49 protein-coding genes, 1 tRNA gene, 1 other RNA gene and 2 pseudogenes (1 of these 53 only partly in view) are annotated in these 57,102 nt (G+C 70.8%); 31 read left to right on the forward strand and 22 right to left on the reverse strand.

The features are described from left to right. A pseudogene (locus tag K228_RS29555) lies at positions 1 to 244 on the reverse strand (IS701 family transposase); the annotation flags it as partial. A gap of 175 nt (positions 245 to 419) precedes the next feature. On the opposite strand from K228_RS29555, the gene K228_RS0114740 reads away from it, so the two are divergent. Further along, positions 420 to 1,286 carry an endonuclease/exonuclease/phosphatase family protein gene (locus K228_RS0114740; RefSeq protein ID WP_245603479.1) on the forward strand — a complete coding sequence of 289 codons (867 nt, stop codon included), beginning with the start codon at positions 420 to 422 and terminating at the stop codon, positions 1,284 to 1,286. Positions 1,287 to 1,913: 627 nt separating this feature from the next. Here K228_RS0114740 and K228_RS0114750 read toward each other — a convergent pair. Then, positions 1,914 to 1,998, reverse strand: a tRNA-Ser gene (locus tag K228_RS0114750). Positions 1,999 to 2,079: 81 nt separating this feature from the next. Between K228_RS0114750 and ffs the strand changes: the two genes are divergently transcribed. From ffs to K228_RS0114790, 9 genes are all read left to right on the forward strand, one after another. Then, positions 2,080 to 2,170, forward strand: an RNA gene (gene ffs / locus K228_RS27225) — signal recognition particle sRNA small type. Between the two features lie 165 nt (positions 2,171 to 2,335). After that, complete coding sequence (locus tag K228_RS0114755; protein ID WP_025619130.1) at positions 2,336 to 4,825, forward strand: DNA polymerase III subunit gamma and tau; 2,490 nt, start codon at positions 2,336 to 2,338, stop codon at positions 4,823 to 4,825. A 142-nt stretch (positions 4,826 to 4,967) separates the two neighbouring features. Next, positions 4,968 to 5,276: a YbaB/EbfC family nucleoid-associated protein gene (locus tag K228_RS0114760; RefSeq protein ID WP_025619131.1), complete on the forward strand. Its 309-nt coding sequence runs from the start codon at positions 4,968 to 4,970 to the stop codon at positions 5,274 to 5,276. A 7-nt stretch (positions 5,277 to 5,283) separates the two neighbouring features. Continuing rightward, entirely contained in the window at positions 5,284 to 5,877 is a 594-nt protein-coding gene (recR, locus tag K228_RS0114765; RefSeq protein WP_018723861.1) for a recombination mediator RecR, read from the forward strand. A 325-nt stretch (positions 5,878 to 6,202) separates the two neighbouring features. After that, entirely contained in the window at positions 6,203 to 7,864 is a 1,662-nt protein-coding gene (locus K228_RS0114770; RefSeq protein ID WP_025619132.1) for an ABC transporter substrate-binding protein, read from the forward strand. A gap of 75 nt (positions 7,865 to 7,939) precedes the next feature. Further along, entirely contained in the window at positions 7,940 to 8,944 is a 1,005-nt protein-coding gene (locus K228_RS0114775; RefSeq protein WP_025619133.1) for an ABC transporter permease, read from the forward strand. Then, on the forward strand, positions 8,941 to 9,903 hold the full coding sequence (locus tag K228_RS0114780; RefSeq protein ID WP_025619134.1) for an ABC transporter permease: 963 nt from the start codon (positions 8,941 to 8,943) through the stop codon (positions 9,901 to 9,903). Before K228_RS0114775 ends, K228_RS0114780 begins: the two co-directional genes overlap by 4 nt. A gap of 67 nt (positions 9,904 to 9,970) precedes the next feature. Beyond that, complete coding sequence (locus tag K228_RS0114785) at positions 9,971 to 11,029, forward strand: ABC transporter ATP-binding protein (protein WP_025619135.1); 1,059 nt, start codon at positions 9,971 to 9,973, stop codon at positions 11,027 to 11,029. Continuing rightward, positions 11,022 to 12,137, forward strand: a complete 1,116-nt coding sequence (locus K228_RS0114790; RefSeq protein WP_025619136.1) for an ABC transporter ATP-binding protein — start codon at positions 11,022 to 11,024, stop codon at positions 12,135 to 12,137. Before K228_RS0114785 ends, K228_RS0114790 begins: the two co-directional genes overlap by 8 nt. 53 nt (positions 12,138 to 12,190) lie before the next feature. On the opposite strand, the gene K228_RS0114795 is transcribed toward K228_RS0114790, so the two are convergent. Both K228_RS0114795 and K228_RS0114800 read right to left on the reverse strand, forming a co-directional pair. Further along, entirely contained in the window at positions 12,191 to 12,685 is a 495-nt protein-coding gene (locus K228_RS0114795) for a hypothetical protein (RefSeq protein ID WP_025619137.1), read from the reverse strand. Continuing rightward, on the reverse strand, positions 12,682 to 13,290 hold the full coding sequence (locus K228_RS0114800; protein WP_025619138.1) for a GmrSD restriction endonuclease domain-containing protein: 609 nt from the start codon (positions 13,288 to 13,290) through the stop codon (positions 12,682 to 12,684). Before K228_RS0114800 ends, K228_RS0114795 begins: the two co-directional genes overlap by 4 nt. 144 nt (positions 13,291 to 13,434) lie before the next feature. Between K228_RS0114800 and K228_RS0114805 the strand changes: the two genes are divergently transcribed. Then, entirely contained in the window at positions 13,435 to 14,937 is a 1,503-nt protein-coding gene (locus K228_RS0114805) for an MFS transporter (RefSeq protein WP_025619139.1), read from the forward strand. Positions 14,938 to 15,030: 93 nt separating this feature from the next. On the opposite strand, the gene leuA is transcribed toward K228_RS0114805, so the two are convergent. Together leuA and K228_RS0114815 are read right to left on the reverse strand one after the other, a co-directional pair. Then, positions 15,031 to 16,806 (reverse strand): 2-isopropylmalate synthase, encoded by a 1,776-nt coding sequence (gene leuA / locus K228_RS0114810; RefSeq protein WP_025619140.1) that lies wholly within the window; start codon positions 16,804 to 16,806, stop codon positions 15,031 to 15,033. Positions 16,807 to 16,948: 142 nt separating this feature from the next. After that, positions 16,949 to 17,551, reverse strand: coding sequence for a nitroreductase family protein (locus K228_RS0114815; RefSeq protein ID WP_025619141.1), 603 nt, complete (start codon positions 17,549 to 17,551; stop codon positions 16,949 to 16,951). 236 nt (positions 17,552 to 17,787) lie between these two features. Here K228_RS0114815 and K228_RS0114820 point away from each other — a divergent pair, with 236 nt between their 5' ends. Beyond that, positions 17,788 to 19,053 (forward strand): aspartate kinase, encoded by a 1,266-nt coding sequence (locus tag K228_RS0114820; protein ID WP_025619142.1) that lies wholly within the window; start codon positions 17,788 to 17,790, stop codon positions 19,051 to 19,053. Between the two features lie 3 nt (positions 19,054 to 19,056). Then, positions 19,057 to 20,118, forward strand: coding sequence for an aspartate-semialdehyde dehydrogenase (locus K228_RS0114825; protein WP_025619143.1), 1,062 nt, complete (start codon positions 19,057 to 19,059; stop codon positions 20,116 to 20,118). Positions 20,119 to 20,122: 4 nt separating this feature from the next. On the opposite strand, the gene K228_RS0114830 is transcribed toward K228_RS0114825, so the two are convergent. Next, positions 20,123 to 21,544, reverse strand: coding sequence for a GGDEF domain-containing protein (locus K228_RS0114830; RefSeq protein WP_025619144.1), 1,422 nt, complete (start codon positions 21,542 to 21,544; stop codon positions 20,123 to 20,125). Between the two features lie 285 nt (positions 21,545 to 21,829). On the opposite strand from K228_RS0114830, the gene K228_RS0114835 reads away from it, so the two are divergent. Then, positions 21,830 to 23,533 (forward strand): bifunctional metallophosphatase/5'-nucleotidase, encoded by a 1,704-nt coding sequence (locus K228_RS0114835; RefSeq protein WP_025619145.1) that lies wholly within the window; start codon positions 21,830 to 21,832, stop codon positions 23,531 to 23,533. Positions 23,534 to 23,607: 74 nt separating this feature from the next. On the opposite strand, the gene recD2 is transcribed toward K228_RS0114835, so the two are convergent. Together recD2 and K228_RS0114845 are read right to left on the reverse strand one after the other, a co-directional pair. Then, the gene (gene recD2 / locus K228_RS0114840; protein ID WP_025619146.1) at positions 23,608 to 25,866 is read right to left on the reverse strand and encodes an SF1B family DNA helicase RecD2; all 2,259 of its coding nucleotides are present in this window, start codon (positions 25,864 to 25,866) and stop codon (positions 23,608 to 23,610) included. A 35-nt stretch (positions 25,867 to 25,901) separates the two neighbouring features. Continuing rightward, positions 25,902 to 26,216, reverse strand: coding sequence for a DUF1905 domain-containing protein (locus K228_RS0114845; protein ID WP_025619147.1), 315 nt, complete (start codon positions 26,214 to 26,216; stop codon positions 25,902 to 25,904). A 144-nt stretch (positions 26,217 to 26,360) separates the two neighbouring features. Between K228_RS0114845 and K228_RS0114850 the strand changes: the two genes are divergently transcribed. Both K228_RS0114850 and K228_RS0114855 read left to right on the forward strand, forming a co-directional pair. Further along, entirely contained in the window at positions 26,361 to 27,305 is a 945-nt protein-coding gene (locus K228_RS0114850; protein WP_025619148.1) for an RNA polymerase sigma-70 factor, read from the forward strand. Between the two features lie 81 nt (positions 27,306 to 27,386). After that, positions 27,387 to 28,571, forward strand: coding sequence for an NAD(P)/FAD-dependent oxidoreductase (locus K228_RS0114855; protein WP_025619149.1), 1,185 nt, complete (start codon positions 27,387 to 27,389; stop codon positions 28,569 to 28,571). Positions 28,572 to 28,677: 106 nt separating this feature from the next. Here K228_RS0114855 and K228_RS0114860 read toward each other — a convergent pair whose 3' ends face one another. The 3 genes from K228_RS0114860 to K228_RS0114870 are packed head-to-tail and all read right to left on the reverse strand — an operon-like array spanning position 28,678 to position 30,010. Next, positions 28,678 to 28,974: an antibiotic biosynthesis monooxygenase family protein gene (locus K228_RS0114860; RefSeq protein ID WP_025619150.1), complete on the reverse strand. Its 297-nt coding sequence runs from the start codon at positions 28,972 to 28,974 to the stop codon at positions 28,678 to 28,680. 2 nt (positions 28,975 to 28,976) lie between these two features. Then, entirely contained in the window at positions 28,977 to 29,339 is a 363-nt protein-coding gene (locus K228_RS0114865; protein WP_029723599.1) for a cupin domain-containing protein, read from the reverse strand. A gap of 14 nt (positions 29,340 to 29,353) precedes the next feature. Then, positions 29,354 to 30,010, reverse strand: coding sequence for a helix-turn-helix transcriptional regulator (locus tag K228_RS0114870; RefSeq protein WP_025619151.1), 657 nt, complete (start codon positions 30,008 to 30,010; stop codon positions 29,354 to 29,356). A 56-nt stretch (positions 30,011 to 30,066) separates the two neighbouring features. Here K228_RS0114870 and K228_RS0114875 point away from each other — a divergent pair, with 56 nt between their 5' ends. Continuing rightward, on the forward strand, positions 30,067 to 31,353 hold the full coding sequence (locus K228_RS0114875; protein ID WP_025619152.1) for an APC family permease: 1,287 nt from the start codon (positions 30,067 to 30,069) through the stop codon (positions 31,351 to 31,353). Between the two features lie 83 nt (positions 31,354 to 31,436). Here K228_RS0114875 and K228_RS0114880 read toward each other — a convergent pair whose 3' ends face one another. Continuing rightward, the gene (locus K228_RS0114880; protein ID WP_025619153.1) at positions 31,437 to 32,606 is read right to left on the reverse strand and encodes a UDP-N-acetylglucosamine--N-acetylmuramyl-(pentapeptide) pyrophosphoryl-undecaprenol N-acetylglucosamine transferase; all 1,170 of its coding nucleotides are present in this window, start codon (positions 32,604 to 32,606) and stop codon (positions 31,437 to 31,439) included. Between the two features lie 247 nt (positions 32,607 to 32,853). On the opposite strand from K228_RS0114880, the gene K228_RS0114885 reads away from it, so the two are divergent. After that, positions 32,854 to 33,324, forward strand: coding sequence for an MSMEG_6728 family protein (locus tag K228_RS0114885; RefSeq protein WP_025619154.1), 471 nt, complete (start codon positions 32,854 to 32,856; stop codon positions 33,322 to 33,324). A 109-nt stretch (positions 33,325 to 33,433) separates the two neighbouring features. Further along, on the forward strand, positions 33,434 to 34,264 hold the full coding sequence (locus tag K228_RS0114890; protein WP_050580994.1) for an enoyl-CoA hydratase/isomerase family protein: 831 nt from the start codon (positions 33,434 to 33,436) through the stop codon (positions 34,262 to 34,264). Between the two features lie 24 nt (positions 34,265 to 34,288). On the opposite strand, the gene K228_RS0114895 is transcribed toward K228_RS0114890, so the two are convergent. Continuing rightward, a complete protein-coding gene (locus tag K228_RS0114895) occupies positions 34,289 to 35,815 on the reverse strand; it encodes an FAD-dependent oxidoreductase (protein WP_025619156.1) in 1,527 nt (508 codons plus the stop codon). A gap of 104 nt (positions 35,816 to 35,919) precedes the next feature. On the opposite strand from K228_RS0114895, the gene K228_RS0114900 reads away from it, so the two are divergent. Continuing rightward, positions 35,920 to 37,851, forward strand: coding sequence for an NAD-binding protein (locus K228_RS0114900; protein ID WP_025619157.1), 1,932 nt, complete (start codon positions 35,920 to 35,922; stop codon positions 37,849 to 37,851). A 21-nt stretch (positions 37,852 to 37,872) separates the two neighbouring features. Here the strand turns inward: K228_RS0114900 and K228_RS0114905 are convergent, their stop codons facing one another. Together K228_RS0114905 and K228_RS0114910 are read right to left on the reverse strand one after the other, a co-directional pair. After that, positions 37,873 to 38,442: a carbonic anhydrase gene (locus tag K228_RS0114905; RefSeq protein ID WP_025619158.1), complete on the reverse strand. Its 570-nt coding sequence runs from the start codon at positions 38,440 to 38,442 to the stop codon at positions 37,873 to 37,875. A 359-nt stretch (positions 38,443 to 38,801) separates the two neighbouring features. Continuing rightward, positions 38,802 to 39,637: pseudogene (locus tag K228_RS0114910) on the reverse strand (phosphatase PAP2 family protein). 42 nt (positions 39,638 to 39,679) lie between these two features. Between K228_RS0114910 and K228_RS0114915 the strand changes: the two are divergent. Then, positions 39,680 to 40,891 (forward strand): DUF4032 domain-containing protein, encoded by a 1,212-nt coding sequence (locus tag K228_RS0114915; protein WP_025619159.1) that lies wholly within the window; start codon positions 39,680 to 39,682, stop codon positions 40,889 to 40,891. Positions 40,892 to 40,938: 47 nt separating this feature from the next. Here the strand turns inward: K228_RS0114915 and nagA are convergent, their stop codons facing one another. Genes nagA through K228_RS0114930 form a run of 3 tightly spaced genes read right to left on the reverse strand, consistent with a single transcriptional unit; the run spans position 40,939 to position 43,948 of the window. Beyond that, positions 40,939 to 42,048, reverse strand: coding sequence for an N-acetylglucosamine-6-phosphate deacetylase (gene nagA / locus K228_RS0114920; protein WP_025619160.1), 1,110 nt, complete (start codon positions 42,046 to 42,048; stop codon positions 40,939 to 40,941). Beyond that, positions 42,045 to 43,022, reverse strand: a complete 978-nt coding sequence (locus tag K228_RS0114925) for an ROK family protein (RefSeq protein ID WP_025619161.1) — start codon at positions 43,020 to 43,022, stop codon at positions 42,045 to 42,047. Before K228_RS0114925 ends, nagA begins: the two co-directional genes overlap by 4 nt. Beyond that, entirely contained in the window at positions 43,019 to 43,948 is a 930-nt protein-coding gene (locus K228_RS0114930; RefSeq protein WP_025619162.1) for an SIS domain-containing protein, read from the reverse strand. The genes K228_RS0114925 and K228_RS0114930 overlap by 4 nt, the downstream gene beginning before the upstream one ends. A 186-nt stretch (positions 43,949 to 44,134) precedes the next feature. Between K228_RS0114930 and K228_RS0114935 the strand changes: the two genes are divergently transcribed. The 4 genes from K228_RS0114935 (at position 44,135) to K228_RS0114950 (ending at position 47,706) form a co-directional block, all read left to right on the forward strand. After that, positions 44,135 to 44,920 carry a DeoR/GlpR family DNA-binding transcription regulator gene (locus K228_RS0114935; RefSeq protein WP_025619163.1) on the forward strand — a complete coding sequence of 262 codons (786 nt, stop codon included), beginning with the start codon at positions 44,135 to 44,137 and terminating at the stop codon, positions 44,918 to 44,920. A 141-nt stretch (positions 44,921 to 45,061) separates the two neighbouring features. Beyond that, the gene (locus tag K228_RS0114940; protein WP_281171585.1) at positions 45,062 to 46,039 is read left to right on the forward strand and encodes an ATP-binding cassette domain-containing protein; all 978 of its coding nucleotides are present in this window, start codon (positions 45,062 to 45,064) and stop codon (positions 46,037 to 46,039) included. Next, entirely contained in the window at positions 46,036 to 47,049 is a 1,014-nt protein-coding gene (locus tag K228_RS0114945; protein WP_025619165.1) for an ABC transporter permease subunit, read from the forward strand. The genes K228_RS0114940 and K228_RS0114945 overlap by 4 nt, the downstream gene beginning before the upstream one ends. 195 nt (positions 47,050 to 47,244) lie before the next feature. Further along, complete coding sequence (locus K228_RS0114950) at positions 47,245 to 47,706, forward strand: DUF3263 domain-containing protein (RefSeq protein ID WP_025619166.1); 462 nt, start codon at positions 47,245 to 47,247, stop codon at positions 47,704 to 47,706. A gap of 31 nt (positions 47,707 to 47,737) precedes the next feature. Here the strand turns inward: K228_RS0114950 and K228_RS0114955 are convergent, their stop codons facing one another. Next, entirely contained in the window at positions 47,738 to 47,953 is a 216-nt protein-coding gene (locus tag K228_RS0114955) for a hypothetical protein (RefSeq protein WP_011904173.1), read from the reverse strand. Positions 47,954 to 48,169: 216 nt separating this feature from the next. On the opposite strand from K228_RS0114955, the gene K228_RS0114960 reads away from it, so the two are divergent. Further along, the gene (locus K228_RS0114960; RefSeq protein ID WP_025619167.1) at positions 48,170 to 48,679 is read left to right on the forward strand and encodes a GNAT family N-acetyltransferase; all 510 of its coding nucleotides are present in this window, start codon (positions 48,170 to 48,172) and stop codon (positions 48,677 to 48,679) included. Here the strand turns inward: K228_RS0114960 and K228_RS0114965 are convergent. Further along, on the reverse strand, positions 48,673 to 50,949 hold the full coding sequence (locus K228_RS0114965) for an AAA family ATPase (protein WP_025619168.1): 2,277 nt from the start codon (positions 50,947 to 50,949) through the stop codon (positions 48,673 to 48,675). The genes K228_RS0114960 and K228_RS0114965 overlap by 7 nt on opposite strands. Before the next feature lie 229 nt (positions 50,950 to 51,178). On the opposite strand from K228_RS0114965, the gene K228_RS0114970 reads away from it, so the two are divergent. From K228_RS0114970 to K228_RS0114980, 3 genes are all read left to right on the forward strand, one after another. Continuing rightward, positions 51,179 to 51,814, forward strand: coding sequence for a class I SAM-dependent methyltransferase (locus K228_RS0114970; protein WP_025619169.1), 636 nt, complete (start codon positions 51,179 to 51,181; stop codon positions 51,812 to 51,814). A 170-nt stretch (positions 51,815 to 51,984) separates the two neighbouring features. Further along, a complete protein-coding gene (locus K228_RS0114975) occupies positions 51,985 to 54,834 on the forward strand; it encodes an alpha/beta fold hydrolase (RefSeq protein ID WP_025619170.1) in 2,850 nt (949 codons plus the stop codon). Further along, positions 54,834 to 55,733: an ABC transporter permease gene (locus K228_RS0114980; RefSeq protein WP_025619171.1), complete on the forward strand. Its 900-nt coding sequence runs from the start codon at positions 54,834 to 54,836 to the stop codon at positions 55,731 to 55,733. Before K228_RS0114975 ends, K228_RS0114980 begins: the two co-directional genes overlap by 1 nt. A gap of 72 nt (positions 55,734 to 55,805) precedes the next feature. On the opposite strand, the gene K228_RS0114985 is transcribed toward K228_RS0114980, so the two are convergent. Further along, positions 55,806 to 56,075 (reverse strand): DivIVA domain-containing protein, encoded by a 270-nt coding sequence (locus K228_RS0114985; protein WP_029723602.1) that lies wholly within the window; start codon positions 56,073 to 56,075, stop codon positions 55,806 to 55,808. 424 nt (positions 56,076 to 56,499) lie between these two features. Here K228_RS0114985 and K228_RS27230 point away from each other — a divergent pair, with 424 nt between their 5' ends. Continuing rightward, a complete protein-coding gene (locus K228_RS27230; RefSeq protein WP_025619173.1) occupies positions 56,500 to 56,736 on the forward strand; it encodes a GntR family transcriptional regulator in 237 nt (78 codons plus the stop codon). A gap of 227 nt (positions 56,737 to 56,963) precedes the next feature. Continuing rightward, a protein-coding gene (locus K228_RS0114995; RefSeq protein WP_245603480.1) for a winged helix-turn-helix domain-containing protein crosses the window boundary here: on the forward strand, positions 56,964 to 57,102 show its 5' portion. The gene runs 62 nt beyond the window's last position; only the first 139 of its 201 coding nucleotides appear in the window; it begins with the start codon at positions 56,964 to 56,966; its stop codon lies beyond the right edge, outside the window.

The raw sequence follows: 57,102 nt of genomic DNA on the forward strand, positions 1-57,102 counted from the left end.
GGACCCGCGCGTCGTCCCAACTGGCACGACCGATCAGATCCTGCATGCCACCCGGGCCGTCGTCACCGGCATGCTCCGCGATCGTCCAACAGTTCTTCGTCGGCAACGGCGCCAGCAGCCCGGCCAGGAAGTCCCGCACCCGCCGGCGGGGCTCAGGCCGACCGAAGCAGGACCCGACCACGTCCATCAGCTCGTCGAACAGCCCAGACCACCGCTGGACGTCTACCCTGTAGGCGGCAGCCACCGCCGCATCTTTGGTCCACACAACCACAAGACTCAGCGGTGGCTGCTCCATGCTCACGGACAAAACCACACAGCTCCAGCAGGTCCGAACGGATCTCCTGCTGGAGTACTAGGATGCTCAAATGAGATGCCCGAATATGCGGAAACTTCGCGGCGGAGTTTTTAGCGCATTCCTCGTGCTCACCACGCTGCTACCGGCGGCACCTGCGCTGGCAGTCGCGCCAGCTGGCACCAATCTTCAGCTCCTGTCATGGAACATCTGCGGTTCCCAGCGGGCGACCTGGGGGTGTAGCAGCTTCGGGACCTGGGAGAACAAGCTCGCCGTGATCCAGGAGCAAATCCAGGACAAATACGTGCAGGCCATGCTCCTCCAGGAGATTTGTGAGGACGATCTCGCGAGCCTTATGACCGCGCTCGGCTCGGGCTGGACCAGCAGCTTCGCTCCTTATCAGTGGGCCAGCAAGGGTGTGCCGACCAACAATCGGTGCGGCGAGGACAACAGCTCACGTGCAGACCGCATCGGTACCGCCATCGTCATCAAGGCGGGCTCGTCAAACGCCGAGATCATCGCGACAACACAACCGTGGGACGGCCAGCAGCGTCCGTTCCACTGCGCGACCGCCACCTACTTCAACAACATCCGGCTCTGCAACGTTCACCTGTCTCCGCGAGGCAGCGACACCCGGGACGCCACCTGGGAATACTCCGACGACCAGCTCGGAGAGATCAAGGAAGTTGTTGACGACTACAGCAACGTGGCCTTCGGCGGCGATTTCAACCTTCTCCCGCCGGACCACGTCTACCCGATAGACGACGAGAACGACCCGGACCGTGGTTGGATCTGGGACGCCAAGGGTGGCAACCCGTATCCGAAGTATCGCGAGTGCGACCAGACGAACCAGGCGGGTGGCGGCCGCCCAACGACCATATACGGAAGTAAGATCGATTACGTGTTCAGCAGTCGGCCATGGCGCTGGTGCGCGGTCACCGCCACCGCCTTTTCCGACCACTATCCGCTCGTCTACAGCATGGAGATCGCCTAACCGACGTGGGCAACCGAGAATTCCCAAGTCCGGATGAGCCGCATTCGGCAGTCCTGGTCAACGGCCGTCAATTGCTGGCGGTCGTTCAGGTCCCGCCACCAGCGACGGATGGTGGCGCTGGTTTACCGCCTGCTGCCGGCGCGCTAACGCGAGCACATGCCGGTTAGCGGCTGACTGTCGGGCACCGGTCCACCCGCGGTCAGTGCTCGTTGACGATCCGCCGGGCGGACAGGATCATCCGGTTGCCTCCGCGAGTGGGGCGGTTGGCTTTCCGTGGGGGTCTTTCTGGGGCGGTATCTGTTGCGGCTGCTGCATGGCCAAATCAAATCGATCTGGATCGCGGTAGGCAACCTCGGTCGCCGTGCCGAGAAATCCGGCAGGGTTGAACTTGTCCGGCTTCGCTGCCCGGCTCGTGACTCGACGTCCAACTGTGGGGCCATGTCTCACGGTCCGCCCAAGGCGACCCGACCGCCGGGCCGTCACCTGATCTTTGCCCGCCGACGCATCGGTCGGTCAAGAGTCAGCGCTCCCACAACCAAGACGACAACTGAGACGAGGGCAACCTGCGAACGACGCGAGGGCCGACCCCCGTGGGGGCCGGCCCTCGCGTTCGTGCTGCCTACCGAGCGGAGGATACGAGATTCGAACTCGTGAGGGTGTAAACCCAACACGCTTTCCAAGCGTGCGCCCTAGGCCTCTAGGCGAATCCTCCGCCGAACAGGATACAGGTCCCGCCGGGGGCGCCCGCCCCACCACCCCCCGATGATCGACACTCGGTCGGGTAAGCTGTCTGCACCCCCCGTGCGGCGTGCATCTCGTGAACCTCCCCAGGGCCGGAAGGCAGCAAGGATAAGCGGGCTCTGGCGGGTGCACGGGGGGCCTTTCGGTGCCGCCGTCGGCACCTGCCGCTGAGCTGCCTTGTCAGCAAGGGCTCCTTCTGTTAACGCGGGCGTCAATCCGGCTCCTTCCTTGCCCCGGAGTCAGCGGGGCGGGTGGTCACCCGGGCCGGACCGGCGCAGAATGGCTCGGTCGAGAGGAGGCGGGACGCTGTGGCGCTGGCGCTCTACCGCAAGTACCGGCCACGTACCTTCGCCGAGGTTATCGGGCAGGAGCATGTCACCGAGCCGTTGTCGCAGGCGCTGCGCGGCGGGCGGCTCAATCACGCGTACCTCTTCTCCGGGCCGCGTGGCTGTGGCAAGACCTCCAGTGCCCGCATCCTGGCCCGGTCGCTCAACTGCGAGCACGGCCCGACCCCGGAGCCCTGTGGGACCTGTGCCTCCTGCCGGGCGTTGGCTACCGATGGTGCCGGTTCGATCGATGTCATCGAGATTGACGCGGCCAGTCACGGCGGCGTTGACGACGCGCGGGAGCTGCGCGAGAAGGCGTTCTTCGCGCCCGCGCAGAGCCGCTTCAAGATTTACGTCATCGACGAGGCGCACATGGTCTCGTCGGCCGGCTTCAACGCCCTACTCAAGCTGGTTGAGGAGCCCCCGGAGTACGTCAAGTTCATCTTCGCCACCACCGAGCCGGAGAAGGTTCTCGGCACGATCAAGTCGCGGACCCACCACTACCCGTTCCGGCTGATCCCGCCGAAGGTGCTCCGGCCCTACCTGGAACAGCTCTGCCAGGCCGAGGGCGTCCAGGTCGAGCCGGCGGTCTTCCCCCTCGTGGTGCGGGCCGGTGGCGGCAGCGCCCGGGACAGTCTCTCGGTGCTCGACCAGCTCATCGCCGGGGCAGGTCCGGAGGGCGTCGCCTACGCCCGGGCCGCCGCGCTGCTCGGTGTCACCGACTCGGCGCTGATCGACGAGATGTGCGACGCGCTCGCCGCGGGGGACGGTGCGGCGGCGTACGCCACCGTTGACCGGATCGTCGGTGCCGGTCACGACCCACGTCGGTTCGCCGCCGACCTGCTGGAGCGCCTGCGTGACCTGATCATCCTCCAGCGGGTGCCGGACGCTGCGTCGAAGGGTTTGGTGGACGGCCCGGATGACCAGATCGAGCGGATGACCGCCCAGGCGCAGCGGCTTGGGCCGGGCACCCTGTCCCGGTGTGCCGACATCGTGCACGACGGCCTGGTCGAGATGCGGGGTGCCACCGCGCCCCGGCTGCTGCTGGAGCTGATCTGCGCCCGGCTGTTGTTGCCCGGTGTCGACGACTCGACCGTTGGCCTCCTGCAACGCCTCGAAACTCTGGAGCGTCGGCTCACGCTCGCCGGTGCCGGTGCCGGTGCCGGTGCCGGTGCCGGTGCCGGTGCCGGTGCCCCGCCGGCTGCCCCCGCGCTGGGTGCTGGTTCGGCCCCCGCGCCGGCTGCTGCCCCTGCTTCGCCGGCTGCCGGCTCGTCTCCCGCGCCGGCTGCCCCTGCCCCGGCAGTTGGTACGCATTCCGCGCCGGCAGCCGACTCCCCGCCTCGCCCGGCGGCTACCGCGACGTCCGCGAGCACGGAGGGCCCGGCTGTTCCGGCCGCGTCCGACGATGCTCGCCGTGCCTCCCCCCGGCCAGCGGTCATGCCCGACCCGGCCACCCCCGAGCCGCCCCGGCCGGGTACGACCGGTCCGGGCCCACTCGACGCGGCCGCGGTACGTCGGCGCTGGTCGGAGGTGGTCAGCCTGGTGGGTCGTAAGAGCAAGAAGGCTGCTGCCTGGGCGCGGGAGGCGACGGTCCACGAGGTAGACGGTCAGACCCTTGTGTTGGCCTTCCGCTATCCGTTTCACGCCCAGGCCCTCGCCAATGAACCGGACCTGCTCATCGAGTCTCTCCACGAGGAACTGGGCGAGCGTTGGCAGATCAGGTGTGAGGTGGCCGGTGAGCGGGTCGGCGGACCCGCTGCCGGGCCCCGCGCCAGCAGCCCGGCTCGGCCCGCGGCCGCGCCAGCGCGGCCGGAGCCGGTGGCGGCTCCAGCTGCACCGACCCGCTCGTCGGCCGGCAGCGGAGCGGCTGATGGTGCGGCCCGGCGCTCCGCTGGGTCCGCCGAGGAGCAGGAGTGGCCGGAGCCAGCGCGCCCCGGTGGGGCTGCTGCCCCGCCCGAGCCGGCGGGTGGAGCAGCCGAGGAGTGGCCCGCTACGGCCCGTCCGGGTGTGCCGGGGGTGGCCGCCACGGTTCCGTCAGCAGCGGGGCCGGCGGGCTCAGCAGCGGTGCCAGGGGTCTCGACCGCTGGTGGTGGCCGGGCCTCCGGCGCGGTGCCTGCCGCTTCGGCCGCATCCCGGCCGTCCTCGCCGGGCGGTGCCCCGGCGAGTAGTGCGATCGCCGCTGCCCGGGCTGCGGCTGCCGGTGGGGGGCGGGCACAGCGCTCCGCCGCCTCGCCGCGGCGGATGGCGGGGCCGGATTGGGCTGGCGAGCCGCCGTACGATCCGGACTACGACGGGGCGCCGCGGGGTGGCGCGGCTTCCGCGGTGGTGCATGAGGGGTTCGATCCGGGGGATGAGCCGCTGGACGAGGTGATTGATGAGCGGACCGCCCGTCAGTCCAGTGAGGAGCAGGCGGTGCGACTGCTCCGCGAGGCGTTCGGCGCGGAGCGGATCGACGAGGTCGAGTCCCGTTAGGTCGGCGGTGCTGCCGACGGAGCAGCACCAACAGGCAACACCAGTGAGCAGCACCAGTAGGCAACACAACTGAGCAGTAGCAGAGTTAGCAACAAGTCGAGTGAGTAAGGAGCCGTTCGTGCGCCCAGGTGGACAGCCGAACATGCAGCAGATGCTGAAGCAGGCGCAGAAGATGCAGCAGCAGATCGCCCAGGCGCAGGCCGAGCTGGCTGAGGCGGAGCTGACCGGTGACGCGGGTGGTGGTCTGGTCACCGCGACCGTCGCCGGCACCGGCGAGCTCAAGTCGGTCACGATCGACCCGAAGGCGGTCGACCCGGAGGATGTCGAGACCCTGGAGGACCTGGTGGTCGCGGCCGTGCGTAACGCCGCCGAGGCGGCTCGGGAGCTGACCGATCAGAAGATGGGGCCGGTGGCCGGCGGCATGGGCGGCCTCGGCCTGCCCGGTTTCTGAGCCGACGATGTACGAGGGCGCAATCCAGGACCTGATTGACGAGCTGGGCCGGCTGCCGGGCGTTGGCCCGAAGAGCGCCCAGCGGATCGCCTTTCACGTCCTGTCCGCGGATCCGGCCGACATCAACCGGCTGGCCGGCGCGTTGCGCAAGGTCAAGGAGCTGGTGCGCTTCTGCACCAGCTGCTACAACGTGGCCGAGTCCGAGCAGTGCCGGATCTGTCGCGACCCACGCCGTACCGATGAGGTGCTTTGCGTGGTGGAAGAGCCGAAGGACGTGGTGGCGATCGAGCGGACCGGTGAGTTCCGCGGCCGTTACCACGTCCTCGGTGGCGCGATCAACCCGCTGGAGGGGGTCGGGCCGGACAATCTGCGCGTCCGAGAGTTACTGACCCGGCTGGGCGGTGGCGCGGTGCGGGAGCTGATCCTGGCCACCGACCCGAATACTGAGGGCGAGGCGACCGCCACCTACCTGGCGCTGATGGTGAAGCCGATGGGCATCGCCGTGACTCGGCTGGCCAGTGGCCTGCCGGTCGGCGGTGACCTGGAGTACGCCGACGAGATCACTCTCGGTCGGGCTTTCGAGGGGCGCCGGACGGTCTGAGCCCCGCCTGGCACCCGGGTCAGCGGCCTGGGCCCCGTCTGGCGCCCGTCCGGGCCTGCTGGCCCCGTCAACCGGGTCGTATTGATCTAACACCCGGGGCCCTTCAGAGCTGGATGACGTAACAGTTTCGCATCACGGTCGCCGATCATTCGACAAGATTGTCTCTTTTCCTTCGATCCTTCGGTCTGGGCGGGGAAAAGCCATGATCCGACATCGACTGTCCACCTGGCAGCTTCCGCACCGTTGGCCGGACGGCTATGGTTCCCGCCATCGGTGACCCCGGTCACCGCGTTGTCCGTATCCACAAGGACGAGGTGAAGCACCCATGCGTGCATCCAGGCCGAAGGCTGCTGTCGCGGCCGTCGCGGTCGCGGCCCTCGCGGTAGCCGGCTGCGCCGAGAGCGACCGCGAGGATTCCGGCGGTAGCAACAACGACACCCTTGTCTTCGGCGTCGCCAGTGACCCGAAGGTGCTCGACCCGAGCTTTGCCAGCGACGGCGAGTCGCTGCGCGTGGCCCGCCAGGTCTTTGAGACCCTGGTCCGCCCCGAGGAGGGCGGCACCAAGGTGAGCCCAGGCCTAGCTGAGTCCTGGACTCCGGATGAGGCGGGCACCACCTGGACCTTCAAGCTCCGCTCCGGCGTGAAGTTCCACGACGGCACCGACTTCAACGCCGAGGCCGTCTGCGTCAACTTCAACCGCTGGTACAACGCCACGGGCCTCATGCAGAGCCCGGACGTGACCGCCTACTGGCAGGACGTGATGGGCGGCTTCGCCCAGAACGAGGACGAAGGGCTCTCGGAGAGCCTCTTCAAGTCCTGCAGCGCAAAGGACGCGACCACGGTCGACCTGACCTTCACCCGGGTGTCCAGCAAGGTTCCGGCCGCCCTGATGCTGCCGTCGTTCTCCATCCACAGCCCGACGGCGCTGGAGCAGTACGACGCGAGCAACGTCGGCGGCACCGCGACGGACGTTCAGTACCCCGAGTACGCGACCGCGCACCCGACCGGCACCGGGCCCTTCAAGTTCAAGTCCTGGGACATCGCCAACAAGTCGCTCACCATCGAGCGCAACGACGACTACTGGGGCGAGAAGGCCAAGCTAAAGACCCTCATCTTCAAGACCATCTCGGATGAGAACGCGCGCAAGCAGGCGCTGAGCTCCGGCGACGTCGACGGCTACGACCTGGTCGGGCCGGCTGATGTCGAGCCGCTGAAGAGCGAGGGCTTCAATGTCCTGACCCGGCCGGCGTTCAACATCCTCTACCTGGGCATGAACCAGCAGGGGAACCCGAAGCTGGCCGACATCAAGGTCCGGCAGGCGATCGCCCACGCGATCAACCGGCAGGCCCTGGTCGACTCGAAGCTGCCCCCGGGTGCGAAGGTCGCGACGAACTTCTTCCCGGACACGGTCGAGGGTTGGAACGGCGACGTCACCACCTACGACTACGACGTCGACAAGGCCAAGCAACTGCTGGCCGAGGCTGGTGCGGCGGACCTGAAGCTGCGGTTCCACTACCCGACGGAGGTCACCCGTCCGTACATGCCGAACCCGAAGGATCTCTTCGAGCTGGTCTCGGCGGACCTCCAGGCGGCTGGTATCACGGTCGAGCCGATCCCGTTGAAGTGGAGCCCGGACTACCTCAACGCCACCACCTCCGGTAGCGAGCACGACCTGCACTTCCTCGGCTGGACCGGCGACTACGGCGACGCCTACAACTTCATCGGCACCTTCTTCGACCGGCAGAAGGACGAGTGGGGCTTCGACAACCCGGCCCTCTTCAAGCAGTTCCAGGACGCCGACTCCACCGCCGACATGGCGGAACGGGTGGAGAAGTACAAGGGTCTGAACAAGACCATCATGGACTTCCTGCCCGGCGTGCCGATCTCGCACTCACCGCCGGCGATCGTGTTCGGCAAGGACGTGACCGGCATCAAGGCCAGCCCGCTCACCGACGAGCGGTTCTCCAACGCTGAGTTCAAGTCCTGATCTAACGCAAGAAACCGGGCGGGCGCTGTGCTGCACAGCGCCCGCCCGCGCCCCTCCGCACCCTTCTGAGGCATCGTGTTCCGGTTTATCGTCAGACGCCTGCTCCAGCTGATTCCAACGCTGTTCGGGCTTTCGCTTCTGCTTTTCATCTGGGTCCGTCGCCTACCGGGCGGCCCCGAGGACGCCATCCTCGGTGAGCGTGGCACCCCCGAGATGCGCGCGGCGATTCGCCGCAGCATGGGTCTCGACGAGCCGATCCTGGTCCAGTACGGCCGCTTCGTGCAGCGGCTCCTCCGCCTGGACCTGGGCACCTCGTCGTCGACCAAGCGCCCGGTGGTCGAAGAGTTCCTGGAGCGTTTCCCCGGCACCGTCGAGTTGACGATCACCGCCCTGGTGATCGCGATCGGGATCGGCATTCCTCTCGGCTACCTGGCCGCCCGCCGTCGGGGCCGGCTACTCGACCACCTCTCGGTCGGCGGATCGCTGGTCGGGATCTGCGTCCCCATCTTCTTCCTGGCCTACGTCCTGAAGGCGATCTTCTCGGAGAACCTGGGCTGGTTCCCGTCCAGTGGCCGACAGGATCCGACCATCGACGCGACCCGGATCACGAACTTCTTCGTCCTCGACGGGCTGATGACCCGGGAGTGGGATGCCGTCGCGGACGCGCTTTGGCATCTGGTGCTGCCGGGGATCGCGCTGGCCAGCATCCCGCTGGCGATCATCGTCCGGATCACCCGGGCGAGCGTGTTGGAGGTGCTCAACGAGGACTTCGTCCGGACCGCCGAGGCGAAGGGGCTGACCGAGCGGACCGTGCGGGGCCGGCATGTGCTGCGCAACTCGCTGCTGCCGGTGGTCACCTCGATCGGCCTGCTCACCGGGGGGCTGCTCTCCGGTGCCGTGCTGACCGAGACCGTCTTCGCGTTCACCGGCATCGGGGCCTTCATCTACGAGGCGATCGGCCAGCGTGACTACCCGGTGCTGCTGGGCTTCATCATGATCATATCGGTGGTGTACGTGCTGGTGAACCTCCTGGTTGACCTCTCCTACAGCCTGATCGACCCGAGGGTGAGGGTCCGATGACGATGACAGGTAAGAAGGAGCGGTTGGACCGGCTCGCGGAATTGGTGAACCGGGACGACGAGCGGGGGGTCAGCCTCTGGCAGGAGGCGTTCCGGCGGCTGCGGCGGAACCCCGCCGCCATCATCGGCGCGGTCATTCTGACGATCTTCGTCCTGGTGGCGCTGGTCGGCCCGTTCTTCGTCCCCTACGAGCCGAAGGACACCATCGGCATTCGCGAGGGCGTGGTGAAGTCGGGGCAGGGCATCATCCCCGGCGCCTCCGCCGAGCACTGGTTCGGCTACGACCACCAGGGCCGGGACGTCTTCAGCCGAATGATCGTCGGGGCCCGGCAGACGCTGCTGGTCGGCGTGGTCGCCACCCTGATCGGACTGGCCGTGGGTGCCCTGATCGGCGGGGTCGCGGGAGCGGCCGCCGGTCTGGGGGGCCGCTGGGGGCGCGCGGTTGACAACGCGCTCATGCGCGTCATCGACATGATGCTGGCGTTGCCCAGCCTCCTGCTCGCGGTCAGCATCGCCGCCCTGCTCGGGGCGAGCCTTAGCACCGTCATGATCGCGGTCGGCATGGTGTCGGTGCCGGTCTTCGCCCGGCTGCTGCGGGTCTCGATGATCGCGCAGGCCAACAGCGACTACGTGCTCGCGGCCACCTCGCTCGGCGTCCGGAAGCCGAAGATCGCGCTGACGCACATCGTGCCGAACTCGCTGGCTCCGGTCATCGTGCAGGCCACGCTGACCCTGGCCACCGCGATCATCGAGGCCGCCGCGCTCTCGTTCCTCGGCCTCGGCAACCCGGACACGGCGCAGCCCGAGTGGGGCGTCATGCTCGCCGACGCACAGCCGTACCTCGGTATTCGACCCGCACTGGCGATCTTCCCAGCGGTAGCGATCATCATCACCGCGCTCGGCTTCACCCTGCTCGGTGAGGCGATGCGTGAGGCCCTCGACCCGAAGCTGCGGAAGTAGGTCCCGCCATGTGTGTAGCCGGAGAAACAGGTTCGCGAGCCCCACAGGTGCGAACGGAGGGCCGGTAATGGCACTGCTCGAAGTGGATGACTTGAGCGTCACGTTCGCCCGGCGTGGGCAGCGTACGGTGCACGCGGTGGACGGGGTCTCCTTCTCGGTCGACGCCGGTGAGGTTGTCGGTCTGGTCGGTGAGTCCGGCTGCGGCAAGAGCGTCACCTCGATGGCGATCATGGGTCTGCTGCCTCGGCAGCATGGCACCCGGATCGGCGGCAAGGCGGTCTTTGACGGCACCGACCTGCTCGGACTCGACGACCGCGCCCGGCGGGACATCCGCGGTCGGGACGTAGCGATGATTTTCCAGGATCCGCTCTCCTCGCTGAATCCGGTGATCCCGATCGGGCTGCAGGTGACCGAGGTGCTGGCCCGCCACCGGGGGATGAGGGGTGACGCGGCGCGCAAGGAAGCGGCCGGGTTGCTGGACCGGGTCGGCATCCCGGATCCGGACCGGCGGCTCAAGGAGTATCCGCACCAGCTCTCCGGTGGGATGCGGCAACGGGCGTTGATCGCGATGGCGGTCGCCTGCCGTCCCCGGCTGTTGATCGCCGACGAGCCGACCACCGCGCTGGACGTCACCATCCAGGCGCAGATCCTGGAGCTGCTCAAGGAGCTGGTCCACGACTCCGGCACCGCGCTTGTCATGATCACCCACGATCTGGGGGTGGTCGCCGGCATGTGTGACAGCATCAACGTGCTGTACGCCGGTCGGGTGGTCGAGACCGCCCGCCGTCGTCCCCTCTTCCGGGAGCCACGGCACCCGTACACGGCGGGTCTGCTCGGTTCGGTGCCCCGCCTGGACAGCGGGCGCGGCGAGCCGCTGAACCCGATCCCCGGCTCGGTACGCGACGTACTGTCCTGGTCGGAAGGCTGTGCCTTCGCTCCGCGCTGCTCCCGGCGGGTGGATGCCTGCCTCGACGAGACGCCGCCGCTGGTGCGTACCCACGACGGCCGTAGCTACCGCTGTGTCGACCCGGTGCCGCTGCCCGGTGCCGTCCCGGCCCAGGCCGGTCCGGCCGACCAGTCCGGGGCACCGAGCCCGGAGCCCAACGAGGAGAAGACCCGTGACTGACAACGACATCCTCGTCGAGGTTCGTGACCTGAAGGTGCACTTCCCGATCAAGCGGGGGGTGCTCTTCGATCGCACGATCGGCCAGGTGAAGGCGGTTGACGGGGTCGACCTGCGGATCCCGCGCGGTCAGACGTACGGCCTGGTGGGTGAGTCCGGGTGCGGGAAGTCGACGCTCGGCCGGGCGCTGCTCCAACTGACCCCGCCCACCGGTGGCGAGGTCGTCTTTGACGATGTCGAGCTGACCACGCTGCCGCCGGCCCGGCTGCGCGCCATGCGTCGTCGGATGCAGATGATTTTCCAGGATCCGATGTCCAGCCTGGATCCGCGGCAGAACGTCGAGTCGATCCTCACCGAGGGTTTGCAGACCCACGGCATCGGCGGCAACCGAGACGAGCGACGCGCGATCATCGGGGAGGCGCTCGACAAGGTGGGGCTGCCCCGGTGGGCGCTGTCCCGCTACCCGCACGAGTTCTCCGGCGGGCAGCGGCAGCGGATCGGGATCGCCCGGGCGGTGGTCCTCGGTCCGGAGCTGATCGTCGCCGACGAGCCGGTGTCCGCCCTGGACGTGTCGATCCAGGCGCAGGTGGTCAACCTCCTCGACGAACTACAGGAGAGCCTCGGCCTCACCTACCTGGTGATCGCGCACGACCTGGCCGTCGTCCGGCACATCTCCGACATCGTCGGCGTCATGTACCTCGGCGCCCTGGTGGAGGAGGCCCCGAGCGACCGGCTCTACACCGAGCCGCTGCACCCGTACACCCGGGCGCTCATGTCGGCGGTGCCGGTGCCGGACCCGGATGTGGAGGACCGCCGGGAGCGGATCCTGCTCGCCGGTGACCTGCCGTCGCCGGCCAACCCGCCGGCGGGCTGCCGATTCCACACCCGCTGCCCGTGGGCCCAGCCGACGCGCTGCGCCGACGAACGGCCGGTGCTGCGCGACATCGGCGGCAGCCGGGTGGCCTGCCACTGGGCCGAGCGGATCGCCAGTGGGGAACTCCGTCCCAACCACGCCGGGGCGGGAGTGACCCGGGCTCCCGACGGCGGCGAAGCCCCGGAGCCGGTGTCGATCCCGGCCCCGACCGCGAAGGCGGACTCCGTCGACGGCTGAGCCGGCGAAGCCGGGTCGCGGGCAGCCAGGACCGGCTGATTCCGCGCCCCGGCTCAGCCCTCATCGGCCGTCGGCGGAGCCGGGCCGAAGACCGTCGGGCGGTCGAGCAGGGCGACGGCGATCGCGTGTACCGCATCGAGGCCGGCCGGGTCAGGCAGCGTCGCCCGCCCGCCGGTCACGACGTACCATTCGTCGGCCTCGCGGTACTGCACCCGCAGGGTGACCTGGCCATCCAGGTATTCGGTGCGGAGCGTCAGGTCGCCGGTGACCACGCCGACCTCGTCGGTCATCACCCCGCCCGGCCCGGGGACGATGTCCGCGGTGCGGGCCATGGATCCGCCGTCGGCCCGCATCCCGGAGCCGGGAGTGCCGCCCGCCGGGGCGCCGGTGGTCTCCGCGCTCATCCCGGCGCCGGGTACCGCGGCACTGGCAGCGCCGTCGGCCGTCATCCCGGCGCTGCCCCGGGTGGGACCGCCGGTGGCGGCCGTCGCGTCGTCGTCGGCGCCCGGGGGCCGGCGCGGTGTCGGGTCCGTCCCGGTGCTGGTCATGATTGGCTCCCCCCGGTGCAGCCCGTCAACATGTCGGCCAGCGCGGTCTTCTCGTCGGTGTTCACCGACAACTGCCAGTGATGCTTCACCGTGACCCAGCTTTCGGCGTAGCGGCACCAGTACGACCGGTTCGCCGGTCGCCACTGGGATGGATCCTGATCACCCTTCGACCGGTTGGCGGTGCGGGAAACCGCGAAGAGGTGCGGCAGCCGAGTGTCGTTGGCGAAGTCACCCCGCTTCGCGTCGGTCCACCGGTCGGCCCCGGATCGCCAGGCGTTCGCCAGCGGCACCATGTGGTCAACGTCGACCTCGGAGGGGTCGGTGAGGACCAGGCCGTCGTAGACGCTCTCCCAGCGCCCACCGACCACGTTGCAGCCGGAGAGCTTGATGCTCTCTCCGTCGCGCGCGAGCACGGTGTCTCGGACGTCGCAGTTCTTGCCGGTGCCCCGCCAGTGGGGGAAGCGGTCGCGACTGTAGCCCTTCATCGAGCCGGCACTGGCCACTGTCAGCTCGGCCAACTTCTCCATCGCGCTCCCACCGTCGTTGGTGGGCGTCGGCTCCGGCGTGGTGGCCGGGACGCAGCCAGCCAGGCCGAGCGCCAGCACTGTCGCGAGCAGCGGTCCGGATCTGGTACGCAGAGACGACACCTCTTAAGCTTGGCGGCTTCCGGCGGTCTCGCCCAGTACCTCGGCGGGCGGTTTCGGCGTTTCGTCGCCGCTTCGAGATCGAGTCGGGGCAACCTTGGGGCCATGACGTCACCCTCCCTGCGGCTGGGTACCCCTGCGGGGGCCGGCACGCTACTCGCCGCGGTGCTCGCCTCCGGCATGGTCTTCCTCGACGGCACCGTGGTCAACGTTGCTCTTCCCCGCCTCGGTGAGGACCTCGACGCCACCGTGTCGGACCTACAGTGGACGGTCAATGGCTACCTGTTGATGCTCGCCGCGTTCGTACTGCTCGGTGGGGCGCTCGGGGACCGCTTCGGCCGGCGGCGGGTCTTCCTGCTCGGGGTGGTGTGGTTCACCGTGGCGTCGGTGCTGTGCGGGTTGGCCCTGGACACCGAGCAGCTCATCGCGGCCCGGCTGCTGCAGGGCGCCGGAGCGGCCCTGCTCACCCCCGGCTCCCTGTCGGTCCTGCAGGCCAGCTTCCACCCGGACGACCGGGGGCGGGCGATCGGTACCTGGGCCGGCTTCTCCGGCGTCTCCACCGCGATCGGCCCCTTCGTCGGCGGCTGGCTGATCGACCAGTTCTCCTGGCGGTGGATCTTCTTCCTGAACGTGCCGCTGGCCGTGTTGGTGCTGCTGGCCGCTCTGCGCTGGGTGCCGGAGAGTCGGGACGAGAGCGCTTCGCGGACCCGGACCGAGGGGTCGGGCCGGCGGCGGTTCGACGTGCTGGGCACGGTGCTGGGGGCGGTCGCCCTGGCCGGGATCACGTTCGCGCTGATCGACGCACCGGCTCGGGGCGCGACATCTGTCGCGGTGTTGCTCGCCGTCGCGGCCGGGGTGCTCGGCTCGGTGGCCTTCGTGCTGGTCGAGCGACGCCGGGGGGAGACCGCGATGCTGCCGACCGGGCTGTTCACCAGCCGACTCTTCTCCGTGCTGAACGTCTTCACCGTGGTGATCTACGCGGCGCTCGGTGGGTTCACCTTCTTCGTCGCCGTCTATCTCCAGAATGTGGCCGGCTGGTCGGCGCTGGCCACCGGCGTCGCGCTGCTGCCGGTGACCGTGCTGCTGCTGGTCGGATCGCCGGTAGCCGGTGATCTGGCGACCCGGATCGGGCCCCGACTGCCGTTGACCGTGGGGCCGGTGGTGTCCGCGATTGGGCTCGTTCTGCTCCGCGAGGTCGGGGCGGAGGCGTCCTACTGGCGGGACGTGCTGCCCGGGGTGTTTCTCTTCGGGCTCGGGCTGGCCCTGGTGGTGGCGCCGTTGACGGCCTCGGTGCTGGCCGCCGTCGCGGACCGTTTCGCCGGAGTGGCGAGCGGCTTCAACAATGCCGCCTCGCGCGCCGGGGGGCTGCTCGCGGTGGCCGCCCTACCGCTGCTGGTCGGTCTCTCCGGCACCGACTACGAACGGCCGGACGAGTTGACCGCCGCCTACCGGGGCGCGTTGGCCTGGTGCGCCGCGCTGCTGCTGATGGGGGCGGTGCTGGCGGTGGTCTTCGTGCGCCGTCCGCGCCGGGCGCCGCCACCGTCGCAGCCCTGCCAGGCCCTGCCGGCCGCAACCGGGCCGGAGCGGGATAGGGGGACCGCTTCCTGACGGCTCGGGGGCGGCCGGTCGGGATCGACCGGCAGGCGGTCGGGTTCCGGGTTGACCTCGGGTGGAGGCCAACCCGGACCGGGCTCCGGCGCCTCAGTGGGCGCGGTTGACGGCGCTGGTCACCGCCCTGATGGTGGCGGTGACGATGTTGGCGTCCACGCCGACGCCCCAGACCGTCCGGCCATCCACCGCGCACTCCACGTACGCGGCTGCCTGGGCGTCACCGCCGGAGGAGAGGGCGTGTTCGTGGTAGTCGAGGACGCGCACGTTGACGCCGAGGGACTGCAGCGCGTTGACGTACGCGTCCACCGGGCCGTTGCCGATGGCGGTGACGGCGCGTTGTCCGCCGCCGTGCCCGACCAGCGCCTCGAACTCGACCTTGCCGTCCACCGTGCCGAGCGTGTAGTCGGTCAGGGTGACCGTGGGGTTCGCCTGGTGGTCGAGCAGGTACTGGCGGGCGAAGATCTCCCACATGGTCCGCGGGTCGACCTCGCCGCCGTTGTCGTCGGTGACCTGCTGGACCACGCCGGAGAACTCGATCTGGAGCCGGCGGGGCAGGTCAAGCTGGTGCTCGGTCTTCATGATGTACGCGACGCCGCCCTTGCCCGACTGCGAGTTGACCCGGATGACGGCCTCGTAGGTGCGGCCCAGGTCCTTCGGGTCGATCGGCAGGTAGGGCACCGCCCACGGGTGCTGCTCGACCGGGATCCCGACGGCGCCGGCGGAGGCGGTGAGGGCGTCGAACCCCTTGTTGATCGCGTCCTGGTGGGAGCCGGAGAATGCGGTGTAGACCAGATCACCGGCGTACGGGTGGCGCTCGTGCACGGGTAGCTGGTTGCAGTACTCGACAGCACGTTTGATCTCGTCGATGTTCGAGAAGTCGATCATAGGGTCGATGCCCTGGGAGAAGAGGTTCAGGCCCAGGGTGACCAGGTCCACGTTGCCGGTGCGCTCGCCGTTACCGAAGAGGCATCCCTCGATCCGGTCCGCACCGGCCAGCAGACCCAGCTCGGCGGCGGCCACTCCGGTTCCCCGGTCGTTGTGCGGGTGCAGGCTGAGCACCAGACTGTCCCGTCGGGGTAGGTGTCGGTGCATCCACTCGATCGAGTCGGCGTAGACGTTCGGCGTCGCCATCTCGACGGTGGCCGGCAGGTTGACGATCAGTCGGTGGTCGGGGCTCGGGTCGATCACCTCGATCACCTTCGTGCAGACCTCCACGGCGTAGTCCAGCTCCGTGCCGGTGTACGACTCGGGGGAGTACTCGTAGTGGATGTCGGTGTCCGGGGTGTGGATCTGCGCGTACTTCTGGCAGAGCCGGGCGCCGGTGGTCGCGATGTCGGTGATGCCGTCGCGGTCCAGCCCGAAGACGACCTGGCGTTGCAGTGTTGAGGTCGAGTTGTAGAAGTGCACGATCGCCCGCTTGGCGCCCTGCAGCGCCGCGAAGGTGCGGTCGATCAGATGCTCCCGGCACTGCGTCAGCACCTGGATGGTGACGTCGTCGGGGATCAGGTCCTGCTCGATGAGCTGCCGGACGAAGTCGTAGTCGGACTGGCTGGCCGAGGGAAAGCCGACCTCGATTTCCTTGTAGCCGAGTTGCACCAGGAGTTGGAACATCCGGCGCTTGCGTTCGGGAGACATCGGGTCGATCAGGGCCTGGTTGCCGTCTCGCAGGTCGACCGCGCACCAGCGCGGCGCGGCCTCGACCTGCCGGGTGGGCCAGCGGCGGTCCGGTAGGTCGGTGCGGAACTGCCGTTGGTAGGGCTGGTAGCGGTGGTGCGGCATCCGGCTGGGGCGTTGCCGGGCGATGGGGTCGATCTCAGCGTCGGGGGTGTCAGCAGGGTGAGCCATGCGGAGTGCCTCCGTGGTCATGTGACGTCAGCAGTCGAGGTCGGCGAGGCGCCGAAGAACGGTCGGAGCGGCGGCGCGGTTCGACCCCGCGGCGAGGTGCCGGCCGTCAGGCCTCGCCGCGGCGACCAAGGAGAAGCAACGGCTGCCACATGACAGTGTCACCCTACGTGGCGGGGGACGGATCTGGGAAGGATCGTCCGGACTGTGAGATGGGGGTCGCAGTCGGGTTGACCAGCAGCAGGTCGGCGACGGGTTGACGCTGTCGGAGGCCGGTCTCTGCCTCGACCAGGTCGGCGGGGAGGTCGAGGGGGTTGCCGAGTCGGCCGATCGCGACCACCACGGCGGGCCGGACGTCGGCGGGGAGTTCGAGCTCGCTGGTGAGGCCGGCGCGGTCCAGCTCGCGTAGCTGGCGGGTGTGCAGCCCGAGTGCGGTCGCCTGTGTGGTCAGCTGCGCCACGGCCTGCCCCAGGTCATAGGCGGTCTCCGCGGCCGGTTCGGTGGCGGGCGTGAGGTGCGCGGCGAGCAGCAGCAGCGAGGCGCGGCCCGCCCACCGCTGGTCCCGCTCCGGCAGGTTGACCATGATTCGCTTCCACGTCTCGTCGTCCCGGTGGCCGAGGGCGAAGCGCCATGGTTGCCGGTTCGCCGCCGAGGGCGCCCACCGGGCCGCCTCCAGGAGGAGGTCGATCTCGGCCGGGCCGAGATCGGCGTCGGGGTCGAAGGACCGGGGGCTCCACCGGAAGGCGATCAGCGGGGTGAGGTCGGTCATAGGAAGAACAATCCTCTATAGGGCTTTTGTCTATTTGGTTGGGGGCGGGCAAATGTGGGAAAAGGCACCCGTAACGGTCCGCTGTCCGGAGCGTTGCGGCGCTCGGGGCCGGATGCTGGGATCACCCGACCCGTTCGGGTGGTCCGCCGGATACCCTGAGGGCGTCTTGACCTGACGCCGCCGGCTCCGTCGGCGGCGTCGGCACGCTCAGGATCACTGGGAGGGAGTGCGCCGTCGTGGCACTCGTGGTGCAGAAGTACGGCGGATCCTCCGTCGACAACGCCGAGCGGATCAAGCGGGTGGCCGAGCGGATCGTCGCCGCCCGCAAGGCTGGTGACGACGTGGTGGTGGTGGTCTCCGCCATGGGCGACACCACCGACGAGTTGACCGACCTGGCCAACCAGGTCAGTCCGCTGCCGCCCGGTCGGGAGCTGGACATGCTGCTCACCGCCGGGGAGCGCATCTCGATGGCGTTGCTTGCGATGGCGATCCACAACCTGGGGTACGAGGCGCGGTCGTTCACCGGCTCGCAGGCCGGGGTCATCACCACCTCGGTGCACGGTCGGGCGCGGATCATCGATGTCACGCCGGGGCGGCTCAAGGGCGCCCTCGACGAGGGCGCGGTGGTCATCGTCGCCGGCTTCCAGGGCGTGTCGCAGGACACCAAGGACGTCACCACCCTGGGGCGCGGTGGTTCGGACACCACCGCCGTGGCTCTCGCCGCCGCGCTCGACGCCGATGTGTGCGAGATCTACAGCGACGTTGACGGCGTCTTCAGCGCCGATCCGCGGATCGTGCCGGACGCCCGGCACATTCGACAGATCACCTACGAGGAGATGCTGGAGCTCGCCGCCTGCGGCGCCAAGATTCTGGCTCTACGCGCCGTGGAGTACGCCCGCCGGGCGGGGTTGCCGGTCCACGTCCGTTCGTCATACTCGACCAGCACCGGCACGATGGTCACCGGATCGATGGAGGACCTTCCCGTGGAACAGGCGTTGATCACCGGAGTCGCCCACGACCGCAGCGAAGCCAAGATCACGATTGTCGGGGTGCCAGACGAGCCGGGTGCGGCCGCGCGGATCTTCGACACCGTTGCCGGTGCGGAGATCAACATAGACATGATCGTGCAGAACGTCTCCACCGAGGGCACCGGCCGGACGGACATCTCGTTCACCCTGCCCAAGACCGACGGCCCCACCGCCATGGCCGCGCTGAGCAAGATTCAGGACAGCGTCAAGTTCAAGGGGCTGCTCTACGACGACCACGTCGGCAAGGTCTCGCTGATCGGTGCCGGGATGCGTTCCCACCCGGGCGTGGCGGCCGGCTTCTTCGCCGCCCTCGGCCAGGCCGGCGTGAACATCGAGATGATCTCCACGTCGGAGATCCGGGTCTCGGTGGTGTGCCGCGACACCGACCTGGACAACGCCGTGCGCGCCATCCACGACGCCTTCGAGCTCGGTGGTGACACCGAGGCGGTCGTGTACGCGGGGACGGGGCGGTAGCCCGTGACGTCGCAGCCCACCCTGGCTGTGGTCGGGGCGACGGGCGCGGTCGGCACCATCCTGTGCGAGCTGCTCACCGGCCGCCGGAACGTCTGGGGCGAGATCCGACTCGTCGCCTCCGCCCGGTCGGTCGGGCAGACGGTGTGTTGCCGGGGTGAGGAGCTGACCGTCCAGGCGCTCACCCCGGAGGTCTTCGACGGCGTTGACGTGGCGATCTTCGACGTTCCGGACGCGGTCTCGGCCCAGTGGGTGCCGACCGCGATCGACCGGGGTGCCGCCGTGGTGGACAACACCGCCGCGTTCCGCACCGAACGCGATGTTCCGTTGGTGGTCCCCGAGATCAACCCGGAGCAGGTCCGGAACCGGCCGCGGGGCATCGTCGCCAACGCGACCTGCACGACCCTCGCCATGATCGTCGCGGTGGCGCCACTGCACCGTGAGTACGGCCTGCGGGAGCTGGTGCTCTCGTCCTACCAGGCGGTCTCCGATGTCGGGCAGGCCGGGGTGGACACCCTGCACCGCCAACTCGTCAAGATTGTCGGCGACCGTGCGCTCGGCTCCCGCCCCGGAGATGTCCGGCAGGCGGTCGGGGACGACCTTGGCCCCTTCCCCGCACCCCTAGCGCTGAACGTGGTGCCCTGGGCCGGAGTGCCCAGCGACGGCGGCTGGTCCTCCGAAGAGGTGACCCTGCGTAATGATTCGCGCAAGATCCTCGACCTGCCCGATCTGAAGGTCAGCGCCACCTGCGTCCGGGTGCCCGTGGTCACCGGGCACTCGGTGGCGGTACACGCCGTCTTCGGCACCGAGGTGGACGCCGAGGGGGCCAGCGAGGTGCTGCGCAACGCACCTGGCGTGATCCTGGTCGACGAACCGGCGGCCGGCGAGTTCCCGATGCCGATCGACGCCGTCGGCACCGACCCGTCCTGGGTCGGCCGCCTCCGCCGTGCCCTGGACGACCCCCGTGCGCTCGACTTCTTCGTAACCGGGGACAACCTCCGCAAGGGTGCCGCCCTGAACGCGGCGCAGATCGCTGAACTCCTGGCCGGCGAACTGACCCGGCGTTGACGTTTCAGGCGGCGGCCAGGCGTACGCCGTCGCGGCCCTCTCGTTTCACCCGGTAGAGCGCCTGGTCGGCGCGGTGGAGGGCATGGCCGGCGGGCTCGTCCGGGTGTGGGAGGGCGACGCCCACGCTGACGGTGTGGCCGATCCGGCGCGCCGCCGCGGTGAGGCGTTCGGCGACCCGGACCGCCTCCTCGGGGCGGTTCACCTCGATCACCGCCACGAACTCGTCGCCGCCGGTCCGGTACAGCTCGTCGCCCTGGCGCAACGCGCCCTCCAACGCCCGCGCCAGCCCCACCAGCAGCCGGTCGCCGGCCTGGTGGCCGTACGTGTCGTTGACGGTCTTGAAGCCGTCCACGTCGATCGCGAGCAGGGCGGTGCGCCCGGGGGTGGCCACCGCGATCCGCTCCCCGAACGGCCCGGTGTGCCGCAACCCGGTCAACGGGTCGGAGCTGGCCCGCTCGCGCAGCCGGGCCACGGTCCGGAGCCGGTCCAGGGCGCTCCCGGTCTGGCCGGCGAGCAGCTCCAGCAGGTTGACGGTGGTCGGATCGGGACGGAGCCGCCGCGCGTCGGCGACCAGCAGTAGCCCGGCGTCGTCGGTCGCGGCGACCGGCACCGCCACCAGCGTGCGCACCCCGGCCCGGGTCAGCGGAGCGTGGTCGTCGGTCGCCGACGGTTCGGTCTCACCGAGGGTGTAACCGGCGCCGTAGCGGTGGGCCAGGTCGACCATCCGCGCCAGCGCCTCCGGGCCGGCGGCGCGGAGCGCGGCCCGGACCCGGGCCTCCAACTCGTCGGGGCGGGTGGTCGGCGGGCACAGCCGGGGCCCCGGCTGCCCGGCGAGCACCAGAACGGCGGTGGAGAGGGTCGACACGTCCCGCGCGGCTGCGCCGGCCGCGTGTCGCAGCTCCCGCTCGGTGTCGGCGGAGGCCAGCGCGGCGGCGTGCCGCAAGAGCTTCTCGCTTCGGGTCTCCGCCGGCGGCCCGCCGAGTGCGCCGATCCGTGCCCCGAGCTGTTCCGCGAGGCGTCCTGCGGTGTCCCGCCACGCCACCAGATCCGCCGGTTGGCTCCAGAGCAGGTCGAGGACGCCGACAGGCCGGCCCGCCGGGCCCGGCACCGGTACGCAGACCTCACCGGTGGCGTCGGGGCGGACCGGGAGGCGATCCGGGTCCGCGCCGAGGTCGGTGATGACCGCGGGGCGGCCGGTGGTGTGCACCCGGCCGACGACGCCGGAAGCCGTCGGTACGGTCGAGAAGACCTGCCACGACCCGGTGGCCGCGATGCAGCGGAGCCGGTCGTGGACCTCCAGTAGCACCGAGATGGTGGCGGGGGTGGATCGGGCCAGGGCGGCGACGGTCCACTGGCACGCCTCGGTGACGGTCGACGCCATCGGCAGGCGGGTCGTGCCGTCCCGGATGATTCGCTCGTGATCCACTCGTATGTCGTCCCCAGGTTGGAGGTTCGGCCGCTGCCGGTGCCGTGATCCAGGGTAGCCAGCCGGTCGCGGCACCCCGGTCTGCTCGGTACGGCGTACCAGCGGGCAGGACGCCCGGTCCGCAGCTGTGGTGTGCCGCTCCGGTCGACTGGTGGCGAGAGCGATGAGAGGCTGTCGTCGGTGCTGGTGGCGGTACCCGTCGCCGGTGTCCGAATCCTGCCGATGGCGCGAAATGGTGGGCGTGCCTAGCCCGGATGTTTCCGCGCCGTTCCCATGAGGAGTTCCATGTCCATCCCTGGGATGCGTCGGGCCGCGATCGGCCTGACCGCGCTCGCTGTGGCCGCCTTCGGCGCGGTCGCGACCACCCCCGAAGCGGCGGACGCCGGGCCGAAGCCGGTCGAGGTCACGCTGCTCGCGCTGAACGACTTCCACGGCAATCTGGAGCCGCCCGGTGGCTCCAGCGGCACGATCGAGGACCAGCCGGCCGGTGGGGTCGAGTACCTGGCGACCCACCTGGCCGAGCTGCGTAAGGCCAGCAAGAAGAAGAACACCATCACGGTCGCTGCCGGGGACCTGATCGGTGCCTCCCCGCTGCTGTCGGCGGCCTTCCACGACGAGCCGACCATTGAGGCGTTGTCGCAGGCCGGGCTCGACTACGCGAGCGTTGGCAACCACGAGTTCGACGAGGGCTCCGACGAGCTGTTGCGGATTCAGCACGGTGGCTGCCACCCGGTCGACGGCTGCGCCGACGGCACCCCGTACCGGGGCGCTGACTTCCAGTACCTCGCCGCGAACTCCTTCGTGACCGAGACTGGCGAGCCGCTGCTGCCCCCGTACGCCATCCACCGGGTGCAGGGCGTCAAGATCGGTTTCATCGGAATGACCCTCGAGGGCACCCCGGACATCGTCAGCCCGGACGGCGTCGCCGGCCTGACCTTCGCCGACGAGGCGCAGACCGCCAACCGGTACGCGCGGGAACTGCGCCGCAAGGGCGTGGAGACCATCGTGGTGCTGCTGCACGAGGGCGGTAGCCAGGCCGGCGCCGGTGGCATCAACGACTGCGTCGACTTCACTGGCCCGGTGGTCGACATCGTCGACCGGATGGACCCGTCCATCGACGTCGTCGTCAGCGGGCACACCCACCAGGCGTACAACTGCGAGGTCAACAACAAGTTGGTGACCAGCGCCAGCTCGTACGGCCGGCTGATCACCGACATCGATCTGAAGATCGACCGGCGGACCGGGGACGTGCTGCGGGCCACCGCCGAGAACCTGGTGGTCACGCGGGATGTCGCCGAGGACCCGGTCCAGACCGCGCTGATCGACCACTACCAGACCGTCCTTGGCCCGGTTGCGGGTCGGGAGGTCGGCGAGACCACCGAGGCGATCACCCGGACGCAGGAGACCCTCTTTGACACCGTTCGCGGGGAGTCCCCCCTCGGGAACCTGATCGCTGACGCCCAGCTCTGGGCCACCGAGGGGGACCAGAACGCCGTCGCCGCGTTCATGAACCCGGGTGGTGTCCGGGCGGACTTCGACGCCGGCCCGGTCACCTACGAGGAGGCGTTCACCGTACAGCCGTTCACCAACAACCTGGTCTCCCTCGACCTCACCGGTGAGCAGCTCTACTGCCTGCTGGAGCAGCAGTTCGTCACCGAGCGGGTGCTCTACCCGTCGGCCACGGTCCGGTACGTCGTCGATCCGGCCGGCGGCACCGCCCCGGCGGATGACCCCTGCGCCGGCACCCGCGTGGTCCGCGGCAGCCTGACCTTCGCCGACGTGCCGGTGGAGACCGACGGCACCTACCGGGTCACGGTGAACAGCTTCCTGGCCGGCGGGGGCGACGGCTTCTCCGTCCTCACCAATGGCACCACCCCGGCCACCGGCCAGATCGACCTGGACGCGCTGGTCGCGTACCTGACCGAGACCTCACCGGTCTCCGCCCCGGCGCTGGACCGGATCCGTACCACCGAGGAGCCCGGCCGCTGACGCCCCGCTTCCAACGCAGCCGGGCCCCGGTGTTCCCGGGGCCCGGCTGCGTCTCTGCCCGTTGGGCCCGCCGATCAGGGCGTTGTGGCGGCCAACCGGTGGTTGAGGGCGGTGTGCCGGCGGCCGGCGCCGACGGTGCGGACCGCGGCGGCGAGGGCCCGGCGAGAGCCGACCAGGACGACGAGTTGCTTGGCGCGGGTGACGGCGGTGTAGAGCAGGTTGCGTTGCAGCATCATCCAGGCACTGGTGGTCAGCGGGATGACGACCGCCGGGTATTCGGAGCCCTGCGAGCGGTGAATGGTCATGGCGTAGGCGTGTGCCAACTCGTCCAGCTCGTCGAAGTCGTAGTCGAGGCTCTCGTCCTCGTCGGTGCGGACGGTCAGTGTCTGCTCCTCGGTCGAGAGCTGGGTGACGATGCCGAGGGTGCCGTTGAAGACACCAGCCTGCCCCTTGTCGTAGTTATTGCGGATTTGGGTGACTTTGTCGCCGATGCGGAACACCCGCCCACCGGCACGCCGCTCCGGCTGTCCCTCCCGATGCGGGGTGAGTCGTTGCTGGAGCAGGGTGTTCAGCGCCCCCGAGCCGGCGGGGCCCCGGTGCATGGGGGTGAGGATCTGCACGTCCCGGCGGGGATCAAGGCGGAACTTGGCGGGGATGCGGGAGCAGGCGACATCGACGGTCAGGTCGGCCGTGGCCTCCGTGTCGTCACAGGCGAAGAGGAAGAAGTCCGGCAGGCCCTGGAGCAGGGGCGGGCGGCCGGCGTTGATGCGGTGGGCGTTGGTGACGACGCCGGACTGGGCGGCCTGGCGGAAGATCTGGGTCAGCCGCACCCGCGGGATGGCCGGAGCGGCGAGCAGATCGCGCAACACCTCGCCGGCGCCGACGGAGGGGAGCTGGTCAACATCGCCGACCAGCAGCAGGTGCGCGCCGGGCGGGACGGCCTTGACGAGCTTGTTGGCCAGGATGAGGTCGAGCATGGAGGCCTCGTCCACGACGAGCAGGTCAACGTCGAGGGGGTTGTCCCGGTCGTAGGAGGCGTCCCCGCCCGGGCGCAGCTGCAACAGGCGGTGCACTGTGGCGGCGGGGTGCCCGGTCAGCTCGGAGAGGCGCTTGGCGGCCCGCCCGGTCGGGGCTACCAGGGTGACCTTGGCTTTCTTGGCGGCGGCCAGTTCGACGATTGAACGGACAGTGAAGCTTTTGCCGCACCCCGGCCCGCCGGTCAGCACCGCGACCTTCGAGGTCAGCGCGAGCCGGACCGCCTGCTCCTGCTCGGTGGCGAGGTCGTTGCCGGTACGCGCCTTCAGCCAGGTCAGGGCCTTGCCCCAGTCGACGCCCACGAAGTGCGGCAACCGATCGGCCCCATCGCCGAGCAGGCGGAGCAGGCTGGTGGCGAGAGACCGCTCCGCCCGGTGGAACGGCACCAGGTACACCGCCCGGACCGGCTCCGCTGGGCCGGGTGTTGCCGATGCTGGCCGAGCGGCGTCGCCGCCCGGTAGCAGCTCACGGACGACACCTTCCTCGGTGACCAGGTCGTCCAGGCAGCGGGTGACGAGGTCGGCCGGCACGTCGAGGATCTTCGTCGCGTCCGCGACCAGCTCCGGTTCGGGCAGGTAGCAGTGGCCGTTGTCGGTGGCCTCGGAGAGCGTGTACTGCAAGCCGGCCATGACCCGCTGCGGGCTGTCGTGCGGGATACCGACCGACTGGGCGATGATGTCGGCGGTCTTGAAGCCGATGCCCCACACGTCGGCCGCCAGCCGGTACGGCTCCTTCATGACCACGTCGGTGGAGGCATCGCCGTACTGCTTGTAGATCCGTACCGCGAGGGAGGTCGAGACCCCGACCCCCTGGAGGAAGACCATGACCTCCTTGATCGCCTGCTGCTCCGCCCACGCAGCGGTGATCTTCGCGGTGCGCTTCGGGCCCAGCCCCGGCACCTCCACCAGGCGGGCCGGCTCCTCCTCGATGATCCGCAGTGTCTCCAGGCCGAAGTGGGCGACGATCCGTTCGGCGAACACCGGCCCGATGCCCTTGACCAAGCCCGAGCCGAGGTAGCGCTGGATGCCCTGGATCGTGGCCGGCAAGACCGTGGTGTAGGAGTCGACCTCGAACTGCCGGCCGTACTTGGGGTGCGAGGACCAGCGCCCGTGCAGCCGCAGGCTCTCCCCCGGCTGTGCGCCCAGCAGCGCGCCCACCACCGTCAACAGATCGCTACTCCGGTCGGTGGCGACGCGGGCCACGGTGTAGCCGGTCTCCTCGTTGACGTACGTGAGCCGCTCCAGCACCGCCTCGAGCGTCGCCAGGGCGGGACGAGGGGCAGCGGTCACGTCGGCCATCCTGCCCTACCGCAGCGGCAGCGCGGCGTTCCGCCTCAGGGCTGGTCTCCGTGCTCGAGGAGTTCGAGGCGCACGGTGGTGACGTCGCCGGCCTCGACGTTTTCCGCGTCACGGACGGCTCGTTTGACCGGCAGCACATAGCAGCTTCGCTGTTTGTCCGGAAATATCGAGGTCGCCCAGGTGCTGTCGCCGACCGTGACCCGGACCCGCAGCGAGCCGAAGCCACGACGCGGTGGCCCGGGCAGCTCCCGGATCTCCTCCGACAGGTCGGTGGGGAGGCTGACGAAGGTCCAACTGTCGGCACGCCGGGCACTCCAGCTCCACAGCTCGGCCTCGAAGGTGACGATCACGGGCCCAGCCTGACACGACGGTCCGACACCCGGCACCGTCGCTCCGCACCCCGAGCGACCGAACCGGCACCCCGGCGCGGTCGCCGGTGCTAACACGTGAGCTGAGCCGTGGTGCCGACAGGGCTGCCTGGCTACTGTCGGGCCATGCTGCTGAGTTCGTACGACGTCGAGCTGTTCGAGCAGTCCAGGGCTCGGTTGGAGGCGATCGCCTACCGGCTGCTCGGCTCGGCGAGCGACGCCGAGGACGCGGTCCAGGACACCTTCCTGCGCTGGCAGGCCGCCGACCGCAGGCACGTCCAGACGCCCGAGGCGTGGCTGACCAAGGTGCTCACCAATCTGTGTCTCAACCAGCTCACCTCCGCGCGCGTCCGGCGTGAGGCGTATGTGGGTACCTGGCTGCCCGAGCCGCTGCTCACCGGAGACCCGATGCTCGGCCCGGTCGACACCGTCGAGCAGCGGGAGTCGGTCTCGATGGCGGTGCTTGTCCTGCTGGAGCGGCTCTCGCCCAACGAGCGGGTCGTGTACGTGCTCCGGGCGGCGTTCGGCTACTCGCACGGTGAGATCGCCGAGTTCCTCGACCTCACCGAGTCGAACTGCCAACAGATCTACCGGCGGGCGAAGCAGCACATCAGCACCGACCGGGTCCGCGCGGAGGTGGACGCGGCCAGCATGCGGAAGATTGTCGAGGAGTTCCTGGTGGCCGCCACAAGTGGGCAGGTGCGGCGGCTCGTCGAGCTCCTGACCGCGGACGCGACGAGCGTCGGCGACGGCGGCGGCAAGATCCCGGCCCGGACCACGCCGGTCGCCGGCGCGCTGGCGGTGGCGAGGTTCCTGCGTGGTCTCCTCAGTCCCACCAAAGCCAAACGCGACCGGATCGGCGGCCGTCCTGCTGTCTACGCCGGCGTCGTCAACGGCGGACCCGCGGTGGTGGTCGTGATCGACGACCGGGTCGTCGCGGTCATGTCCCTACAGGTGACCGGGGAGGGGATCTCGGCCATCCATACCCAGATCAACCCAGACAAGCTTGCCCGCGCCACCCGCCGCTGGTCCATCGTCGAGCCCGGCGAACCGCTCATCGAAGCCTGGTGACCCAGCTCATAGCCGGCTCCTGTCAGCAACCGCGTCGCTATCCGGTTCAGGAAGCGGACGCATCGAGACAGGAGTGAGATCATGAAGCACCGCATCGTCGTCCTCGGGTCCGGATATGCCGGAGCCAGCGCCGCCGGACGCCTCGCCCGGCGGCTGCACCCCGACAGCGTCGAGATCACTGTCGTCAACGCCGAGGCCGAGTTCGTGGAGCGGGTCCGGTTGCACCAACTCGCGACCGGACAGCGCCTCGCCCCCCGCCGACTGCGCGACATCTACGCGGGTACGAGCGTGCGGCTGCGACTGGCGCGGGTCACCGCCGTTGACGTCGATCAGAAGATCGTCACGCTCGTTGACGAGCACGGTGCCGGCGAGATCGGCTACGACACCCTCGTCTACGCCCTCGGTAGCACCGGTACTGACCACGGGGTTCCCGGCGTCGCCACGCACGCCTACGGCATCGCCGGTGAGGAGTCCGCCCTGCGGCTGCGCGATCGCCTGGTCCGCCTCGGCGCCGGTGGGAACGTCCTGGTCGTCGGAGGTGGGCTCACCGGCCTCGAAGCCGCCACTGAGATCGCCGAGGCGCGGCCGGACCTCGCCGTCGCGATCGCCGCCCGTGGCGGTCTCGGCGACTGGCTGGACGTCAAGGCGCGGCGTCACCTGCGACGCGTCTGTGACCGGCTCGGCATCACCGTGCATGAGCACACTGACATCGTCGGGGTTGCGGAGGAGAGCGCGGTCACCGGCGACGACCGGGCCATTCCGGCTCAGGTGACCGTCTGGACGGCGGGCTTCGCCGTCCACCCCATCGCCGCGGCCACACCGCTGAAGCTCGCCGAGACCGGACAGATCATCGTGGACGCCAGCATGCGCGCGATCTCGCACCCCGACGTGTACGCGATCGGTGATGCCGCGTTCGCCGAGGGTCCCAGCGGCAAGCCGCTCCGGATGTCCTGCGCCTCCGGAATCCCCATGGGCTGGCAGGCAGCCGACGCCATCGCCGCGCGCCTGACCGGTCGAGAGGTGCCGAAGGTCTCGCTTCGCTACTTCAATCAGTGCATCAGCCTCGGCCGGCAGGACGGGCTCATCCAGTTCGTGACCGCCGATGACCAGGCCAAAGCGTCCTTCATCGCCGGAAGGATGGCAGCCCGCTACAAGGAGATGGTCTGTCGGGGGGCGGCCTGGAGCGTCTTCCACCCCACGCTGCTGTTGCCGACCCGCCGCCGTACCACCCCGAGCCGGAAGGAGCGGCGCACCGCCCCCGCATGAGATGGCGAAGTGGTCGTCAACGCCGGGCCTGGTCCGGTGTCGTGCGCGTCCACTGCCGGGTCCCGCCTGGCCGGGTTCGTGTTGACCCAGGCCAGGCGGGGCGGCCTCAGGCGGGCTTCGCCGCGGTGAGGACGTCGAAGGACCACAGCTCCCACTTGTCGGCGTAGGTTACCGACTCGGGGGCGCGATGCGGGCGGGTGGCGTACCACGCCTTGTACGCCTCGATGTCACGCCACTGGGTGACCACCAACCAGGTTGTGCGGTCGTCGGTGGGACGCAGTACCTGGAAGCCCTCGAACCCATCCGCATGTTCGATTTTGCCCGGGCGTGCCGAGAACCGTTCGACGAATTCGTCACCGTGACCTTCGGTGATGTCGATCGCATTAATTTTGACGATGCTCATCGTTACTCCTTTGGGTCGGTCGCCGCGGGTGGCTCAGGACGGTTGGGGTCTTTGACGAACGTCAGGATGACGACAATGTCACTGACGGCTCGCAGGTCGTGTTTGCGATCTGGAATCACCAGGTAGTCGCCCGCGGAGCCGCGCCACGCCGTCTCGGCGGTAGTTACGATGGCCGTTCCCGACAACAGTTGCAGGGTGGCTTGCCCTGGATTTTCGTGCTCGCTCAACGCCGACCCGGCGCGCAGCGCCAGCACTAACTGTTTCAGGCTGCGGTGCTCTGCGTTGATCGTGGCCGTGGCGCGCCCGGACGAAGCTTCCTGAGCGCGGGTCAAGAGTTCCTGTCCGAGTTCGTGCAGGCTTTTCATCGGCGCGGTGGGCATCAGTTTTCCCTTCGGGTGCGGCGGGTCAACGTGATCTGACACGAGTCAGGTCGCGGGAAAGGGGTGAGTTGGGCCGCCACCGACGTCCCGGCAGTGACGTGGGTGATCCCGTCCACCATGCCGTCGTGCAGGGAGCAGATGACGTCACCGTAGTCAGTTATGAGGTCGAGGAAGGGGCAGTGCCACAAGGTGATGTCGGCGCGGTCCCCCGTGCGGGTGGCTGTCGGCGCGAACTCGTGGGCCTCGAAGCGGGATGTGAGCGCGGTTGTGGCACGGGTGAGTGGGGCGCCGTCGATGACCTCCGTCGGCTGCTCGGATGCCCACGCCCGTCCGGCGTCACGTGCGAGTGCGCGACCATTTGGCTGCTCACGCAATGTGCGCGCGAGGAGTCCCGCCAGCAAGCGATACCGGGTGGGTCCGGCGGTGTCCATGCCGGTCGTCGCGCGATAGGTCATCGGTGGGCGGCCACGGCCGCGAGGAGCGGCGGGTACGCGTTCGGCGAGCTGCGCGCCGACCAACTCCTCCAGGTGCAGCCGGGTGGTTTCGACTGGCCAGCCCACTTCGTCCGCGACCTGCTGGGCAGTCATGGCACCGGCTGCCCGGTGGAGAACCTGCCGTAGGGCTGTTCGCCGACTCGTCACGAGCCAAATATACACAAGACAACTTGCGTAAAATTCCGCGCTGTTCACCTCGGCCCTCTAGGGTCTGGTCCGTGGAGCGGTTGGTGCGGCGGTTGGGTGTGGCCGATGCGGTGGTTGTCGGGCTGGGGGCGATGCTCGGCGCCGGCATCTTTGTGGTCTTCGCCCCGGCCGCCGCGGCGGCCGGCGGGACCGGCTTGCTGCTGGCACTTACTCTGGCCGGTTTCGTAGCGTTTTGTAACGCGACCAGCTCGGCTCGGCTCGCCGCCCACTACCCCGAATCCGGCGGTACGTACGTCTACGGGCGGGAGCGGCTCGGGCCGTTCGCCGGTTTTCTGGCCGGCTGGGGCTTCGTGGTCGGCAAGACCGCAAGCTGCGCGGCGATGGCGCTGACGGTTGGGGCGTACCTCTGGCCGGGCCGGGCCCGACTCGTCGCCGTCATCGCGATCGCGGCCGTCACCGCCGTGAACCTGCGCGGTGTGGGGAAGACGGCGCTGGCCACGAAGGTCCTCGTCGGCGTGGTGCTGGGGGTCCTGTCCCTGGTCGTGGTGGTCGGCCTGACCGGCTTCGCCGCGGAGCGGATCGGCGATGTCGGCTCGGTCGGCGGCGGGGCGCTCAGCGATGCCGGCGGCGCCGGGGCACCCGGTGTGCTGACCGCTGCGGGGCTACTCTTCTTCGCCTTCGCCGGGTACGCCCGGATCGCCACTCTCGGCGAAGAGGTACGTGACCCGGGGCGAACGATCCCCCGAGCGGTGCCGCTGGCGCTGGGTATGGTGCTGGCGATCTACCTGGTGCTGGCGGTGATCACGTTGGGGGTGCTCGGCCCGGACCGGCTGGCCGCGTCAGCCGCGCCCCTGGCCGACGTGGTGACCACCGTCGGGCTGCCCGGCCTCGCCTGGGTGGTCCGGGCCGGTGCGGCCGTGGCGGTGACCGGGGTGCTGCTCTCGCTGCTCGCTGGCGTGGGACGGACCCTGCTGGCGATGGCCCGCCGACGGGACGTGCCGGTCGGTCTGGCTGCTGTGCACCGGGTGCACCGGGTGCCGTACCGGGCCGAGCTGGCGGTGGCGGTGGTGGTGGCGGCCGTGGTCCTCGTCGGTGACGTGCGCGGGGCGATCGGCTTCTCCAGCTGCACTGTGCTGGTGTACTACGCGATCACCAACGCCGCGGCGCTCACCCTCGGCCGTGACCCGGGCCGTCGGCTGCCGGTGCGGCTGCTCGCCGTGCTGGGGCTGGCCGGCTGCGTCACGCTGGCGGTCAGCCTGCCGCCAACCAGCGTTGGGGCGGGGTTTGGTGTGCTCGCTCTCGGTGCTGGCTGGTACGCCCTGCGTCGGCGGTACCTCGAGCACGCCGGAGGCCGCTGACCAGCTCTAGGTGGGTCACCGGCTGGCCCGACGGTCAGCTCTGGGCCAGCCCGCCCGGGGCGACGGTCAGCTCGGGGTGTGGCTCAGCCCCGCCGCGCGGCGTCGATCAGCTCGGTGACGGCGGCGGCAGCGGCGTCCGGCCGGCCGTGGCGGCGGGCGGCCTCTGCCAGGGCGTGCCGACGCTGCGCGTCGTCGAGCAACGTCAACAGTTCGGCGCGGAGTGCGGCGCCGGTGGCGTCGCCGCCGGTGAGCATCCGCGCCGCGCCGGCCTCGGCGAGGTGTCGGGCGGTCTGCCGCTGCTCGTCGCCGGAGGTCGGCACGAGTGGGATCAGGATTGCCGGTCGGCCCAACGCGGTCAGCTCGGCTACTGTGCCGGCGCCACTGCGCGCGACCACGATGTCGGCGGCAGCGAGCACGTCGGGCAGTTGCCCATGGATGTAGTCCACGACGCGGTAGCGGGCCTGTAGGTGAGTTGGCAGCTGCGCGGCGATCTGTCGCATGTGGGCCAGGCTGTACTCCCCACACTGGTGTAGCACCTGGCAGCGCTGCAGGACATCGGGGAGGACCTCGGCGACCATCTGGTTCACCTGCACCGCGCCCTGCGCCCCGCCGGTGACGAAGACCAGTGGCAGGTGCGGCTCCAGCCCGTAGGCGGCGCGGCCGGCAACCGGGTCTCCGGCGAGCATGTCGGGGCGGACCGGGTTGCCGGTGACCACCGCGCGGGCCTGGGCCCGCTTCGACAGATTCGTCAACGAGGAGGTGTGGCTCAGCAGCACCCGGCTGGCGAAGAGGGCGAGAATCCGGTTGGCCAGGCCCAGGTTGAGGGTCTGCTCGTGCATGACCAGGGGCCGCCGGGCCAGCCAGGCAGCCAAACCGATCGGGACGGCGACGTAGCCGCCGGTGGAGAGGACCACGTGCGGCCGGACCCGTAGTACGGTCGCCATGGCCTGCAGCACGCCGATCGGAATCCGGAACGCGTCAGTGATATTGCGCCACAGCTCCTGACGATTGGGGGACCGCCGTAACTTTCCGGTGGTGATGGCGCGGAAGGGCAGGCCCTCCTGCCGGGCGATCTTCGCCTCCAGGCCCTGCTCGACCCCGACCCAGAGGATGTCGGGCGCGGCGCCGGTCTCGGCGAGGCGGTCGCGTAGCGTCCGGATGGTCGTCAGCGCCGGGTAGGTGTGTCCCCCGGTGCCGCCGCCGGTGACGATGATCCGCAAGCCGTGGAGCTGTTGGGCACTGTAGACGGCCACGCGTTCCCCTGTGCAGGGTCCGTCCGGCTGGCAGCCTTGCCGGCGAGCCGGGATGGACTGAGCGAGCGTTCTGACGTTGTTCTAGATCGACTATAGCGTCAGCGGACTCCGTCGCTTCGTCGCCCGCCGCCGCATCGGGCGGAGCCGCTCCGGCGGCGGTGTTCGACACCCGTCCATTCCGGTTCTGCGGCGGGCGACACCACCGCCGGAGAGGATTGCCGGGTACGGCGGCGGGTAGGTAGCCGGGGTGCAGACGTTCCTTCCGTACCCGGACTTCCTGGCCAGCGCTGCCGCGCTGGACCAGCGTCGGCTCGGCAAGCAGCGGGTGGAGGCGATCCAGGTGCTGCGGGGGCTGACCCGGCCGGGTTATGGCTGGCGGCACCATCCGGCGGTGAAGATGTGGGCCGGCTACGAGGAGGCCCTGACCCGGTACGGGCTGGACGTGTGCGCGGTCTGGTGCGAGCCGGGTCGAGCCGACACCTGCGCCGCGACGCTGGTCGCCGACCTCACCGCCGCCCGGGGCATGCGTACCGTCCGCACCCAGGCTGAGTTGGCTGACGTCGGTGAGCTACCGCCCTGGCTGGGCCGCGACGACCTGCACCTGAGCCACCGCTCGTCGCTGCTGCGCAAGGACCCGGAGCACTATCGCCCACAGTTCGGCGACATCCCGATCGATCTGGAGTATGTCTGGCCCCGCTCTGATCGCGCCCCCGGTTAGGAGTGCGCCCTGCCGCCCGGTTGGGAAGAGGGGCACGCCGCCGGCGGGGAAGAGCTACCGGATCGTGACCGGCATCACCTGGAGGGGGCGGGGCGGCGGCTGCGTCGATATCGTCACCGCGGCGAAGTGGACCGGAGGGAGAGTTTCGGTGGCGGATGCGGAACTGCTTGTCGAGGTGGCCGGTCCGGTGGCGACCGTGGTGATCCACAACCCGGCCCGCCGAAACGCGATGACCTCGGCTATGTGGCGACGCCTGCCGGGGGTGCTCGATCGGCTGGAGGCCGACCCGGCGGTACGGGCCTTGGTACTCACCGGAGCCGACGGCACCTTCTGTGCCGGCGCGGACCTCGGTGACCTGGACGAGCTGCTGGACGCCGGTGATGCCAGTATCGCCGTCACGGCCGAGGAGCGGCTCGCCGCCTTCGCCAAGCCGACAGTCGCGGCGATTCGGGGCGCCTGCGTCGGCGGTGGTTGCCAACTCGCCGTCGCCTGTGACCTGCGGCTCGCCGCCGACGATGCGCGTTTCGGCGTACCTCCGGCCCGGCTCGGCCTGGTCTACCCGGCACCCACCACCCGCCGGCTGGCTCGGTTGGTCGGGCCGTCCACGGCGAAGGCCCTGCTCTTTACGGCGGAGCTGATCGACGCCGAGCGGGCGCTCCGGGTCGGTCTGGCGGACGAGGTGCTGCCCGCCGCCGCGCTCTCCGCCCGGGTCGGTGCGGTTACCGCCGCGGTTACCGCGCGGTCTCGGCTCAGCGTCATGGCGGCCAAGGAAATCATCGATGGGCGGGCGGACAACGACCGGATCGCCTGGTGGCACGGGCAGGTGCGGGCCAGCGGGGAGGCCCGGGAGGGCGTGGCAGCGGCCAACGAGCGCCGACCGGCGCGCTTTCCGTGGTCCCCGCCCGAGGCGGGGCCCGCCGAAACGGGCAGCACCGGGTAGCGGTTGGGTCGCGCCCGCCCTCGATCAGCGCGGTCGGGCGAGCAGGCCCCGGGGGCGGATCGAGTGGACCGGCTCGGTCGCACCGCCCTCTTCCCGCAGGATGTGGTTGGCCGCGAGGATGCCGGTGGCGGCGGACCGCTCCATCAGCGCGCTGGGGAAGTCGGTGTGGATGCCGTCGCCGGCCAGGTAGAGCCGGTCGGCGTCGGTGCGGACGCCGGGCCGCCCCGCGTGGCTGCCAGGCGGGAACGCGGGCGCCCGGGCCTCCACCCGGGCCCGCAGCTCGCGGATCCGCAGCCGCCCCGCCTCCGGCCAGAGGGGCCTCAGCTCGGTCCACATCCGTTCGGCCAACTCCTCGGCGGGTACGCCCGGTTCGCAGGCGTACGCGTGCAACTCCACCACCGCGCCGCCGTTGCGCTCCGCCCAGCGGCGGGACTCCTCCTCCAGCCGGTGGTAGAGCGTCACCGAGTCCAGGGTGGGCTGCCGGGAGACCCCGCTGAACACCGCCCGCCCGGGATCCACGTCCCCGGCGCACCAGTAGCGGGCCACCGCGTACGGGGGCCCGGGTCGGCCGAACGCGGGCATTCGCGTGACCAGGTCGGGAGCGGCTTCGGTGAGGATGGGGGAGGCCGCGACCAGCGCGGCGAGTGCCGGCGGGTCGACGGCGAGCACGACGTGCCGGGCCTCGTACGCGCCGGCGGTGCTCACCACCTGCCAGCTGGCGGCGTCGTGGTGCAGCCCGGTGACCGTGGCCTCGGTGACGACCCGGCCGCCGCGCTGCTCGATGTGCCGGGTGAGGGGCTGCCAGATCGACGTCGCGTAGTCCGCCGTGGGGCAGTCGAAGGCGAGCCCTTCCGGGTTGCCCAGCAGGTAGAAGTGGAACTGGGCGATCATTTCGGCGGCGGACATCTCCGCTTCGTGGTTGAAGAACGAGTGGGAGAAAACCTCGAAGAGCATCGCTCGGGCTCGGTCCGGCAGCCGGAGCGAGGTGAGCAGGGCGTCGGCGGTGGTGTCATCGAACTCGGCGTACGTCTGGATCGGGTCGTAGCGCAGCAGCGGCAGCGCGGCGTCCCGGTTCATCGCGCGCAGGTCCCGCAGGCGCAGGCTGGGGCTGCGGAGCAGGAGGGCGAGCAGGTTCGCTGGCGCCGCGGGCGGCAGCTTGCCGAACTCCTCGGTCGGCCAGCGCGCGGACAGGACCGGGTAGCGCGGGATCTGCCGGAGGAAGCCCAACGCCGGGTCGACCCGGCGGAGGATGTTCCGCCAGTTGTAGTACTGGCGGAAGAAGGCGTGGAACCCGTGTTCGTTGGTCCGAGTGCCGTCGGGCGAGGCCTCCGGCCATGCGCCGAGCCTTCCGCCGACGGTGGGGGCGGCTTCCAAGACGGTGACCGGAACTCCCCGCTCGGCCAGCACCACCGCGGCGGACATACCGGCGATTCCGCCGCCGACCACCACGGTGGGCGCGGGGTGCGGCAGCCGTGAGGAACCGCCGCCGGCGGGGTCCACCACGTGTTCGCGTACGCCGAGCAGCCGACCCGCCATTTGCGACAGCGCCATCGCCCCAGTTTGCCGGAGTCGTGCTGGCGTTGAGAATGGACTCGCGGTACTGATCCGTCGCACTCGTGATCACTGGGCTGCGCGAGCGCTACCGACTGTTTACCATGCGCCACATGACGGGGCCCTTCGATCGTGTGTGGTGGAGCGGCCGGCGGTTCCGAGGCAACAGCGACCCCTGGGCCCACTACGTGGTCTGCGGCCACGACGCACTGGCCTACTGGGTGGTCAAGTCGCTGCTCGGCACCGAGCCGCAGCTCGCCCGGATCCGGATCACGCTGGTGGTGCCCGAGCGGCAGCGGACGGACAGCCCCGACGGTCGAGATCTCGACGGCATCGAGGTCATCCGGGCCGACCGGCTCGACGAGGTGACGTTTCGCGATGCCCGCCTGGACCGGGCTGAGGGTTTGGCGCTGCTGCACCAGGACGACGTGGGCAACATGCACGCCGCGCTCTGTGCCCAGGAGGTGCAGCCGAGGCTGCGGTTGGTGGTGCGGATGTTCAACACCAGCCTGGCCAACGGGGTGCGAGAGATCTTCCCCGACTCGGCGGTGCTCTCCGACGCCGCGATGGCGGCCCCCGCCTTCGTCGCCGCCGCGTTGGGTGAGGTCGCGCCGGCGCACTTTCGGCACGGCGGGCGGACCCTCTATGTGGCCCGCCGCGCCGATCTCCGCGACACGAACGTCGTCTGCCCGGTGGCGGATACCCGGGACCCGCGGGAGGTCCGGGTCCTGCCTGCGGACGAGACCGCCGCCGACGTGGTGCTCGCTGAGGCGGCCGGTACGCCACCGGGAACCGAGGTGGCCGCGCGCCGACTGCGTCGGGCCCGGCGATGGCGCCGGCCGGTCTCGATGCTGCTCCGGGCGGTCCGTGGCTTCGCCACCCGCCGGATCGGTGTCGCCGTGTTGGTGCTGCTGGCGGTGATCGTCGTGCTCGGTGGCCTCTACGCCAGCACCGCCGAGGTGAGCTGGGGGCAGGCGCTCTACCTGACCCTGGTCACCGCCCTGAGCGGGCAGGACCCGGACGCTGCCAAGCCGGTCGGCGAGCAGATCCTCCAGGTGGTGCTCAATCTCTCCGGGCTGGCGCTGATCCCGTTGATCACCGCTGTGGTGGTGGACGGCCTCGTCAACGCCCGGCTGGCGCTGCACTCCGGTCGGCCCCTGACCGACCGTTCCGGGCACGTGGTCGTGGTCGGCCTCGGCAACATCGGCACCCGGGTGACCGCCCAACTCCGCGACTTCGGGGTCGAGGTGGTCGCCATTGACAAGCAGGCGGACGCGCGGGGCGCCGAGCTGGCCCGGCGGCTCGGTGTGCCGCTGGTGGTCGGGGACGCCTCCACCGAGGAGACCCTGCGTGCCGCCTCGGTCGGTACCTGCCAAGCCCTCGTCGTGGTCTCCACCGACGACGGGGTGAACTTGCGGGCCGCGCTGACCGCCCGCTCCCTGAACGACGACGTTCAGGTAGTGCTGCGGCTCTTTGACGGGCACTTCGCCGAGCGCGTCCAGCGGTCCTTCGGCATCGGCGTCTCGCGCAGCGTGTCGTACCTGGCGGCGCCGTCGTTCGCCGGTGCCCTGCTGGACCGTGCCGTCATCGCCACCATCTCGGTCGGCCGGCACGCCCTGTTGGTCACCGAGGTACCGGTCGCCGCCGGCTCCTCGCTCGAAGGCCAGCCGCTCGCCGCCGTTGGCCGGACGGGCAGTGTCCGGCTCCTCGCCCACGCCCGTTTCGGCCAGCGGTATGAGTGGGAGGTCGACCACCGGTTAGTGATTATGGCCGGGGACCGGTTGACGGTGGTTGCCCGCCGGGCCGGGCTGAACGCCCTGCTCCGTGCGACCGGCCCCCTCGATTCAGAGGTTTCCGAGCCCCCGGCCGGCTCGTCCCCGCAGGTCGCGGCACCCCCGGCCGGCTCGTCCCCGCAGGCCGCGGCACCCCCGGCCGGCTCGTCCCCGGAGGCCGTAACGCCCCCGGCTGGCCCGCCACTGCCGCGGGAGGGGGAGCAGGACGCTTCAGTTGGTCAACAACCCGACTCTTCCGACTAGCCCCGGGTCACCATCGATTGGTCAGGAGAGTGCGCCGCTGAGGACCTCGACCGCACCGGTGTCGAGGGAGTAGTAGGCGCTGACAATGGCGAGTTCCTGCTCTGCCACGAGCGGGGCGAGGTCCGGGTTAGAGCGCAGGTCGTTCGCGGTCAACTCGGCCTGGGCTCGGACCATGGCATCGACCGGGTCGTCACCCCCTGCTGCGGCTGCCTGTTCGTACGCCGGCTGCAGGGCCGTGACGATTTCCGCCAGGTTGCCGGGCAGTGTTTCGCCGTCACTAAGGGCGGCGTGCGCCGCCTTGATGGCGCCACAACGTTGATGACCGAGGACCACGATGAGCGGCGTGCCGTTGGCCAGCGGCCCGTACTCGACAGAACCGGTGACCACCGGGCTGACCACCTCGGCCCCGGTGCGCGTCGCGAAGAGGTCGCCCAGGCCGACGTCGAAGATGAGCTCCGGTGGCACCCGCGAGTCAATGCAGGAGAGGACGGCCGCGAAGGGCTTCTGCTCTTGGGCTAGGGCCTGACGCCGGGCCGGGTCCCGGTTGGGGTTCTGCGGTTCGCCCTTTACCCACCGCTGGTTGCCCTCCAGTAGCCGCTCGAGTGCTGCCTCGGGTGTGGTGGGCGGCGCTTCGGGTGATGCGCTGTTCGCTGCCGAGGGTTCCTCCGTCGATGAGCAGCCCGCGAGCGCGGCCACGGTGCCGACAAGCGCACCGGAGAGCAACATCCTCCGATTCGGGCGTACAACTTTATTCATTAATTTCCCCTGAACTAGTTTATAGTCAGACTCTCACCTTTAGCAGGGGAATTATACGTCGAAGCTCCCATAGACGGACACAGCGGGCGTATTCTCGGTGATCCGCTGGCGGCAGGTGGTGGGTTTGGCGCGTAGCCCCTCGCCGCCGCCGGACGGGCAGCTCCACGCCTCGATCCGCGCGATAGCGGTCCGAGTCAGTCCGCGTGCTCGGCGGTCCGCCTCCGATGGTCCTGGTCGATCCTCCTGGGCAGCGGAATGTCATCCCAGGGCACCCGATGCAGCACCCGGTCCAGCAGGAGGCCGAGGAGCAGCCCGGCGATCGAGTCGGTCAACCAGTGCCAGCCCAGATACATGGTCGTGGTGAACACCACCAGGGGCGGGACGACCCGTACCGCGATGGCGAGCCGGGGTGGCAACGTGCGACCGTACGTCTCCAGCAGCCGGGCGAGGAGCAGGACGATCACGCCGTACCAGATGATCGTGTTGACGACGTGGCCGGACGGGTAGGAGCGGGCGAACTGCAGCGGCAGCTCGTGCTGGAAGAGCGGCAGGGTCTGCTCCGGCGCGAGGAAGGGTTCGCGCACGCTGGCGCTGGGCGCGGGCCGGGCCGTCGTCACCTTGAGCGCGCCGACGACGAGGTTGATCAGCACGAGCCCGGCGACCGGCGGCAGCAGCGGGCGGGCGGAGCGGTGTCGCACGGCGAGCAGAACGCCGAGCCCGACGGCGGTCAGGGTCAGCGGGCCGCCCTGGCCGAGATAGTTGAGGAGCCACGCGATCCAGTACGCCGGGGCCGGGCGGTGCGCATCCGACCAGTCGGCCACCGCCCGGTCGAGGTCGAAGAGGTGACCGGCGGCGAGGGCGGCGGTCAGAGCCACCAGACCGGCGAGGAGTAGCCCGTCGAACCACCAGCCGGCCGGGTGGACCGGCCGGAGCCGTACCGCTCGCCACCGGGTCGTCACCTGCCGCATCTCGGCCACGCTACCGGCCCGCGCGGCCCCCGGCCGGACCCGGTGGCTGTGTGCCGAACCACGCGGGGAGGCGTTCCGGCGGGGGAGGGCGCAAACTGGAGTGCGTGCGGATCACCTCGGCTCTCGTTGACCCGGCGCTGCTCGATCTTCCCTGGTCGACCCCGCTGGTGGAGTGGCCGGCGCAGCACCTGGTGGCGCTGCCGCAGGGCATCTCTCGACATGTTGTCCGGTTCGTCCGACTTGGCGGTTACGTGTACGCGGTCAAGGAGACCGGTGAGCGGGTGGCCGAGCGGGAGTACGACCTGCTGCGGGCCCTGGAGCGGATCGACTTCCCGACCGTGGAGGCGGTGGCGATCGTCGCCGACCGGCAGACCGAGGCCGGGGAACCGTTGGACCCGGTGTTGATCACCCGGCACCTCCAGTTCTCCCTGCCCTACCGGGCGCTCTTCTCGCACACGTTGCGCCCGGAGACGATGCAGCGGCTCCTCGACGCGTTGGCCGCGCTGCTGGTACGGATGCACCTGACCGGCTTCTTCTGGGGCGACTGCTCGCTGTCGAACACGCTCTTCCGTCGGGACGCGGGCGCGTTCGCGGCCTACCTGGTGGACGCGGAGACCGGGGTGCTGCACCGCTCGTTGTCGAACGGGCAGCGCGGCGAGGACCTGGAGATCGCCCGGGTGAACATCTTCGGTGAGGCGCTGGACCTACAGGCGGCCGGGCTGCTGCACGAGTCGATCGACCCGGCGGCGGTCTGCGAGGAGGTCGTGCAGCGGTATGAGCGGCTGTGGCATGAGATCACCTACGAGCAGCAGATCGAGCGGGAGGCGCGGCACGACATCGAGGGCCGGATCCGTGGGCTCAACGAGCTGGGCTTCGACGTAGCCGAGATCGCCGTGTCGACGATCGACGACGGGCGGTATCTGGTGCGGCCGAAGGTGGTCGACGCCGGCTACCACACCCGGCGGCTGCTGCGCCTGACCGGCCTGGACGCGGAGGAGAACCAGGCTCGTCGGCTCCTCAACGACCTGGACGCCTACCGGGCCGAGAGCGACCTGGTCGATGAGCAGCAGGCGGCGCACCGCTGGCTGACCGAGGTCTTCGAGCCGGTGGTCCGCGCCGTACCGGCACACCTGCGCCGCAAGCTGGAACCGCAGGAGATCTTCGCGCAGATCATCGAGCACAAGTGGCTGCTCTCCCAGCGGGCCGGCCGGGATGTTGGCATGGCCCCGGCGGTGCAGTCGTACCTCGGGGACGTGCTGGCGCACCGCCCCGACGAGCAGGCGGTGCTCGGGGTGGAGATCCCGCCCCCGGGCTGACCGGCGGCCGGCGCCGGCGTGGTCCGGCATCGCCCGCGTCGGCTGGGTCAGTCCAGCCAGGTGCCGGCGCGCATCACCCGGACCACGTTCAGGTCGTCGTCGAGCACCACCAGGTCCGCTCGGAGACCGGGTTGGAGGGCGCCGACCTGATCGCCGAGACCGATCGCACGGGCGGGCGTGGTGGTCACCATCCGGGCGGCCTCCGAGACGGCGACCCCGGTGGCGACCGCGTTCCGGAAGGCGGCATCCATCGTCAGCGTGCTGCCGGCGACCGCCCCATCGCTGGCGAGCCGGGCCACGCCGGCAGCCACGGTGACCCGCTGGCCGCCCAGCTCGTACTCGCCGTCGGGCTGGCCGGCGGCGGCCATCGCGTCGGTGACCAGGGCGGTCCGCTCCACACCGGCGGTGGTGGTGGCGAAGGCGAGCATGCCGTCGTGTAGGTGCACTCCGTCGGCGACCAACTCGCAGACCACGGAGGGGGCTTCCAGCAGGGCGATCACCGGCCCTGGCTCCCGGTGGTGCACCGGGCGCATCCCGTTGAACAGGTGGGTGGCGACGCTGGCGCCGGCGGCGATGGCGGCCTGGGTCTGCTGGTACGTGGCGTCGGTGTGGCCGACCGCCGCGGTCACCCCGTGGGCGGTGAGCAGCTTGATCGCCGCGGTCGCTCCCTCGCGCTCCGGGGCGAGGGTGACCATCCGGATCGTCCCGTGGCCCAGCTCCAGCAGCTCGGTCAGCTCCTCGGTTGAGGGGTCGCGTAGGTACGCCGGGTTCTGCGCCCCGCAGCGGGCCGCGGAGAGGTACGGACCCTCGAAGTGGATTCCGGCGAGCACCCCTTCGGCCACCAGCGGCCGGTAGGCGGTGGTGGCGGCGCGCATCAGCTCGAACGGCGAGCTCACCAGGCTGGCCAGCAGGGTGGTGGTGCCGTGTCGGAGGTGGAAGCCGGTGGCGGCGCGGGCCTCGTCGGCGTCTCCGGTGGTGAAGGTGTGCCCACCGCCGCCGTGGGTGTGAATGTCCACGAAGCCGGGGAGGATCCAGTGCCCGTCGCGCCCGGACGGGTACTCGGCGACCGCGGTGATCTGCTCGTTGTTGATCTCTACGCAGCCCTGGTGGATCACTCCGGCCGGGGTCACCACCCTGCCGGTCACCCGTACCGTCATCGCTTCTCCAGGCTGTCGAGGGCGAGCAGGGCGGCGCCGATGCAGCCCGCCTCGGCACCGAGGGCCGCCGGGACCAGCCGCGGCTCGCGGTGGAAGGTCATCCGGTCGTGTAGTGCGGCCCGCAGCGGGTCGAGAAGTTGGGCGTCGGCACGGGCCAGCCCGCCGCCGAGCACGACCGTCTCCACGTCGAAGAGCGCCTGGCCGATGGCGAGGCCGTCGGCGAGGGCCGTGACCGCCTCTGTCCAGACCTGCTGGGCCAGCGGGTCGCCGGCGGCGGCGCGGGCGGCCACCTCGGCCGCGCTCGGCCCCGGTGTGCTGTCGGCCAGCTCCGCATAGCGGCGGGCGACCGCCGAGGCGGACGCGATCGCCTCCAGACAGCCCACCTGCCCGCAGCCGCAGCGTGGTCCGCCGGGGCGGACCAGGATGTGGCCGAGCTCCCCGGCAGCTCCGTGCGCCCCGGTGGCGGCTGTTCCGTCGATCACATGAGCGGCGGCGATGCCGGTGCCGATGGCGACGAAGAGGACGTGTCGGTCGGCCCGGCCGGCGCCGAGGCGCGCTTCGGCGACACCGCCGACGCGGACATCATGGCCGAGCACCGCCGGCATCCCGAGCCGGGTCGTGGCCAGGGCCCGCAGCGGCACGTCGCGGAAGCCGATGTTGGACGACCAGATCGCCACCCCCGCCGCTTCGTCGATGACGCCCGGGGCAGCGAGGCCGAGCGCCACCGGGGTGAGCCCGTCGTGGCGGGCCGTGTCCGCCAGGGCCGCGGCGACGTCGAGGATGGTGTCGACCACCGCCACCGGGCCGCGCGCGGTCTGGGTCGGGTGGTGCTCGGTGCGCGCGACCGCGCCGTCCCGATGCACCAGAGCGCACTTCATACCGCTGCCGCCAACATCGATGGCGACCACGACCTGCTGTCGGTCGGGTACGCCGACCGGAGCGCCCGGCGCCCCGCCCAGCTCCCCGCTGCTCATGCCAGAACCACGGAGCGGGCGAGGTGCCGCGGTGCGTCAGGGTCGAGGCCACGGCTGGTGGCGAGCGTGACGGCGAAGCGCTGCGCCAGGATCAGGTCGGCCATCGGGTCCAGTGGTGTGCGACCGGCGGCCCAGTTTCCAATCACGCTGCGGCACCCGTGGGTGCGGCTGTGCACGAAGGCGGCGCCGGTGGCTGCCACATCCTCCGCAAGCCCCTCGGGCAGCTCCCCGAAGGCCCAGACCAGCCGGCCCGGTGCGGCGACGGAGATCGGGCCGTGCCGGTAGTCCATGGCCGGGTACGCCTCGGCCCAGAAGGTGGCGGCCTCGCGGCACTTCAGCGCCGCCTCGTGGGCCAGCCCGACGGTCCACCCCCGGCCCAGGAAGGTGACCTGTTCGATCTGGGCGGGGTCGATCGGTAGGGGGGCGCGCACCGCCACCTCGGCGTCGGCGGAGAGCGCGGGGATGTTGTCGCCCAGGTGGGCACGGAGCAGGGCCAGCGCGGTCGTCGCGAAACGGGTCTGCACCACCGCGCGTTCGTCGGCGAAGGCCAACGGCACCGTGGCGTCGGCCAGGTCGGTGGCCGGGGCAGCGGGGTCACCGACCAGGACGGTGGTGGGCAGCACTCCGCGGAGCGCGGCGAGCAGATCGGTCACCTCGGTGGTGGTGCCGGAGCGGGTGATCGCGATCAGCCGGTCGTAGCGGCGGCCGGCGGGGAATTCGCTGGCCTGGAAGGCGTCGGTCTCGCCGTGGCCGGCGCGCTCGCGGCGGGCGGCGTAGGCCATCGCCATGAACCAGGAGGTGCCGCATCCCACGACGGCGACTCGCTCGCCGGGCTGGGGCAGCCGGTCGACCACCGAGGTGGCCAGCCGTGCCGCGGTCCGCCAGCAGTCGGGTTGACTCGCGATCTCCATGTCGACGTACGACATCAGGGTTCTCCAGAAACGTGCGCGATTTGGCTCGTTAGGCCCGGCTTTCGCGCGCTATTGTGCGCCGATTTGGGTGGTGATGGCAACCAGGCCGGGGATCGAGCAGAACTGGCGTTGCCTTTACGTAGTTTCGCGCACTAGTGTGCACGCACAATCACCAATCGTGCAGCCGCTGGAGGGCTCGGGGTGGACCGGTACGCGAGATGGAACGCCCTGCTCGAGATGCTGACCGACAGTGGACGGGTCAGTGTCGAGGGGGCCGCCGAGCGCCTGGCCGTCTCGCAGGCCACCATCCGTCGGGACTTCGACCAGCTCGCCCAGCAGCAGATGATCACGCGTACCCGGGGCGGGGCGGTCGCCAACGGCGTCTCGTATGACCTGCCGCTGCGGTACAAGTCCGCGAAGCACTCGGCCGAGAAGCAGCGGATCGGCGCGGCGGCCGCCGCGCTGGTGTCCCCGGGCACGGTGGTCGGCCTCAACGGCGGCACCACCAGCACCGAGGTGGCGCGGGCGCTGGCCGTACGGCCGGATCTGAACACCAACTCCGAGGGTGCCCAGCTCACCGTGGTCACCAACGCCCTCAACATCGCCAACGAGCTGCTGGTCCGGTCCCGGATGAAGGTCGTGGTCGCCGGTGGGGTGGTGCGACCGAAGTCGTTCGAGCTGGTCGGCCCGCTGGGTGGGGCCCTGCTGCGCGAGGTCACCCTGGATGTGGCCCTGCTCGGGGTGGACGCGGTTGACCCGCAGCTCGGCGCCGCCGCCCATCATGAGGGGGAAGCGGCGATGAACAGCCTGATGGTGGCGCGGGCGAAGCGGGTGGTGGTGATCGCCGACTCGTCCAAGCTGGGTGGCCACGCCTTTGCCCGGATCTGCCCGGTGGACCGGATGGAGACCCTGGTCACTGACTCCGGTGCGGCGCCCGAGGTGGTCGCCGCCTTCCGCGCCGCTGACGTGCGGGTTGTCTGCGCCTGAATCGTACGAGCAAACCTCCTATCACCGCTTTCCGCCACGATGCACGGATTGGGTATTGCGCAAAGGGTAGTACCGCGTATTGTGTCGTGAGTACCGCCAACGGGGAGGTGCAGCTTGACGGCTGTCCTGGAAATAGAAGGTCTGCAAAAGTCCTATCGAAGTCGAAGGCGCGGCACCCGCAACGCGCTCGACGGCTTTGACATGCGGGTGGAGTCGGGCCAGGTGCACGGCTTCCTCGGCCCGAACGGGTCGGGTAAGACGACCACCCTTCGTACGCTGCTCGGTCTCATCCGGCCCGATGGCGGTCGGATGAGACTGCTCGGGCACGAGGTCCCGGCCGACCTGTCAGTGGTCGCCGGTCAGGTCGGCGCGATCGTCGAGAGCCCACAGTTCTTCCCACACTTCACCGCCCGGGACACCCTGTCCCTGCTGGCCACCGCGGGCGAGGTCCGCTCCACCCGGGTCGACGAGGTGCTGGAGTTGGTGGGGCTGCGAGACCGGTCCCGGGAGCGGGTGAAGACCTACTCGCTCGGCATGAAGCAGCGGCTGGCCGTCGCCTCCGCCCTGCTGAAGGAGCCGCGACTGCTGATCCTGGATGAGCCCGCCAACGGGCTGGACCCGGGTGGCATCCGGGAGATGCGGGCGTTGATGCGGAACTTGTCCGAAGCGGGCACCACGGTGCTGCTCTCCAGCCACATCCTCGCCGAGATCCAACTGATCTGTGACTCGGTCACGATCATCTCGTTGGGCCGCCGGGTCGCGTTCGGCCCGGTGGAGAAGGTGCTGGCGGCCCACTCGGCCGGCACCGTCCGGGTGCGCCTGGAAGCGGTGGCCGACCTGCCGGAGGCGAGTGAGGCGCTGACCCGGGCTGGGTTCCACGTCACCCGGGAGCCGGGCCATCTGCTGCTCGCCGGGGTGGAGGAAGCCGCCATGGTGACCCGCCTCCTCGCCGGTCAGGGCCTGTACGTCAGCGAGCTGGTCTGGGTCGACGCCGATCTGGAAAGTGTCTTCCTCGACCTGACCGCCACCGCCCCGGCCCCAGGCCAAAGCCGGCAGGTTGACCAGCCGGCGCGGCCCGCGGCGGTGGGTCAGCGCAGCACAGGAGGGTGGGGCGCGTGAGTCTCTACCGTGCGGAACTACGCCGGCTGGTGCTGCGGCGCCTCACCCGCTGGGCGACCGTGCTGGGCCTGGCGGTGTTGGCAACCGTGGCCATCGGGGTCTTCCTGTCGAACCAGAAGATCGACGACGCGGCCCGGGCCAAGGCCGAGGTGGCCGCCGAGCAGTACTGGCAGCAGCAGGTGCGGCAGACCGAAGAGATTCGGGCCGAGTGCGAGCAGGCGGCGGCCCGGGGTGACCAGTCGGATCGCTTTCCCCCGGACTGTTCCCAGATCTCGCCCCCACCCCAAGACGTCTACCTGGCCGAACAGTACCTACCAGCCACCTTCGACTTTCGGGCCAGCTTCGGCGGGACGTTGATCGCGCTCGCGGCGATCCTGGCCCTGGTCGGTTTCGTGGTGGGCTCCTCCTTCGTGGGCGCCGAGTGGAACACCGGCGGCATGATGACCATGCTGTTGTGGCGGCCGAAGCGGGTGAGCGTTCTGCTGACCAAGCTGGCGGCCCTGCTCACCGGGCTGCTGGCGTTGGCGGTGACCACGACGGTGCTCTGGTTCGGCAGCTTCTGGCTGATCGCCAGCACGCGCGGCAGCACCGCAGGGATGACCACCGGCGCCTGGCAGTCCTTCGCCCTGACCAGCTTGCGTGGCGTGGTGCTCGCCTTGGTCGCCGCCGTTCTCGGTTTTGGGCTGGCCTCGCTCGGCCGGCACACCGCGATGGCGCTGGGCGGCGCGGTCGGGGTGGTGGTGGTCGGGCAGTTCGGTCTCGGAGTGCTGCTCAGCCTGACCGGAGCGAAGTTTGTCGAGGCATGGCTGCTTCCCACGTACGTGCAGGCCTGGATGCAGAAGGAGGTCGTCCTCCAGGACTGGCAGACGTGTCGGGTCAATCCCTTCGGTCAATGCGATCCGGAGACCCTGACCCTCACCTGGCAACACACGTCCGGGCTACTCGTGGCGGGGCTGGTGCTCATCCTCGGCGGGGCGTGCTGGGCGATTCGTCGTCGGGACGTCTCCTGACGCCCGCCGAACCGCCCCCGGACCGCGCTCGTCGGACAGGCTCGCCCGTCCGGTGAGGCCGTCCGGTGAGCCCGCTCGCCGGCCGGCCCGCCGCGCCGCTCGGCTGGCCGTCTCGTGCGGCTGGCCGAGCGGCGCACTAGGCTGAGGCACCCCCGGGCCGGCCGTACCGGGCCGACCGCCCTCGCGAGGAGTGTCATGCCGTCCGACACCGCCCCGACCGCCGCCGAGCCCTCCGGTGACGGGCGACCTGGCGATGGGCGTGGGCGCTCGGTCGTACCGCCGCCCCGGCCGGTGCCCGAGGTGGAGGCCGTCGCGTCGGCCAGCCTCGAGCCGGACGCCGTGGGGGTTGACGGTGGTGCGCCGGGGGAGGCCGTCGGCGGTGCGCCGTCGACCGACGCCGCGCCAGGGGAAGCCGTCGGCTCGACCGCCGGGCTGACCGAGCGGGAGCGCGACATCCTCGACTTCGAGCAGCAGTGGTGGCGGCACCCGGGCGCCAAGGAACAGGCGATCCGAGACCGGTTCGGCTGCACCGCCACCCGCTACTACCAACTGTTGAACGCGTTGCTGGACAACCCGGCTGCCCTGGCGGCCGAGCCGCTCCTGGTGGGGCGGCTGCGCCGCCTGCGCTCAGCCCGAGCCCGCGACCGACGTCGCTGAGGGGCCGGCACGACCGGCCCCTGCGGCCAGGTCAGCGCTTTTCGTGCATGCGCAGGCCGTTGCCGATGGCGAAGAAGGTCGGAGCCCACTCGCCGATGAAGATTCCCCAGCGGTCGGCGCGGGCCATGCCCGCCCGCTCCAGATGCTTGGAGAGGAACCAACTGCCAAACGACAGGCCAATGCTTACGAAACCCGCGAGATAGGCGTGCTCGGCTCGGAAGCCGGTCTCGTGTAGGCGCTGCAACATCCGCGATCCCCCTGTCGCAAAGGTCGGCTCGTGCCACGGAAGCCCGGCGGGCCACCAGTGCTGACGCTACCTTCTGCCGTGGTGGGGGACGGAGGATTCAGCAACGGAGTGTGAGGAAGATTCAGATAGGGCCAACTGGCTGATCCCTTCGTCCGGATCGTCAGTCCGCCCCGATTGAGCTGGACGCTCGCTGATCGGCCCGGCACACTGCCTCACGTGGCGAGTGATGTGCGGTTGGAACCGGTGAGTGAACGGAACCTCGAGTCGTTGCTCTCCGTAGCTGCGGCCGAGGCGGATCCGGCCGATGTCATGCCGCCGGTCGAGGCGCCGGCCGGCTGGTCGTACGCCCGGCGGGAGGCGTTCCGCGAGTTCCACCGGGCCAGCTTCGCCGGGTTGCCGGGCCCGACCCGCACCCGGATGTACGCCGTCCTGGCCGCCGGCGAGGTCGTCGGGGTGATCCGGATGACTCGCTGCGACGAGCCGGAGGCGGTCGAAACCGGGCTGTGGCTGGGGCGTTCGGCGCGGGGCCGCGGGATCGGATCGGCCGCGCTCCGGGAACTACTCCACAAGGCCGCCGCGGCCGGCATGCGCCGGGTGGTCGCGGCTACCACCCCCGACAACCGGGGTGCGCTCTCCGTTCTCATCACCTGCGGCGCGCGGCTGCGCGAAGCGGACGGCCAGGTCCACGCCGAGCTGTCGCTGGACGCCACGCCGACTGCTCACTGACGTTTCCGCGCGTACTCGGCCAGCCAGGTGACCTGGGCCGGGTCCAGGGAGGGGCGTACGCGGGTGCGGGCGACCGCGACGTGGGCGGTGGTCACCGTCGCCGCGGCGAGCGATTCGCGCATCGCGGCGAGCGCCGCCTCCCGGACCAGCGCCGCGCAGTCCGCGGCGGAGAAGCCGTCCAGGTCTCCGGCGAGCGCGCCGAGATCCACCTCTGGTGCGAGCGGCACGGTGCGCGACGCCGCCCGCAGGATCTCCGCGCGTCCCGCCTCGTCCGGCGGCGGGACGTAGACCAGCCGCTCCATCCGGCCGGGACGCAGAAGAGCCGGGTCGACCAGGTCCGGGCGGTTGGTCGCACCGACCACAACCACGTTGCGTAAGGATTCCACTCCGTCTAGTTCGGTGAGGAGGGCGGCCACCACCCGGTCGGCCGTACCGCCGTCGGTGGCCAGACCGCGTACCGGCGCCAGCGCGTCCACCTCGTCCAGGAAGACCAGCGTCGGCGCGGCCTCCCGGGCCCGGCGGAACAGCTCCCGCACCGCGCGCTCGCTCTCACCCACCCACTTCGACAGCAGCTCGGCGCCCTTCACCGCGAGCACGTTCGCCCGGCCGGAGCCGGCCAACGCCGTCACCAGGTACGTCTTGCCGCAGCCCGGGGGGCCGTAGAGCAGGACCCCGCGGGGCGGCTGCACCCCCAGCCGCGCGAAGGTGTCCGGATTGGTGAGGGGCCACAGCACCGACTCGGTCAGGGTCTGCTTGACCTCGGCTAGGTCCCCCACGTCGTCGAGGGTCACCGATGCCAGCTCCAGGGTCGACGCGGCCATCGTGGTCGGGCGGACCACCGCCAGCGCCGCGTGCAGGTCGGCCATCGTCATGCGGGGTTGCTCGACCGTCTTCTGCCGCAGGGCGGCCCGGACCCCCGCTTCGCGGACCAGCGCGGCCAGGTCGGCGGCGACGAAACCGGGCGTACGTGCCGCGACCTCGTCCAGCCGTACGTCCTCGGCGAGCGGCACCGGTCGGGTCAGCACCCCGAGCTGCTCCCGGCGCAGGGCGGCGTCCGGTAGCGGGACGCTGATCCGCAGCGAGAGCAGGTCCGGGGCACGCAGGGCGGGGTCCACGGCGTCGAGACGGCTGGTGGTGCAGACCACGGCGGCTCCGGCCGCGACGGCCTCGGCCACCACCTGGCGGAAGACGGTGGCCACCGGGCCGGGCGCGGCTGCCGGGGCGAGCGCCTCCACATCGGTGACCAGCAGGACGGCGGGTTCGTCAACGCGTACCGCGGCGGCGGCGGCCCGCAGTTGCTCGGCGGCGGCCGAGTTGGTCAACGCGGCGAGCTCCGGCCCCCAGAGCGGCCGAACCCGCGCACCGACCCGGTCGGCGACCGCGCGCACGAGCGCGGACTTGCCGGACCCGGCCGGGCCGTCGAGGAGCACCCCGAGTGCCACCGTGGTGCCGAGCCGGCGCAGCACCGCACCGCGGTGGAAGCCGAGGTCGAGCAGCTCGGTCAGCTCCTCGGCCTGGGCGCGCAGCCCGGGTAGCTCCTCCACTGTGGGCGCCGTCGGGCCGGTCGTCTCCGTCGGCTCGGCGTCCCGTGCCCCGGTGGGCGAGGCGGCCCGGGGCAGGGCCTCGGCGGGGGAGAGTGCCCGGGACGCCGCCAGGCCGTGAGTGGCGGGGCCGTGCTCCCACCCGACGGTGGTCTCCATCGTGACCAGCGCCGCCGACGCCGGTGCGGCGGCGGTGACGGTGAGCAGGGTGCTGGTCCAGGCGTAGCCGACCCGGTTGGCCAGGCTCTGTCGGGCCGCCGTCAGGAGGCCACGTAGCGCCGGGTCGGGCAGCGCCTCCGGGGGCAGCGCCTCCGGGGGCGGCAACTCCTGCGGCAGCAGCGAGATGTCGTCGCCGGGGGTGACCACCTTGCCGAGGAGGGCGAGCCGGAGCAGCTCCGGGGAGATGGCCGCGACCACCTGCGGCGCGCCGGTGAGCACCACCCGGGTGGCGGCGGTGACCGGGGTGGGGCCGACGGTGACCTCACCGCCGTCGCGCAGGCCAAGGTTGCCCAGGGTCAGGTCGTCGGCGTATAGCAGCCCGGGGGTGGCCTCCGGCTCACTCGCCGCGGCACGGGCGGCGGTGACCCGCCGACCGGCCAGCCGGACCGGGTCGCCGGGGTGGATCCCCAGCGTGGTGAGCACCTCCGGGTGCAGCCGCACGACGCCCCGTCGGGCGTCGAGCGCGGCTGGCTGTCGGCTGGCGGTGAGTACGAGCTCCGGTCCCCCCACCCACCGAACCCTAGCCGGTGCGCGGAAGGGGTCTCGGTAACCGCTGCGGTGGCGCGACAGCCGTCCCCAGGTCCCGGTACGGCGCTGGTCGTGGTGGACCTGGCTCGGCTTCGGCGCGGACTCGGCACCCGCCTGCTTTGCCAATTTGGCAAGGACCTTTGCGAGCTCGGGTGGTGCTGCCGGAGGGTGGCACTTCCGCGTAATCCGGTTATCGGCAGAGGAGCCTGTGATGACTGACTTGGACGCCATCTTCAACGTTGACTACTGGGACCAGCGATACAGCGCGACCGGGCAGGTGTGGAGCGGCGACCCCAATCCCGTGCTCGTCGAGGAGGTCGCCCCCCTTGCCCCTGGTACGGCCCTGGAGGTGGGTTGCGGCGAGGGCGCGGACGCCATCTGGCTGGCGGAACACGGCTGGCAGGTCACCGGCGTGGACTTCTCCGCGCAGGCCCTCGCCCGCGCCGCCGAGCGCGTACCCGCCTCCCTGGCCGAGCGACTGCGGTGGCAGCGGGCGGACATTCGCGACTGGCAGCCCGACGACGGCCCCCGCTATGACCTGGTAGCCACGTCCTACCTGCACTTCCCCGGGGCGCTGCGGCGACGGGTGTTCGCCACGCTCGCCACCCGGGTGGCCCCGGACGGCCACCTGCTGATCGTCGGGCACCACCCCAGCGACCTGGACACCGCCGTGCGCCGACTACAGGAACCTGACCTGCTGTACACGGCCGACGAGTTGGCGCAGGCCCTGCCCGCCGACGACTGGGAGGTGCGTACCCGCGCTGCCCGCCCGCGCGCCGCCACCACACCGGACGGCACGCCGGTGACCATCCACGACACCGTGCTCACCGCCCGCCGCATCGGTTGATGTCGGCAGCACCGGACCGGCGCCCAGTCCCGCACCGGACCGGCGCCCAGCCAGCGTTGGTAGCCGGGGCCGGTCGCGAGCCCGGCCCCGGACCGGTGCTCTCCGCCGACAGTGGTGCGTTCTGTGTTCACTCAGGCAATCCTCAGCTTTCCCCCCGTAGCGTGTGCCACATGAGATCGCCGTCACCGGCCGCGTGGATCCGGCGCGCCCTGTCCACCCGTCGGCGTGCGCTGGCCGCGGCGGCGGCGGTGGTCGTCGTCCTGCTCGCCGCCGGAGTCGCCGGGACCCTCCGGCCCGCCGAGCCGGACCTGCGCACCGAGGCGGCGCTGATCACCGTCCGGTCCGGGCCGAGCGGCGACGAGCCGGTCGAGCTGGACACCACGCTGTATCTGCCCCCCGCCGCGGCCGCCGACGCCCCGGTGCCGGCGGTGCTGCTCGCGCACGGCTTCGGCGGCACCAAGGAGTCGGTCCGCGCCGACGCCGAGGAGTTCGCCGGCCGCGGGTACGCGGTGCTGACCTGGACCGCGCGGGGCTTCGGCCGTAGCGGCGGGCAGATCCACCTGGACCACCCGGACTACGAGGTCCGCGATGCGCAGCGCCTGCTGGACTGGCTGGCCGCCCGCCCGGAGGTCGTCACCGACGCCACCGGTGACCCACGGGTGGGGGTGGTCGGTGGCTCCTACGGCGGCGCGCTGGCGCTGCTGCTCGCCGCGCAGGACCAGCGGGTCGACGCGATCGTACCGATGATCACCTGGAACGACCTTGCGCGCTCCTTCCTGCCGGAGCAGAGCGGCGAGGGGCCGGAGCAGGGGGTGTTCAAGAAGGGCTGGGCCGGGCTCTTCTTCGGCAGCGGCGGCAACCCCGGCCCCGCCCCCCTCGGTGGCTCCGGCCCGCCCGGCGGCCTTGCCCCCGGTGGCGGTTCCGTGCCCGGCGGCTCCCTCCCGGAGAACGCGGCCACCACGGCCGGCGCCGTTGACCCCTCCTGCGGGCGGTTCGCCGCCGACGTGTGCGCCGCGTACCTGCGGATCGCCACCACCGGGCGGGCCGACCCGGACGCCGTCGCACTGCTGCGCCGCTCCAGCCCGGCCGGGAAGCTCGACCGGGTCGAGGCGCCGACGCTGCTGGTGCAGGGGGCGGCCGACACCCTCTTCTCGCTCACCGAGGCGGACGCGAACGCCCGGGAAATCGCCGCGACCGGCACCCCGGTCCAGGTGGCCTGGTTCACCGGCGGGCACGACGGCGGCGACGGCCCGAAGACCGACTCGGACCGGGTGCTGCACCTGACCGTGCGGTGGCTCGACCACTACGTCAAGGGCGAGGGCGCGGCCCCTGCCGACGACTTCACCTTCTCCCGGATCGCCGGGTTCGACGCCCTCGACCGGGGTCTGGTCGCCACCGGCTTCCGCGCCACCGGCTACCCGGGCGTTGACGGCACCGGCCAGCAGCCGGTGTCGGTGAGCGGTCCGGCGCAGTCCATCGCCAACCCGCCGGCCGGCAACCCGGCCGCGATCTCGTCGGTGCCCTTCGCCGGGGAGCTCTCGTCGCTGCTCGACGGGGTCGCCGGGGACATCCCCGGCCAGCACGCCCGGTTCGAGTCCGCACCGTTGCCGGCGGCGGTGGACGTGGTCGGAGCGCCGACCGTCTCCATCCGGGCCGCGTCCCCGACCGGCACGGCTGTGCTCTTCGTCAAGCTCTACGACGTTGCCGCAGACGGGTCAGCGACCCTGCCGAACGGGCTGGTCGCGCCGATCCGGCTGGAGGGGCTACCGGCGGCCGTCGAGGACGCCGAACCGGTCACCGTCACCCTGCCGGCGATCGTCCGCCGGGTCGAGGCCGGGCACCGGGTGCGGGTCGTGGTGGCGACCTCCGACCAGGCGTACGCCACCCCGGTCGAACCGGCCGTCTACAGCGTGGCTCTGGCGAGCGGGGCGGTCACCCTGCCCACGGTCGCCAGCGAGCCGATCCCCACCGACGCCGTCGTCTGGCGCTGGGTACTCGCCGGGCTGCTCGCCACGATCGCGGTCGGGCTCGTCGTGGTCGTCGCCGTCCTCCGCCGCCGGCACCGGCGTCGGGAGAGCCGGGTCCACCCGGCGTACGCGGGCGTCCCGCTCGCCGTCCGGGAACTGCGCAAGGAGTACGCGGACGGCTTCGTCGCCGTCTCCAACGTCGACTTCGAGGTGCACCCCGGGCAGGTGGTGGGCCTGCTTGGGCCGAACGGCGCGGGCAAGACCACCACCTTGCGGGTGCTGATGGGGCTGACCCAGCCGACCGCCGGCGAGGTCTATGTCTTCGGGCACCGGCTGGTGCCGGGCGCCCCGGTGCTGTCCCGGATCGGAGCCCTGGTGGAGGGCCCCGGCTTCCTGCCGCACCTGTCCGGGCTGGACAACCTGACGGCGTACTGGCGGGCGACCGGGCGGCCGTGGGCCGACGCGCACTTCGACGAGGCATTGGAGATCGCCGGACTGGGCACGTCGGTGCACCGGAAGGTCCGGACCTACAGCCACGGCATGCGGCAGCGGCTGGCGATCGCGCAGGCGATGCTTGGCCTGCCGGAGCTGCTGGTGCTCGACGAGCCGACCGACGGCCTGGACCCGCCGCAGATCGCCGAGATGCGCCGGGTCCTGCGGCGGTACGCCACCGGAGGCCGGGCGGTGCTGGTCTCCAGCCACCTGCTCGCCGAGGTGGAGCAGACCTGCACCCACGCCGTGGTGGTGACCAAGGGGCAGATCGTCGCGTCCGGCCCGGTCGAGGAGATCGTCGGCGAGTCGCCGAGCGTCCTGCTTGAGGTCACCGACCCGGTGGCCGCGCGGGCGGTGCTGGACCGGCTGGCGGGCGTCTCGGTGCTGCCCGACGGCGACGGGCAGCTCGTGGTGGACACCAACGGCACCGCCCGCAGCGAGGTGGTCGCCGAGCTGGTGCGGGCCGGTATCGGAGTGGACCGGGTGGTGCCCCGGCGGCGCCTGGAGGACGCGTTCCTGGCCCTGGTCGGCGAGAACTCTCGGGGAAGCGGGGATCGATGATGGCGCAGACAACGGTCGAGCCCAACGCGGGCGACTCCGGCGGCACCCCGTCCGGCGCGGCGGCGGGCTACCGGCCCTTCGCCACGCTGCCGTTCCGGGCCGAGTTCCGGCGGCAGGCGTCACGGCGGCGGACCCAGCTCGCGCTGGGCTTCATGGTGCTGCTGCCGCTGATCATCCTGATCGCGTTCCAGTTTGACTCGGGCGACGACGACAACGGGCGCGGCGAGTTCGGCAGCCTGGTCGAGTTCGCCACCTCCGGCGGACTGAACTTCACCCTCTTCGCCCTCTTCGTCTCCGCGTCGTTCCTGCTGGTGGTCGTGGTGGCGCTCTTCTGCGGCGACACGGTGGCCAGCGAGGCGAGCTGGGGCAGCCTGCGCTACCTGCTCGCCGTGCCGGTGCCGCGGGCCCGACTGCTCGCGGTGAAACTGCTGGTGGCGCTCACCTACTCGGCGCTCGCGCTGCTCCTGCTCGCCGGCACCGCGCTGCTGCTCGGCACCCTGCGCTACGGGTGGGGGCCGCTGCGCAGCACGGTCGCCGCCGAGCTGGAGCCGGGGGAGGGGCTGCTGCGGTTGCTGGCGGTGCTCGGCTACCTGGCCGTCGTACTGCTGGTGGTGGCGGGTCTGGCCGTGCTGCTGTCGGTGTCGACGGACGCCGCGTTGGGCGCGGTCGGCGGGGCGGTGCTGCTCTGGATCCTGTCCAGCATCCTCGACCAGATCACCGCCCTCGGCGTGCTGCGGGCCTTCCTGCCGACGCATTACAGCACCGCCTGGCTGGGCCTGCTGTCCACACCGATCCAGACCGACGACGTGGTCCGGGGAGCGATCTCGGCGATCAGCTACGCGACGCTCTTCTGGGGCCTGGCCTTCTGGCGCTTCACCCGCAAGGACGTCGTGTCCTAACGGCATTTCGGGTGCGGTCGGTCCACCGCGCTCAGCGCCTGGCGGCAGGCAGTTGCGGTCGGTCCACCGCGTTCAGCGGCGCCATCGGCTGTTCGGGGTGGTGGCGGGCTGGCAGTCGGTGTGTCGGGACTGCCACTGCCGCAACGCCTGCCGGATCAGCTCACCCTCGGCGTGGGCGGTGGTCGCCTCCCGGGTGAGTCGTTCCAGCTCGTCGGCGACGCGGTCGAGATAGGCGTACACCTGCTCGGGGTCCAGGTCGCCGTGCCAACGTCGCCGGGCGAAGGTCGCGGCGCGAACCTGGGATGAGAACAGGCGTCGGGCTCGGTGGATCATGGCGGTCATGTCCTCTCGGGTCGGGGGGTTGGGGGCGGCGCCGAGGCGGGCGGGGGCGACCGGCACGTCCGCGCGTGGCGTACCGGCCGGAGCCCGGCACCCGCCCCGGGCCCTTTCCCACGTCGCACACGTTCGCGAGCGGGCGTCTGGTGTTCAGGGCGTCGGCGCCCAGATCCAGCACGTCTGCGCTACCTCGCCCCTCCGCCCCAGCAGCGGTGGCAGAAGAAACGGCGGGACACATCCCGCGTGGGTACGCCGTCACCTGCTCGATCGCCCCGGTAGCGCTGGCCGTCGGCCCAGGTAGACACACTGTCGCCCCCGCTTCTTGTCGCTCGTGTTCAATCCGAAGCTGACAGTAGCACACTTTACAAGCAATGCAGGTAAAGACAAGGTTGTCGACCATGATCAAAAATGCGAGTGGTCAGATGAACTTATGCCTAATGCCGTCCCGCTCTGGAGAGTCATCCGAGATGACCTTCGCGCTCGGATCAAGGCGGGCATCCTCAAGCCTGGTGACAAGTTGCCCAGCACGCGGGAACTTGCGGACCAGTATGAGACGAGTCCAGTCACAGTGCGCAAAGCAGTCGATATCCTCATTGAGTCTGGCGAGTTACTGGGTAGGCAGGGAATGGGCGTCTTCGTGGCCATTCCGCCAGCGAGTGATCGTTGAGGCGCTAGATGCCGCCGGCGGACCTCGCGACCGTCCGTGGCGAGCCTTGTTGACACCGGTCGCCGCAGGGGACTGCAATCTAGGTCGCCGGTCGAGGGTGTAGTTGCTGACATAGCGCGTTCCCAGGCCGAGTCGGTGTCCAGGGTTGCATGAAATTTGCTAGCGGAGAGTTACCACGCGAGGAGTGCACCGTCATGTCCCGCCGTACCGCTGACTACATTCGGGTCGTGGATTCGATCACTGCTCAGATTCGAGCGGGTGAGCTTGCGCCTGGAGACAAGCTGCCGACCTACGCGCAGCTTGCCGACCACTTCAAGATCAGTGTCACCACCGCCCAAACCGCGCTGCGCATACTTCGGGAGCGTG

It is taken from the genome of Salinispora cortesiana (genome assembly GCF_000484695.1).
In the GTDB taxonomy this organism is placed as follows: Bacteria; Actinomycetota; Actinomycetes; order Mycobacteriales; family Micromonosporaceae; genus Micromonospora; species Micromonospora cortesiana.

Bases quoted from the DNA above. Each gene is read 5' to 3' on its own strand.
- K228_RS0114805 (WP_025619139.1), top strand. From the start codon at position 13,435: ATGACGTCACCCTCCCTGCGGCTGGGTACCCCTGCGGGGGCCGGCACG.
- K228_RS0114925 (WP_025619161.1), bottom strand. From the start codon at position 43,022: ATGAGCAGCGGGGAGCTGGGCGGGGCGCCGGGCGCTCCGGTCGGCGTA.
- K228_RS0114985 (WP_029723602.1), bottom strand. From the start codon at position 56,075: ATGACCGCCATGATCCACCGAGCCCGACGCCTGTTCTCATCCCAGGTT.
- K228_RS0114950 (WP_025619166.1), top strand. From the start codon at position 47,245: ATGCCGTCCGACACCGCCCCGACCGCCGCCGAGCCCTCCGGTGACGGG.
- K228_RS0114795 (WP_025619137.1), bottom strand. From the start codon at position 12,685: ATGACCAGCACCGGGACGGACCCGACACCGCGCCGGCCCCCGGGCGCC.
- nagA (WP_025619160.1), bottom strand. From the start codon at position 42,048: ATGACGGTACGGGTGACCGGCAGGGTGGTGACCCCGGCCGGAGTGATC.
- K228_RS0114930 (WP_025619162.1), bottom strand. From the start codon at position 43,948: ATGTCGTACGTCGACATGGAGATCGCGAGTCAACCCGACTGCTGGCGG.
- K228_RS0114900 (WP_025619157.1), top strand. From the start codon at position 35,920: ATGCGCCACATGACGGGGCCCTTCGATCGTGTGTGGTGGAGCGGCCGG.
- K228_RS0114785 (WP_025619135.1), top strand. From the start codon at position 9,971: ATGGCACTGCTCGAAGTGGATGACTTGAGCGTCACGTTCGCCCGGCGT.
- K228_RS27230 (WP_025619173.1), top strand. From the start codon at position 56,500: ATGCCTAATGCCGTCCCGCTCTGGAGAGTCATCCGAGATGACCTTCGC.
- K228_RS0114955 (WP_011904173.1), bottom strand. From the start codon at position 47,953: ATGTTGCAGCGCCTACACGAGACCGGCTTCCGAGCCGAGCACGCCTAT.
- K228_RS0114895 (WP_025619156.1), bottom strand. From the start codon at position 35,815: ATGGCGCTGTCGCAAATGGCGGGTCGGCTGCTCGGCGTACGCGAACAC.
- K228_RS0114835 (WP_025619145.1), top strand. From the start codon at position 21,830: ATGTCCATCCCTGGGATGCGTCGGGCCGCGATCGGCCTGACCGCGCTC.
- K228_RS0114780 (WP_025619134.1), top strand. From the start codon at position 8,941: ATGACGATGACAGGTAAGAAGGAGCGGTTGGACCGGCTCGCGGAATTG.
- K228_RS0114770 (WP_025619132.1), top strand. From the start codon at position 6,203: ATGCGTGCATCCAGGCCGAAGGCTGCTGTCGCGGCCGTCGCGGTCGCG.
- K228_RS0114970 (WP_025619169.1), top strand. From the start codon at position 51,179: ATGACTGACTTGGACGCCATCTTCAACGTTGACTACTGGGACCAGCGA.
- leuA (WP_025619140.1), bottom strand. From the start codon at position 16,806: ATGACCACGGAGGCACTCCGCATGGCTCACCCTGCTGACACCCCCGAC.
- K228_RS0114865 (WP_029723599.1), bottom strand. From the start codon at position 29,339: ATGAAAAGCCTGCACGAACTCGGACAGGAACTCTTGACCCGCGCTCAG.
- K228_RS0114815 (WP_025619141.1), bottom strand. From the start codon at position 17,551: ATGACCGACCTCACCCCGCTGATCGCCTTCCGGTGGAGCCCCCGGTCC.
- K228_RS0114980 (WP_025619171.1), top strand. From the start codon at position 54,834: ATGGCGCAGACAACGGTCGAGCCCAACGCGGGCGACTCCGGCGGCACC.
- K228_RS0114850 (WP_025619148.1), top strand. From the start codon at position 26,361: ATGCTGCTGAGTTCGTACGACGTCGAGCTGTTCGAGCAGTCCAGGGCT.
- K228_RS0114760 (WP_025619131.1), top strand. From the start codon at position 4,968: ATGCAGCAGATGCTGAAGCAGGCGCAGAAGATGCAGCAGCAGATCGCC.
- K228_RS0114860 (WP_025619150.1), bottom strand. From the start codon at position 28,974: ATGAGCATCGTCAAAATTAATGCGATCGACATCACCGAAGGTCACGGT.
- K228_RS0114975 (WP_025619170.1), top strand. From the start codon at position 51,985: ATGAGATCGCCGTCACCGGCCGCGTGGATCCGGCGCGCCCTGTCCACC.
- recD2 (WP_025619146.1), bottom strand. From the start codon at position 25,866: ATGGCCGACGTGACCGCTGCCCCTCGTCCCGCCCTGGCGACGCTCGAG.
- recR (WP_018723861.1), top strand. From the start codon at position 5,284: ATGTACGAGGGCGCAATCCAGGACCTGATTGACGAGCTGGGCCGGCTG.
- K228_RS0114855 (WP_025619149.1), top strand. From the start codon at position 27,387: ATGAAGCACCGCATCGTCGTCCTCGGGTCCGGATATGCCGGAGCCAGC.